43 protein-coding genes and 1 pseudogene are annotated in these 49,803 nt (G+C 44.0%); 21 read left to right on the plus strand and 23 right to left on the minus strand.

Going from position 1 to position 49,803, the window contains the following annotated elements; translation table 11 throughout:
- Positions 1-520: 520 nt before the first annotated feature.
- From ACHUFQ_RS11140 to ACHUFQ_RS11150, 3 genes are all read left to right on the plus strand, one after another.
- Positions 521-2,326 (plus strand): polysaccharide lyase family 7 protein, encoded by a 1,806-nt coding sequence (locus tag ACHUFQ_RS11140; protein WP_394175569.1) that lies wholly within the window; start codon positions 521-523, stop codon positions 2,324-2,326.
- Positions 2,327-2,769: 443 nt separating this feature from the next.
- Positions 2,770-5,241, plus strand: coding sequence for a TonB-dependent receptor plug domain-containing protein (locus ACHUFQ_RS11145; RefSeq protein ID WP_394175570.1), 2,472 nt, complete (start codon positions 2,770-2,772; stop codon positions 5,239-5,241).
- Positions 5,242-5,322: 81 nt separating this feature from the next.
- Positions 5,323-5,586 (plus strand): hypothetical protein, encoded by a 264-nt coding sequence (locus tag ACHUFQ_RS11150; RefSeq protein ID WP_394175571.1) that lies wholly within the window; start codon positions 5,323-5,325, stop codon positions 5,584-5,586.
- Positions 5,587-5,928: 342 nt separating this feature from the next.
- Here the strand turns inward: ACHUFQ_RS11150 and ACHUFQ_RS11155 are convergent, their stop codons facing one another.
- Positions 5,929-6,327 carry an ExbD/TolR family protein gene (locus ACHUFQ_RS11155; protein WP_394175572.1) on the minus strand — a complete coding sequence of 133 codons (399 nt, stop codon included), beginning with the start codon at positions 6,325-6,327 and terminating at the stop codon, positions 5,929-5,931.
- Between the two features lie 132 nt (positions 6,328-6,459).
- A complete protein-coding gene (locus ACHUFQ_RS11160; protein WP_394175574.1) occupies positions 6,460-7,176 on the minus strand; it encodes a response regulator transcription factor in 717 nt (238 codons plus the stop codon).
- A gap of 135 nt (positions 7,177-7,311) precedes the next feature.
- On the opposite strand from ACHUFQ_RS11160, the gene ACHUFQ_RS11165 reads away from it, so the two are divergent.
- Positions 7,312-7,857 (plus strand): DsrE family protein, encoded by a 546-nt coding sequence (locus tag ACHUFQ_RS11165; protein ID WP_394175576.1) that lies wholly within the window; start codon positions 7,312-7,314, stop codon positions 7,855-7,857.
- Between the two features lie 7 nt (positions 7,858-7,864).
- Here the strand turns inward: ACHUFQ_RS11165 and ACHUFQ_RS11170 are convergent, their stop codons facing one another.
- Entirely contained in the window at positions 7,865-8,530 is a 666-nt protein-coding gene (locus ACHUFQ_RS11170; protein ID WP_394175578.1) for a response regulator transcription factor, read from the minus strand.
- Between the two features lie 119 nt (positions 8,531-8,649).
- Positions 8,650-10,953 (minus strand): TonB-dependent receptor, encoded by a 2,304-nt coding sequence (locus tag ACHUFQ_RS11175; RefSeq protein WP_394175580.1) that lies wholly within the window; start codon positions 10,951-10,953, stop codon positions 8,650-8,652.
- A gap of 306 nt (positions 10,954-11,259) precedes the next feature.
- On the opposite strand from ACHUFQ_RS11175, the gene ACHUFQ_RS11180 reads away from it, so the two are divergent.
- From ACHUFQ_RS11180 to ACHUFQ_RS11200, 5 genes are read left to right on the plus strand one after another with little or no spacing between them, the layout of a single operon-like run.
- On the plus strand, positions 11,260-12,555 hold the full coding sequence (locus ACHUFQ_RS11180; protein WP_394175582.1) for a GntP family permease: 1,296 nt from the start codon (positions 11,260-11,262) through the stop codon (positions 12,553-12,555).
- 52 nt (positions 12,556-12,607) lie between these two features.
- Entirely contained in the window at positions 12,608-13,771 is a 1,164-nt protein-coding gene (locus ACHUFQ_RS11185) for an E22 family MetX-like putative esterase (RefSeq protein WP_394175584.1), read from the plus strand.
- Between the two features lie 3 nt (positions 13,772-13,774).
- Complete coding sequence (locus tag ACHUFQ_RS11190) at positions 13,775-14,542, plus strand: 3-hydroxybutyrate dehydrogenase (RefSeq protein ID WP_394175586.1); 768 nt, start codon at positions 13,775-13,777, stop codon at positions 14,540-14,542.
- 26 nt (positions 14,543-14,568) lie between these two features.
- Complete coding sequence (locus tag ACHUFQ_RS11195; RefSeq protein ID WP_394175588.1) at positions 14,569-15,270, plus strand: CoA transferase subunit A; 702 nt, start codon at positions 14,569-14,571, stop codon at positions 15,268-15,270.
- 8 nt (positions 15,271-15,278) lie between these two features.
- On the plus strand, positions 15,279-15,941 hold the full coding sequence (locus ACHUFQ_RS11200; protein WP_394175590.1) for a CoA transferase subunit B: 663 nt from the start codon (positions 15,279-15,281) through the stop codon (positions 15,939-15,941).
- Positions 15,942-16,050: 109 nt separating this feature from the next.
- Here ACHUFQ_RS11200 and ACHUFQ_RS11205 read toward each other — a convergent pair whose 3' ends face one another.
- Together ACHUFQ_RS11205 and ACHUFQ_RS11210 are read right to left on the minus strand one after the other, a co-directional pair.
- Positions 16,051-16,530, minus strand: coding sequence for an NUDIX hydrolase (locus ACHUFQ_RS11205; protein ID WP_394175592.1), 480 nt, complete (start codon positions 16,528-16,530; stop codon positions 16,051-16,053).
- Positions 16,531-16,535: 5 nt separating this feature from the next.
- Positions 16,536-17,423 (minus strand): polyphosphate kinase 2 family protein, encoded by an 888-nt coding sequence (locus ACHUFQ_RS11210; RefSeq protein WP_394175594.1) that lies wholly within the window; start codon positions 17,421-17,423, stop codon positions 16,536-16,538.
- A gap of 316 nt (positions 17,424-17,739) precedes the next feature.
- On the opposite strand from ACHUFQ_RS11210, the gene pdxH reads away from it, so the two are divergent.
- On the plus strand, positions 17,740-18,393 hold the full coding sequence (pdxH, locus tag ACHUFQ_RS11215; RefSeq protein ID WP_394175596.1) for a pyridoxamine 5'-phosphate oxidase: 654 nt from the start codon (positions 17,740-17,742) through the stop codon (positions 18,391-18,393).
- A gap of 162 nt (positions 18,394-18,555) precedes the next feature.
- Here pdxH and ACHUFQ_RS11220 read toward each other — a convergent pair whose 3' ends face one another.
- Positions 18,556-20,187 (minus strand): electron transfer flavoprotein-ubiquinone oxidoreductase, encoded by a 1,632-nt coding sequence (locus ACHUFQ_RS11220; protein WP_394175645.1) that lies wholly within the window; start codon positions 20,185-20,187, stop codon positions 18,556-18,558.
- A gap of 416 nt (positions 20,188-20,603) precedes the next feature.
- On the opposite strand from ACHUFQ_RS11220, the gene ACHUFQ_RS11225 reads away from it, so the two are divergent.
- The 3 genes from ACHUFQ_RS11225 (at position 20,604) to ACHUFQ_RS11235 (ending at position 22,730) form a co-directional block, all read left to right on the plus strand.
- Positions 20,604-21,353 (plus strand): electron transfer flavoprotein subunit beta/FixA family protein, encoded by a 750-nt coding sequence (locus tag ACHUFQ_RS11225; protein ID WP_394175598.1) that lies wholly within the window; start codon positions 20,604-20,606, stop codon positions 21,351-21,353.
- Positions 21,353-22,279, plus strand: coding sequence for an electron transfer flavoprotein subunit alpha/FixB family protein (locus ACHUFQ_RS11230; protein ID WP_394175600.1), 927 nt, complete (start codon positions 21,353-21,355; stop codon positions 22,277-22,279). The genes ACHUFQ_RS11225 and ACHUFQ_RS11230 overlap by 1 nt, the downstream gene beginning before the upstream one ends.
- A 124-nt stretch (positions 22,280-22,403) precedes the next feature.
- Positions 22,404-22,730: a translation initiation factor gene (locus tag ACHUFQ_RS11235; protein WP_394175602.1), complete on the plus strand. Its 327-nt coding sequence runs from the start codon at positions 22,404-22,406 to the stop codon at positions 22,728-22,730.
- Positions 22,731-22,765: 35 nt separating this feature from the next.
- Here the strand turns inward: ACHUFQ_RS11235 and ACHUFQ_RS11240 are convergent, their stop codons facing one another.
- Positions 22,766-23,377, minus strand: a complete 612-nt coding sequence (locus ACHUFQ_RS11240) for a fumarylacetoacetate hydrolase family protein (protein ID WP_394175604.1) — start codon at positions 23,375-23,377, stop codon at positions 22,766-22,768.
- A gap of 112 nt (positions 23,378-23,489) precedes the next feature.
- Here ACHUFQ_RS11240 and ACHUFQ_RS11245 point away from each other — a divergent pair, with 112 nt between their 5' ends.
- Together ACHUFQ_RS11245 and ACHUFQ_RS11250 are read left to right on the plus strand one after the other, a co-directional pair.
- Positions 23,490-24,290 (plus strand): class I SAM-dependent methyltransferase, encoded by an 801-nt coding sequence (locus ACHUFQ_RS11245; protein WP_394175606.1) that lies wholly within the window; start codon positions 23,490-23,492, stop codon positions 24,288-24,290.
- The gene (locus ACHUFQ_RS11250) at positions 24,287-25,411 is read left to right on the plus strand and encodes a hypothetical protein (protein ID WP_394175608.1); all 1,125 of its coding nucleotides are present in this window, start codon (positions 24,287-24,289) and stop codon (positions 25,409-25,411) included. Before ACHUFQ_RS11245 ends, ACHUFQ_RS11250 begins: the two co-directional genes overlap by 4 nt.
- An 11-nt stretch (positions 25,412-25,422) precedes the next feature.
- On the opposite strand, the gene ACHUFQ_RS11255 is transcribed toward ACHUFQ_RS11250, so the two are convergent.
- Positions 25,423-27,012, minus strand: coding sequence for a sigma 54-interacting transcriptional regulator (locus ACHUFQ_RS11255; protein ID WP_394175610.1), 1,590 nt, complete (start codon positions 27,010-27,012; stop codon positions 25,423-25,425).
- Positions 27,013-27,481: 469 nt separating this feature from the next.
- Here ACHUFQ_RS11255 and megL point away from each other — a divergent pair, with 469 nt between their 5' ends.
- Positions 27,482-28,720 carry a methionine gamma-lyase gene (gene megL, locus ACHUFQ_RS11260; RefSeq protein ID WP_394175612.1) on the plus strand — a complete coding sequence of 413 codons (1,239 nt, stop codon included), beginning with the start codon at positions 27,482-27,484 and terminating at the stop codon, positions 28,718-28,720.
- 491 nt (positions 28,721-29,211) lie between these two features.
- Here megL and ACHUFQ_RS11265 read toward each other — a convergent pair whose 3' ends face one another.
- From ACHUFQ_RS11265 to ACHUFQ_RS11285, 5 genes are all read right to left on the minus strand, one after another.
- A complete protein-coding gene (locus ACHUFQ_RS11265) occupies positions 29,212-30,060 on the minus strand; it encodes an RluA family pseudouridine synthase (RefSeq protein ID WP_394175614.1) in 849 nt (282 codons plus the stop codon).
- A gap of 212 nt (positions 30,061-30,272) precedes the next feature.
- A complete protein-coding gene (gene msrQ / locus ACHUFQ_RS11270; protein WP_394175616.1) occupies positions 30,273-30,893 on the minus strand; it encodes a protein-methionine-sulfoxide reductase heme-binding subunit MsrQ in 621 nt (206 codons plus the stop codon).
- Positions 30,894-31,919 carry a protein-methionine-sulfoxide reductase catalytic subunit MsrP gene (msrP, locus tag ACHUFQ_RS11275; protein WP_394175618.1) on the minus strand — a complete coding sequence of 342 codons (1,026 nt, stop codon included), beginning with the start codon at positions 31,917-31,919 and terminating at the stop codon, positions 30,894-30,896.
- A 455-nt stretch (positions 31,920-32,374) separates the two neighbouring features.
- Positions 32,375-32,740 (minus strand): glutaredoxin family protein, encoded by a 366-nt coding sequence (locus ACHUFQ_RS11280; protein WP_394175620.1) that lies wholly within the window; start codon positions 32,738-32,740, stop codon positions 32,375-32,377.
- Between the two features lie 78 nt (positions 32,741-32,818).
- Positions 32,819-33,373, minus strand: coding sequence for a DUF2058 domain-containing protein (locus tag ACHUFQ_RS11285; RefSeq protein WP_394175622.1), 555 nt, complete (start codon positions 33,371-33,373; stop codon positions 32,819-32,821).
- A gap of 308 nt (positions 33,374-33,681) precedes the next feature.
- Between ACHUFQ_RS11285 and pheA the strand changes: the two genes are divergently transcribed.
- The gene (pheA, locus tag ACHUFQ_RS11290) at positions 33,682-34,854 is read left to right on the plus strand and encodes a prephenate dehydratase (RefSeq protein WP_394175623.1); all 1,173 of its coding nucleotides are present in this window, start codon (positions 33,682-33,684) and stop codon (positions 34,852-34,854) included.
- Between the two features lie 194 nt (positions 34,855-35,048).
- On the opposite strand, the gene ACHUFQ_RS11295 is transcribed toward pheA, so the two are convergent.
- From ACHUFQ_RS11295 to ACHUFQ_RS11305, 3 genes are all read right to left on the minus strand, one after another.
- Positions 35,049-37,844 (minus strand): M16 family metallopeptidase, encoded by a 2,796-nt coding sequence (locus ACHUFQ_RS11295; RefSeq protein WP_394175625.1) that lies wholly within the window; start codon positions 37,842-37,844, stop codon positions 35,049-35,051.
- A gap of 632 nt (positions 37,845-38,476) precedes the next feature.
- A complete protein-coding gene (locus tag ACHUFQ_RS11300) occupies positions 38,477-41,575 on the minus strand; it encodes an efflux RND transporter permease subunit (RefSeq protein WP_394175627.1) in 3,099 nt (1,032 codons plus the stop codon).
- Positions 41,575-42,654, minus strand: coding sequence for an efflux RND transporter periplasmic adaptor subunit (locus tag ACHUFQ_RS11305; RefSeq protein ID WP_394175629.1), 1,080 nt, complete (start codon positions 42,652-42,654; stop codon positions 41,575-41,577). The genes ACHUFQ_RS11300 and ACHUFQ_RS11305 overlap by 1 nt, the downstream gene beginning before the upstream one ends.
- Before the next feature lie 150 nt (positions 42,655-42,804).
- Here ACHUFQ_RS11305 and ACHUFQ_RS11310 point away from each other — a divergent pair, with 150 nt between their 5' ends.
- Together ACHUFQ_RS11310 and ACHUFQ_RS11315 are read left to right on the plus strand one after the other, a co-directional pair.
- Positions 42,805-43,536 (plus strand): AsmA family protein, encoded by a 732-nt coding sequence (locus ACHUFQ_RS11310; RefSeq protein WP_394175631.1) that lies wholly within the window; start codon positions 42,805-42,807, stop codon positions 43,534-43,536.
- Positions 43,537-43,710: 174 nt separating this feature from the next.
- Positions 43,711-44,142 carry a hypothetical protein gene (locus ACHUFQ_RS11315; RefSeq protein WP_394175632.1) on the plus strand — a complete coding sequence of 144 codons (432 nt, stop codon included), beginning with the start codon at positions 43,711-43,713 and terminating at the stop codon, positions 44,140-44,142.
- 115 nt (positions 44,143-44,257) lie between these two features.
- Here ACHUFQ_RS11315 and ACHUFQ_RS11320 read toward each other — a convergent pair whose 3' ends face one another.
- The 4 genes from ACHUFQ_RS11320 to ACHUFQ_RS11335 all read right to left on the minus strand — a co-directional run bounded on the left by ACHUFQ_RS11320 (position 44,258) and on the right by ACHUFQ_RS11335 (position 47,641).
- Positions 44,258-44,752 carry a thioredoxin family protein gene (locus ACHUFQ_RS11320; RefSeq protein WP_394175634.1) on the minus strand — a complete coding sequence of 165 codons (495 nt, stop codon included), beginning with the start codon at positions 44,750-44,752 and terminating at the stop codon, positions 44,258-44,260.
- A 1-nt stretch (position 44,753) separates the two neighbouring features.
- On the minus strand, positions 44,754-45,890 hold the full coding sequence (gene tyrA, locus ACHUFQ_RS11325; RefSeq protein WP_394175635.1) for a bifunctional chorismate mutase/prephenate dehydrogenase: 1,137 nt from the start codon (positions 45,888-45,890) through the stop codon (positions 44,754-44,756).
- Between the two features lie 4 nt (positions 45,891-45,894).
- Positions 45,895-46,965, minus strand: coding sequence for a 3-deoxy-7-phosphoheptulonate synthase (locus ACHUFQ_RS11330; protein ID WP_394175637.1), 1,071 nt, complete (start codon positions 46,963-46,965; stop codon positions 45,895-45,897).
- A gap of 496 nt (positions 46,966-47,461) precedes the next feature.
- Complete coding sequence (locus tag ACHUFQ_RS11335; RefSeq protein ID WP_394175639.1) at positions 47,462-47,641, minus strand: hypothetical protein; 180 nt, start codon at positions 47,639-47,641, stop codon at positions 47,462-47,464.
- A 459-nt stretch (positions 47,642-48,100) separates the two neighbouring features.
- On the opposite strand from ACHUFQ_RS11335, the gene ACHUFQ_RS11340 reads away from it, so the two are divergent.
- Entirely contained in the window at positions 48,101-48,271 is a 171-nt protein-coding gene (locus tag ACHUFQ_RS11340) for a hypothetical protein (RefSeq protein WP_394175641.1), read from the plus strand.
- 28 nt (positions 48,272-48,299) lie between these two features.
- Complete coding sequence (locus tag ACHUFQ_RS11345) at positions 48,300-48,470, plus strand: hypothetical protein (protein ID WP_394175642.1); 171 nt, start codon at positions 48,300-48,302, stop codon at positions 48,468-48,470.
- A 397-nt stretch (positions 48,471-48,867) separates the two neighbouring features.
- Here ACHUFQ_RS11345 and ACHUFQ_RS11350 read toward each other — a convergent pair whose 3' ends face one another.
- Both ACHUFQ_RS11350 and ACHUFQ_RS11355 read right to left on the minus strand, forming a co-directional pair.
- Entirely contained in the window at positions 48,868-49,479 is a 612-nt protein-coding gene (locus ACHUFQ_RS11350) for a hypothetical protein (protein WP_394175644.1), read from the minus strand.
- A gap of 199 nt (positions 49,480-49,678) precedes the next feature.
- Positions 49,679-49,803: pseudogene (locus ACHUFQ_RS11355) on the minus strand (IS3 family transposase); the annotation flags it as partial.

A 49,803-nucleotide genomic window follows, 5' to 3' on the forward strand; every position in this document is an offset into this window, starting at 1 on the left:
CTATATTTCATTAATATAGAATGACTATATCAATAAAATCTATGTGGTAACTGAACCTCTGCCCTAACTCTGAGTTGAGCACAAACTTAATGTGATTGGTATAAAGCAATCAATTCCCCTTTCTTGATGTTGTGATTTAAAGCTTCGAATCGAAAATTGGTAATTACGCAAAATAACACGTTTTCTATTAAAATTTTTTTCAGGATGTCAAAATCACTGATATTTAAAACGAGCCCCATAACACCGGGCTGTCATCAGTATTTTTATTGGTAACCACTACAACACATATTGGCCTGACCACGCACAATAATAGTTAGCATTCACTTTTCATATCCCCCCTTTCTTATCTGATTATTTTTTAATCGATATGAGTAAAAACCATTAAAAATCATTAAAAAACCCGGTTTACTGGTGATTAATTACCACATTTGATCTTTGGTATTACATAAGGCAGTATCAAATTATTACTAAATTTAACAATTTGGTAATACAAAACTAATAATTATAAAAAGGCTAAATGATGAAAAACTATAACAAGAGCTATTTATCTAGCTTACTACTGGGGAGCCTGGCGCTTGGCGCGACAGGCTTATCGGCACACGTAAATGCCGTAGAAATAGAAAATTCAGGGTTTGAAAACAACTGGGATGGTTGGGCAGATACGGATCCTTCTGCCATCTCCTCTGATTCCTATTCCGGGAATCGTTCGGCAAAAATTACCGGTAGCTCCGGTGCTTTCGAGCAGGTTGTCACGGTAACAGAAAATACTAACTACCAACTCCAGGCCTTTATCAAAGGCAGTGGTGCAATCGGCGCGATTGTAGGTGGCACAACGTATGCGAACAGTGGCAGTAGCAATGACTTTGAAGCGGTTACGGTGTCCTTTAACTCCGGATCTGCCACGCAAGTGACCCTATTTGGGCAGTATAGCTCAGGTGAAGGTCGTTTCGATGATTTTAGTCTGACACAAAGCAGTGAGCCAACCGATCCTGGTGATGGTGGTGAAACAACGCCTCCGACCGGCGGCGAGTGCAGCAGCACAGGTGACCTGGTCATTGTGGGTGCCTATGATGACGGTTCGAACGATGGTCATGGACCCAATAATACCATCGATGGTGATTTAGGTAGCGAGTCGCGCTGGTCTTCCAATGGCTCCGGAAAGCAAATTATTTTCGATTTGGGCGCCGAGGCAACGGTTAATGCTGCGCAAATTGTCTGGTTTAAAGGCAACAGTCGCGTTTCCTATTTTGATATCGACACTTCATTAGATAACAATAATTGGGATTCAGTTATTGTTAGTGGTCAGTCTTCGGGCTCGAGCAGCAGTTATGAAACGGTTGATGGGTTTAATGCTCAGGCAAGATATCTACGTATTACCGGTTACGGCAACTCGTCGAATACCTGGAATAGCATCATTGAAGCAAAAATTCTAGGCTGTGATCAAGGTGATATCGATGGCGGCACCAATCCACCAGTAGATCCGCCGACGCCGCCACCAACGACAGGCATTGATTTGAGCGACTGGTATTTAGGGGTTCCTGTTGATAACAACGGTGATGGCAAATCCGATTCAATTAGTGAAAGCGAACTGGTTGCCGGATATGAGCACCCAGAGTGGTTTTACTATGCTGCCGATGGTGGACTGGTGTTTAAAGCTCCCATTGATGCGCCAAAAACCTCAACTAATACCAGCTATACGCGATCGGAATTAAGAGAAATGTTACGTCGCGGTGATGAAAGTATTGCAACGCAGGGCATCAACAAAAACAATTGGGTATTTACTACCTATTCTTCCGAAGATAGATCCAATGCTGGTGGCATTGATGGTGAACTCGTATCAACACTTAAAGTGGATCACGTCACCACCACAGGTGACAGCGGTCAGGTTGGACGTGTCATTGTCGGCCAAATACATGCGAGAAACGATGAGCCAGCAAAGCTTTACTACCGTAAACTTCCTGGCAATATCCTTGGCTCTATCTACTTAGCCCATGAACCAAATGGTGGCAATGATCAGAAGTATGACATGATCGGTAGCAACTCCAGCTCAGCGTCGAATCCAAGCGACGGGATTGCGTTGGGCGAAGTGTTCAGTTACTCCATTAAAGTCGTGGGTCACGACCTGACGGTAACCATTATGCGTGACGGCAAACCTGATGTGGTTCAAAAAGTCGATATGAGCAATAGTGGATATCACAATGGTAGTGACGAATATAATTACTTCAAAGCCGGGGTTTATAATCAAAATAATACCGGCGATGCTGATGATTATGTTCAGGCCACTTTCTACAGTATCGTAAATACCCATGATGGTTATAATCACTAATTAATCATCTTCGTTTAAAGACTTGAGCCAATACCTGGCTCAAGTCTTTCTAAATTGCCAATGACATTGCAAATACTTTGTGATCATTTGTTTCATTCGTGCAACAGCAAGTTATTAAAAGTTTACGTCTCCTCCTCCCTACAATTAATCACTTACCTGTTTAAATTCAACATATTAGAAATAAAAGTCAAACTTAAGTCAGGTAAATGAATAACATATTCAGACAACCTTCTAGATCTGAAATCGCTAACATTTGAGTATTTACTCGCACCTTGAACTGATTGTGAATCAAATAGATACATAACTTGATTAACTAAGTTGCAACATCCCTATCGCAACTGTTACAGACTATTCTAACTCATTACATTTTCCACCTAATATGGCCACAAGTCGTTACGAATCTGTTCACTGAACGGTTTGGACGCTTTTATTAGGAGTTAAATATGTTTAATAAAAATTCAATCGTTAAAGCTTTTCTCTTTGGTACCTCGACGGTATCTGCGCTCTCTGTCACGGCCGCGAATGCCGAAGCACAACAAGATGCACAACAAGCGCTAGATGTAGAACGCATTGAAATCACAGGTTCACGTATTAATCGTACCGATATGGAAACTGCAAGCCCTGTTGCGGTGATCGGTGCAGAACAAATCGCTAAGAGCGGTTTTACCTCAGTTCAGGAAATTCTTAACGTACAGCCAACCGCTGCCGGCATGAGCTTAGGTGCAACGTCAAATAATGGTTCTGGTGGTAGTGCTACTGTTAACCTTCGCGGAATGGGTGCTCAACGTACGCTGGTGCTGTTAAATGGCCGTCGTATGGTTGCATCCGGTACTGGCGCAGACTCTTCGGTAGACTTAAATACTATTCCGGTTTCGATGATCAAGTCGATCGAAATACTCAAAGATGGTGCATCGGCGGTATACGGTTCCGATGCGATTGCAGGTGTGGTAAACATCATCACCAAAAAAGAATTTGATGAAACCGAAATCAAAGTAGAAGCCAGCCAAACTGATAAAGGCGATGGTACCAGCTCTGGATTCAGTGCCTTAACGGGTTTAGAACTTGCTGGAGGCAACCTGGTCCTTGGCGCGCAATACTCAAATCGAGGAAAAATCATTCAATCCGATCGTGACTTCGTGTCTCCAGGTCAATCATCGTTTATCCCTGAAGGCACCTTAGGTGGTCTGGTTCCTGACGGTAATGGTGGATTCGTTCCGCGCGATTACGGTTATGATTATACTCAGACAAGTTATGCGCAAACACCTAACGATCTATATAGTGTGTTCTCGAGCTTTAATCGTGAACTCGATGCGGATACCGAATTTAATGCCGATGTAATGTACACACGTCGCGATTCAACGCAACAAATGGCGCCTCAGCCTGCGGCTATTGATCTAGATACGTCACAATTGGATAGCAAATGGCGTGATCAGTTTAAAGATGAAAATGGTCAGGTACCTGGCGAGTTATTATACAAACGCCGTATGAGCGATGCCGGCCCGCGTATATTTAACCAGCAAACTGATACCATACGTGCGTCTGTTGGTGTCAAAGGATATCTGGAAAATGATGCCAGCTGGGATTTTTCGGCAACCTATGGCCGCAATGACTCGAAAGATCAGGTAGAGAATTCGATTCATGCAGGCAATATGGAAAAAAGTATTTATGCCAATCAGGATCTGTGGTTTAGCCCTGAGCCGATTGCCAATGCGCAGCTAATCCAAGATGGCATTTCTTATGTCGAAGAAAATGAAGGTGGCAACGAGCAGTTTACGTTGGCCGCTGGTTATAGTGGTGTTACCGAGTCTGACATCGGCTACGCCGTTGGTGTCGAAAGCCGCTACGAAAGTGGATTCTATACACCAGACATTATCACTCAACTGGGTGAAAGTACCGCTGCACAACAAGATCCGACATCGGGTAATTACTCGGTAAACTCGGCTTATCTGGAAGTATCGGTACCATTAAGCGATGCCTTTACCGTTGAAGGTGCAACCCGCTTCGATGACTACTCAACCTTTGGCGGCGCTGCTACCTGGAAGTTAGGGGCAACCTATCGATTTACCGATGCATTTATGCTGCGTTCAGTATTAGCCACAGGCTTTAGAGCGCCGTCGGTGAGTGAACTATATGCCGGAAATTCTGGTTCTTATGATTACTTGTCGGATCCGTGGGGCAATGCGCCAGATCCACAAATCCTGGTGAACTACACCGGTGATGAGAATCTACAGCCTGAAGAAAGTGATTCATTCACGCTCGGTGCGGTATGGGAAATCACCCAGGGTCTGTCAACGACATTGGATTATTGGAAATTTGAAATTTCCGATGCTATTTCACGTGTAGATGTTCAAAACGAATTGAACCAGTGTTTTGAAGGAGTGCAGGCTTCGTGTGACACGATAAACATCACACAAGATGGCGATCTGTCTAACTTGACCTCAGCATTAACGAATATCGGTCAGCAGAACACTTCCGGTGTCGACTGGAACGTATCCTATGCATTCGATCGTTATCGTTTCACCTGGGATAGCACCTACTTGCTTGAGTTTGAACAAGATGGTGTCGATTACACAGGTTCTATCGATGGTAACATCGGTGGCTATTCGGAGCTGAAATCTACCTTTATGGTCAATGCCGACATTACCGATAAGCTGAGTGCGCAATATTACGCACAATATGTTAAAGGTATGGAAGGAAATGCCTGGGGCGAAGAATTCCAAACGGATGATGTGATCTATCACAATGTATCAGCCAGCTACTACCTGGGAGATGAATGGACGTTCAATGCTGGTGTTAAAAACCTGCTGGATACAGAACCGGAAAATGTACCAAATGGTAACGATATGGATACAGTGCCAAGCGTTTATGATGTAATTGGCCGTACATTCTTTGTCAGTACTACCGTTAATTTCTAAGACATTAACGTGTAAAAAAAGCGATGGTTAAGCCATCGCTTTTTTATAGTATCCAAATCAAGATCCAGGGAATCTTTGTCAATGAACTTGAAAAAACTATTACAACAAGAAAAACAACATGTACTAATATCACCAAAATCGTATTTTCTGTTGATACTTTTATCGTTCACCGCAGTATTTTCCTGCATATTCGAATTAACACTAACCTTTCACCAAGCCGCCACATTTCCGTACCTGGAAATCGCATTCATTTGTGGGTTGGCTGCAACCATCCTTGTCTTTGCCCTATTGATTCAGGCAAAAACCGACCTACTTGATGCGGAAATCGTCGAGCAGGAACAATAATACCAACCACATTAAATGATTGCTGACTCAGTGAGAATTTAAAGGCTTTTAGACAAGGCTTTGATTGCAGAGAATGGTTATACCATTGTCGAAATCAGTAACGCAGGATAAATGCCTTTAAAACTCACCCGTAGGGAGTTAGTGAGAGGCCCATTTACTGCCCTATATTTCATTAATATAGAATGACTATATCAACGAAATCTATGTTGTAACTGAACCTCTGCCCTAACTCTGAGTTGTGCACAAACTTAATGGGATTGGTATAAGCAAATGTACAAATGTGCAGATACAAAAAAAGCGACGTATAGCGTCGCTTTTTTGTTTAACGCAAACATCAAAACATTAAGGTTTTGATACCACCGCGATATTCAAACCAAGAGATTTGACCTGATCGGCAACGATAACAATCGTTTCGTGGGTCGCATCATCATGAGCATCTAACACGATAGTATCGGTTGGGTTTTCAGCCAGTAACGATTCGATGTAGGCCTCCACACGCTCTGGATCAACATTACGGTTGTTAATAATGATATTGCCGTATTCATTAACACGAACCAAAATCGATTTTTTCTTTGGATCGGCATTAGCTTGTGTGGCTTTGGGTCGGTTCATATCCAACCCGGATTCTTTAACAAAAGACGTTGTTACGATAAAGAAAATCAGCATGATAAAAACGATATCAAGCATCGGTGTCATATCGACTTCCGCTTCATCGTTTTCATGGCTACGTTTAATTCCCATGGCAGAACTCCAAAAAAGGCAGTTAAATTTTTAATTGCTTACATCATTACGAAAAAAGCGGTAAATTGCAACGGCAAAGACTAATAACTGGCTTAACTTAGGCGTATTTTTATGAAAACTTCGCTCTGAACGTTAATCTTCAGTTAAAAGATAGCCTTTACCCCAGATAGTTTTTATGTGGGCTTTCTCTGCGCCCTGGCTCATCAGTTTATCCCGAAGCCGGGAAACCCTGACGTCAACCGACCGCTCCGAGCCATCATATTCACGCCCCAGCAATAGCTTATAAATATTGTCGCGGGTGATCACTTTGCCAACGTTATACATCAGAAGCGTCAAGAGCTCAAACTCAAAATTAGATAATGCGACTTGCTCACCATTGATTGCGCATTTTTGCTCCGCTGGTGTTAACGAAATTTCTCCCACCTCTAAGGTTTGACGTTTACCGGAATTAAGTTGATCTTTGTAACGACGCATCAGGGCATCGACATGGGCAAGAACGACTTGCGGACTGGCAGGTTTAACCAGATAATCATCGGCCCCTACGTTGAATGCGGCCAGATGTTCCGCCTCGCTGGCATGGGAGGTCAAAAACAGAATAGGTCCTTTGTATGTACTTCTTAACTCATGGCAAACTTTATAGCCATCTTTCCCAGGTAAACCGATATCGAGGATGATCAGATCCGGTTGGGTTTTAATTTGTGTTCGATATGCCTGATCGCCACGAAACACCTGCTCCACCACGTAAGAAGACTTTTCCAGGTACGTTTTCATCAAAGAGGAAAAAACCTGGTCATCCTCTACCAGCATAATGGTTGAAAACTGACTAATGTTTCCTGTGTGCTGACTCATTACCTCACCCTAACTTACCGATCATTAAAATCTTAATCAAAGACTTATGACTAACAGCTGCTGCAAGCAGGATACTTTCCAGTACCCCATATTTATGCAACAGTATAACTATCTCAACATTACTGAAATTTGCCTATGTTCAAGAATCTAATATTAGCAGTTAGTTTGCCTTTCACCCTATTTACCGGCTTTGCAAATGCAAAACCAGCGGAATTTTCTAAAGGGCCAGTCATTCAACACTATGGTCAGAAAGCACAAATACCCGGCGCTTTGAAATCACCCGAGCAACAACAATTCAAGATCATTTTCGATATCAGCGAAGCCTCGGAAAAAGGCAAAATAAATTCCAGCTACAATACCGTAGCGCGCTTTATTAATATGCACGTTGCTGCCGGCGTACCCCTGGAAAATCTCGATATAGCGATGATCATTCATGGTAAGGCGACAAATGAAATGTTAGTCAGTAAACAATACCAACAACGTTTTGACGGTGAGGATTTGAATGCAGATTTGCTCGCAAAACTGCTTGCTGCGGAAGTGGATATCTATGTGTGCGGACAATCTGCCAGTTATTATGGCGTTGCCGCAGCCGATTTAAAACCTGGCATTACCATGGCACTTTCAGCCATGACGGCAAATCAGTTATTGCAGCAACAGGGTTATATACTCAACCCATTTTAGGCGATTACTACACGAGTATATCCACCTGTTGCTCGATAGACTTTAACTGTTGATAGATCAGTCCTGCCTGAGTGCGATTATTCACCTGGAGTTTTTGCAAAATAGCAGAGACGTGATTTTTCACTGTGGTTTCCTGAATATTCATTTCATAGGCGATTTGTTTATTCAGCAGACCGTCGCAAATCATTTGCAACACATTAAACTGAGCCGGTGTTAAGGTTTCCAGCCGTTTTGCTAACTGTTTTTCGGCACCATTGACGTCCTCGATAGCAATCCCTTCCGGGATCCAGGTTTCGCCATTTAATACGGTACCAATGGCTCTGGATATTTGCTCAAGCGATGACGATTTGGGAATATAACCGCTGGCACCCAAATCTATTGCCCGACTTATCACTTTGCCATCTTCAATGGCTGATACCATAATTACCTGAATATCAGGAAAGCCGTTTTTTATCCGGGATAAACCGGAAAAGCCATCATTACCCGGCATATTGATATCCAGAAACAGCAATTCCAAATCACGATTGTCTTTGATTAACGCCAGCAATTCTGCAAATGATTCGGCTTCAAGGATTTTACTTCCGCCCAGGGTTTTCGACGCAGCCTGAATCAGCGCAGTACGAAATAATGGATGGTCATCAGCGATGGCTATTTTCACAACATCATAACTCATTGGGAAACAGGCCTTATTAATAACATACTTTGTTGAAATTCACAGTAATACTGCAAATCGAGTGCTGGTATCAGAAACTTTGGAGCGCATTTCTGATACCAGACTTACCATAAGGGTTATTAGAAGTTATAACCCACGGTCAAAGAGATCGTTTGTGGGTCGCCATAATATCCAATCAGGGTATTATCACCACCAAGACCCGCGGTATACAAATCGATGTTGGTCGGGTCACTAGGATCCGGCGTTACGAATTGATAACCACCAATCAGGTACTCTTCGTCGGTAAGGTTTTTCACATGTAAACCGGCATACCAATCACCGCTGTTGGAGTACCAGTTCACGCTAAGGTTCACCAGGCCATAACCTTCCTGGGTAAGTAAACTGTCTTCTTCAAACAACACATAATCATCACGATAGTAGTAGTTGCCGTTGAATATGAAGTCACCGATCCCCGTTTCCAGGGTGTAATTGGCTGCAAAGTTAAAGGTATATTCCGGCGTGTTAGATACCGAGAATCGATCGGATTTATCAAACGGATTGCCGTTCTCGTCGAAATCGATAACTTCACTAAAGTCAGAATCAATGTAGCCAAGCGCAACATCAAACCTTAAGTTCGCCGTCGTTTGCCAGGATATTTCGGCTTCTACACCCTGAGCTTCTGAGCTACCGATATTACCTAACCGTTGGTTCAAATCCGTAGAGCTTTCACCTGGAAGCACGGAGATGTATTGGCGATCTTCGTGATCTAATGAGAATAAGGTCACATTGGTTCTCAAGGCATTGTTCAACCACTCGGCTTTCATACCCACTTCATAAGAATCTACGTTTTCCGGATCGGCGGCAGGTTCTGCTGTCGTCGCACGCGGGTTAAAGGTACCGGATTTAAAACCCTGGGCAAAACTTGCGAAAAACATCATGTCGTTTGTTGCCTGGAATTCAACACCAAGGCGCGGAGTAAATTTCGACCAGTCATCGGAATCATCCAGAACCGTCGGCACTAAATCTCCTTCAGGGCGCACATAACCGTCAATCCATCCGGACTCAGGATAAACGGTGGCAAATATTAAACCATTATTTACGATGGCTTCTTTCTCATCTTTGGTATAGCGACCGCCGGCGGTGATTGACCAGCTGTCAGTCAGATCATAGCTTAACTGTGCGTAAGCCGCTTGTGATGTGCCATTAGAACAACCGCTAACCTCGCGAGTAAGACCCGGTGCGCCTAACGCGTTACCTAATACCTCTAGAATCGCTTCAAACTGACCGCAGGACTGAGCGTCATAATAATAAACACCCGCAACAAATTTATGATTATCGCCGACGTTATTAAATTGTAATTCATGGGTAGTTTGTTCATCATCATAAATAGCCGGTACATCAAATATACGCAACGGCGTATTATCAAAATCGATGTTGGTCGGAGAATAACTCTCACGATCGGCAAAGGTATACTTGATGCTGCTATTATCGGAGAAATCCCAATTAGCGGTAAAGCTATAACCTTCGAGTTCAACCTTATTCCAGGTAGGTAATGAGGTATAGGAATCATAAACACTGTCAGGTACTGGCGCTTCTGTCAGGATACTTGGCAATAAACGGTAGCCACCTTTGGAATTGGATTCATCTTCGGTTTTGTCGTAATTAAAACGGAAGAACAAATCATCGATAGGACGGAATTCCACCGTTACCCGACCAGCCATCACATCTTTATTGTAGTTTTCGTTATCCTGGTCCCCCAATTGCGGGTCAATCTCCAGAAACTCACCAAAACCATCCCGTTGCAACGACGCAAAACCAAAACCAACATATAACATGTCATCGATGACCGGTAATTGACCGGTTACTTTGAAGTCCATTTGGTTATCAGTACCAACCGTACCCTGCACACCAAATTCTGCATCACCGCTCATTTCTTTGGTCACGTACTTAATCGCACCACCAATGGTGTTCTTGCCGTATAAGGTACCTTGAGGACCACGTAACACTTCGATACGTTCGACATCTAATAAATCGAGCACCGCACCTTGAGGACGAGCAATGTAAACGTCATCAACATAAATACCGACGCCAGGCTCATAACCCCAAAGTGGATCTTGCTGACCAACACCACGAATAAATGCGGTGATGGTAGAGTTAGTACCACGGCTGCGTTGTAATGTTGTGTTTGGTGAGAACTGTTGAACTTCGGTCAGTACTTCAATACCGTTTACTAATAACTCTTCTTCGCCGATAGAAGTAACCGCGACAGGCACTTCCTGCAAGTTTTCAACGGTTTTTCGGGCGGTAACTTCAATGCGCTCTAACCCTGCGCTATCCAGAGCTTCCTGCTCTTCTTGAGCTGACACACTAGCGGTACCAAAAATGGCGGCACTAACGGCCACAGCACAGAGTGTTTTGCGTGAATTACTATAGGTTGACTTCATATCTCCCCCAATTAATTTTGGAATTATTCTTGTTATGTTTAATTTTTAAAGAGTTGCATCAGCGTATATCGCTAATGCGCATCTTTTGCTTTGCAGTAATTTTCTTCAATCAAAACACAATGTAGCGGATAGCTGAAAAAAAGTAACTCATACTTAAGTACTATACCCAAGCCTCCGATTCTAACGCACAATTTAGCACGAGGTTTGAAGATATTGCGATCAACAAATCGTATTTTCACACCTTGGCAGCTCAGTTTATTTCAATCAAAACAACAATAATAATTATCACCAATTCAGGAAATACCTATGTTAAGTATGCTGGGTCTGGTCGGCGGATTAGTTTTACTAATTGTTCTGACTATGCGAGGAATGAACCTCTTTATTAGTGCACCCTTGTGTGCGCTTATTGTTGCTGTGTCTAACCATATGGCCATTCTTACCGGCGATGAGTACTTTGTCGCCGCCTATATGTCAGGCTTTACCAGTTTTATCGCCTCCTGGTTTTTTATGTTCCTGCTCGGTTCCTTATTCGGCAAGTTTATGGAAGACACGGGCGCCGCTGATAGCGTAGCCCGTTGGATCGTCGATCGTTTGGGGATGAAAAAAGCAGTGTTTGCGGTCGTTGCTGCCTGTGCCATCTTAACCTATGGCGGTGTCAACCTGTTTGTCGTTGCATTCTCTGTCTATCCAATGGCATTGAGTCTGTTTAAAGATGCGAATTTACCACGACGTTTTATCCCAGCAGCGCTGGCATTTGGTTCGGTTACCTTTACCATGACCTCTGCTGGCTCGCCCGAAATTCAAAACTGGATCCCGATTAAATACCTGGGTACCTCGCCCTATGCTGGCTGGGAAGTCAGTCTGGTGGTTGCTATTTTTATGGCGCTGTTTGGATATTGGTGGTTAAAACGAATGATTGCCAAAGCGGTTGCTAATGGCGAACAGTTTCACGGTCGAGATGATGACCCTCATATTCCTGAGCGCGACTATCCACATCCCATTACCGGTTTAATACCACTATTGGTTGTGTTAGCCCTGTCCTTTAGTTTTCACGATATGTTTGGCCATAACGCGTTAATTCTGGCCTTAGGTGGCGGTGTGATCAGCATCATGATCATTAACTCAAAGCACTTTCATAATATCAATAATGCCATTACCGAAGGAACAACCGGTGCCTTGATCGCAATCGGTAATACCGCTGCCGTTGTAGGATTTGGTGCCGTGGCAAAATCCACCGATGCCTTTCAGCTTGCGGTAGAAGTTATGACCCAAATACCGGGGAACGAGTTAATTGGCGCAGCGGTTGCAGTGAGTGTCATTGCCGGTCTAACCGGTTCGGCATCGGGTGGCCAGGCAATTGCCCTGCCCTTACTGGCACCACATTACATCGATCAAGGCGTAAATCCAGAAGAATTACACCGTGTCGTTGCCATCAGTTCTGGGGCGCTTGATACCCTGCCACATAACGGATACGTGGTAACCACCATTCGCGCAATCTGTAAAGAAACCCATGCCAGTGCTTATTGGTCAATGTTTGCGATGACTGGCGTGGTGCCGCTTATTGGTTTGGCAATTGCCATTGGTTTATTTATTCTGTTCTAAACTATGAATAACCTAAGTTATTAATATAAAACGAAGAATAAAGGTAACAACAATGAAATTCATCAAACTCCTACTGTTGTCCGTGACGCTAATAAGCAATGCAGCCTTTGCCGAGACCATGCTGGTAAAAAAGCAAAAGTTCACCACAAAAAATTTTAGAACCTTTAATGGTTCGGTGATTGATACGGTCAATATCGGTTGGGAAGCCTACGGCACCTTAAATGATACCAAGTCCAACGCGATCCTCATTACCCATTATTTCACTGGTAACAGTCATGCGGCTGGTAAATATAATGAATCAGACCCGCTACCCGGATATTGGGACGCGATCATTGGTCCTGGAAAGGCTATCGACACCGATAAATATTACGTGATCAGCTCCGATACACTGGTTAACGCCGGCGTTTACGACTCCAACGTCATTACTACCGGTCCGGCAACAATAAACCCACGAACTGGAAAGCCCTATGGTTTGAGTTTTCCGGTCGTTACCATTCGTGACTTTGTTAATGTACAAAAAGCGTTAATTGATAGTCTTGGCATTCGTAAATTACACGCTGTTGTTGGTCCGTCAATGGGCTCAATGCAAGCCATCGACTGGGCCGTCGCTTATCCCGAGATGGTTGAGCGCATGGTATCGGTAATTGGTACGGCCCAGGTCGATGCCTGGGTAGTAGCAGCAATGGAAAAGTGGGCAGCACCGATAAAAACCGATCCTAATTGGAATTTTGGCAATTACTATGATGGTGATAAGCCCCTTGTTGGGCTCATACAATCGCTGGCAATGATCACGCAAGAAGCGATGCACCCGGCAATATTCAACGCCTCTAACCCGAATCACGATCCTTTGTCGCAAGGTCCATTGAACGACATTTATGCCAGCTACCCAGTGGTAGATTGGCTTTATAATGCCGCCAAAGCCCGCACTGAGCTGATTGATGCGAATCACATTTTATATCTGGTACGCGCCAATCAGACCTTTATCGCGGGCTACAACAACGATGTTGCAGGAGCACTGTCTAAAATCACCGCAAAAACCTTATTCCTAGCCGCTACAAACGACTTGCTTTTATATCCGGCAATGGCCGAGGAAGCCCACGAATTGGTCGGCGAAGGGTCACAATATGACGAAATCGATGGCCAATGGGGACATCTCGACGGCATTTTTTCCATCGAAACTAAAGCAAATGAATTGCGAACATTTCTGGAGCAGTAAATTATGACAACACAAACTCTGCTGATCACTGGCGCCGCCAGCGGTATTGGTTATGGCGTAGCCAAAGCCATGGCGAATAAAGGTCACAACATCATCATTACCGATATTAATCAGCAACGGGTTGATGAGGCGTTAGCAAGGCTCTCTCAAGAGGGTATAAACGCAACGGGGTATCCGTTAGATGTAACCAGTGCAGAAGATCTGCAACGTTTAATGGCGAAGCTGGAAACAATTAAAATCGATGTGTTAATCAATAACGCTGGCATTCAACATGTATCACGTTTAGAAGACTTTCCGTTAGATAAATGGCAGTTAATTGTCGATATTTTATTGCTTGGTCCGGTGCGAACCTGCCAACAGATGCTGCCCAAAATGCGCGCTCAGGGATTTGGTCGAATCATTAATATCGGCTCCATTCACGGCCTCGTCGCCTCACCATATAAATCCGCTTATGTGTCAGCAAAACATGGCTTGTTAGGATTTTCCAAAGTCATCGCATTAGAAACGGCAGATACCGACATCACCATCAATACCATTTGTCCAGCGTATGTAAAAACGGCTCTGGTAGAAAAACAGATTGCCGATCAGGCCAAACAGCATGGAATGAGTGAAGCCGAAGTTGTCGATAAGATTATGCTTGAACCCATGCCGAAAAAATCATTTATCGATATTGAAGAAATAGCCCACACCGTTGAATTTCTGGCCTCAAAGCAAGCCAGCAATATGACCGGGCAGGCGCTGGTAATCGACGGTGGCTGGACCGTTAAGTAGTTCTAAAGGAATAATCAGGAGCACCTATGTCAGGATTTAATAAAGTGGTTAGTAGCTATCAGGAAGCATTAGCCGGGCTGCAAGACAATATGACCGTTATCGCTGGAGGCTTTGGTTTGTGTGGCATTCCAGAGAACCTAATTAAAGAGATTCAACGCCAAAAGATTAAAGGACTAACCCTAGTTTCAAACAACTGCGGCGTTGATGACTTTGGTTTAGGCTTGTTACTCGGGGAGCGACAGATAAAAAAAATTGTGGCCTCCTATGTGGGTGAAAATGCCGAATTTGAACGGCAAATGATGAACGGTGAACTCGACGTTGAATTAACACCACAAGGAACGTTGGCGGAAAAAATGCGTGCTGGCGGCGCAGGTATCCCGGCTTTTTATACCGCAACCGGTTATGGCACGCCAGTAGGTGAAGGCAAGGAAGTTCGCGAGTTTGCTGGGCGTAAATACATTCTTGAAGAAAGTATCCGCGGCGATTTTGCCATAATTAAAGCCTATAAAGCCGACACCTACGGAAATTTAGTCTTCCGCAAGACTGCCCGAAACTTTAATCCTATGGCGGCAACCGCAGGCAAAATCACCGTTGTTGAAGTGGAAGAAATTGTGCCTGTAGGAAGTTTAGACCCGGATGAAATCCACACCCCGGGCATTTATGTTGATCGCCTGATTCAGGGCAGCTTCGAAAAACGAATCGAACAACGCACACTCAGCCAGAGCTAGGAGGTCCTATGGCATTATCAAGAGAACAATTGGCCATGCGAGTCGCGCAGGAACTACAGGATGGCTATTACGTTAATTTAGGTATCGGTATCCCTACCCTAGTAGCTAACTACATCCCCAAAGGGATAGAAGTGATGTTGCAATCAGAAAATGGCTTGCTCGGCATGGGCGCGTTTCCAACCGAAGAAGAACTGGATGCCGATTTAATTAACGCAGGCAAGCAAACTGTTACCATGATTAAAGGCGCTTCTCTGTTTGATAGCGCCGAGTCTTTTGCGATGATCCGTGGTGGTCATGTAGATTTAACGGTATTAGGCGCATTCGAAGTGGATGTGCAGGGCAATATTGCTTCGTATATGATCCCAGGCAAACTGATCAAGGGCATGGGCGGCGCTATGGATCTGGTGGCTGGAGCCGATAATATCATCGTCACCATGACCCATGCATCAAAGCACGGCCAATCAAAACTCTTAAAACAATGTACATTACCTTTGACAGGCAAAGGATGTATCCGGAAAGTATTAACCGATCTGGCCTTTATCGAAATTAAGGATGGAAAGTTTCATCTGTTAGAGCGGGCACCTGGAGTGAGCGTCGAAGATATTCAGCGCCTGACAGAGGGCGACCTCGTGGTCAATGGCGACGTGCCAGAAATGAGGTTTACCGACTAGGCAGGTCGATATCAATGTTGTACCCCATATAGAAAGCCATGGAGATACCCGAGCGTGGCGTGTTTCGCATTTCACGTTTAAAAGACGAAACCCGCACGCTCATGCGGGTTTATTTTCTCGGCGTATATGCTAGATTTTGATGCCAAAAATCAACAACATAGTTAACCCGAGCCGTTAACAATTCCCGGTATTCGGGCAAATCACTTAAATGTACCCAGCGGCATTCAATAATCCCTTCTTCTACCTGTGGATCGGTTTCATCATCGTCGCCACTGTATTTCATCAAAAACCAGTGCGTTTTCTTTAAATACTTGGTGTTACCATGCCGAGTCGTATGCCAGGTAGACACCAATTTGCCGGTAATTTCCAGCTTATCAATATTCAGTCCGGTTTCTTCATTGACTTCTCGTAATGCGGTAATTTCCACCGCCTGATCTTCTTCAATACGTCCCTTAGGCATATCCCATTTACCGCGTTTAAACATTAACAGAATATGATGAGAGTCGTTATAAACCAGGCCCCCGGCAGAGGCTATTGTTGGTAAACCTATGGTGTCTTTCAAGGTGGCCTTTTGGGAATTTGACGTCATAATCGCTACTCAGTGTTACTGGCTTGCAAGTTTTTCGCTTTTGCAGTTTGGAAGGTATCGGCTTTACCCTGTAACTCTTCCAACACGGCAATTTGTCTTAAACTCAAACCTTTAAATTTTACGCCGGAGACCTCCATTTCCTGATTCTTAACAATTTGTTCCCCGGTCATCGGGGTAAAATTGTCTTCACCCAGCAGTCTGACTAAATGTAGCATACAAGTTAATCGAGCCTCGCGTTTTTTATTCCCCTGGACAATCACCCAAGGGGATTTCACGGACGATGTGCTGGCCAGCATTTGCAACTTGTATTCCGTATAAAGCTTCCATTTCTTCCGGGCTTTTAAATCATTATCGGAAAATTTCCAGTAAGTCAGCGGGTTGCGAATGCGGTCTTCAAAGCGGAGCAATTGTGTTTCAGCGTCCACTGACAAATAAAACTTTACCAGCAGAAGGCCTTGGTCTATCTGTTTATGCTCCCAGTTAAGAACCTTTTTCATAAAGTATTTATACTGCCCTTCGGTACAATAACCCATCACCGGCTCGATTAACGCGCGGTTGTACCAGGAACGATCAAAAAAGGCGATATTGCCCGGTGCAGGCAGATGCTTTTCATAGCGACGAAACCAATATTTAGATTCAGAAACGGTCGGGATCCCGAGGGCAACAATGTTAAAAAAACTGGGAATAAGAAACTCGGTAAAGCGCTTAATGGTCGAGCCTTTTCCGGCAGCATCGCGACCATCAAAGGTTATCGCCAGCCGCTGATTCTCGCGAACAAGGCGCTGCTGGATCTTCAGCAATTCAACCTGAAGACGCTTTTTCTCTATTTGATAATCTGCCTCATTGATACCTTCATAGGGGGTGTCAATGTAATGAATGCTGTTTAGTTTCATGATTGATAACGGGGGCACTAAAAAGATCTCAGTTTATTATTATTTTGTGACATTTTAATTACAGTACAGATTTCAATAATTGCCAAATCGATTATCAAAAATGTAATGATGTTAACAAGTTATAATATTCACCTGACATATTCACTGCGGTGACAAATACCGTGACACCTTTAACACCTGCTTGAAAGCATTTCTTTCAAGCTGACACCTTTATCACCTTTGCCACCTCCATTAACCTTGTTTACTTCCTTCTCCTGACCAATTGCTGTTAAAATAATTGTCACATGTTCACTTTAACCTCATGAAACCTAACCTGATGACTCTGTTAGAAAAACTACGCTGCTTATTTACCTTTGGCCAAGGGGTCGCTTTGCCTATGGCCGAAATTCCCGACGACAAATCGCCTTTTTCATTGTTTGCTACCTGGTTTGAGGATGCCAATAAATCAGGATTGTTGTTACCTGAAGCCATGTCGGTAAGCAGTTGTAATACACAGGGGCAGCCATCGTCTCGGATGGTGCTGTTAAAATCCTTTGATGAACAAGGATTCGTGTTTTACACCAATTATGGCAGTCGAAAAAGTGACGAGCTAAGTGCCAATAATCAGGTTGCGCTGCTATTTCATTGGGCCGTGCTGCAACGTCAAGTGCGCATTGAAGGGCGAGTTGAAAAAGTTAGTAAGGCAGAGTCAGAAGCGTATTTTCACAGCCGCGGGCGCGGTAGCCAAATTGGAGCCTGGGCATCGAAGCAAAGTCAGAAAATCGCTAGCAAAGACGAATTACACCAAATCGAAAAACAATTTACCGATGAGTTTTCCGGTAAAGATATCCCGTTACCGGAGTTTTGGGGGGGATATCGTGTCGTCCCCCACTATATAGAATTTTGGCAAGGCAGAGCGAACCGACTGCATGATCGATTGTGCTTTGAAAAAGTCGACGGTAACTGGCAAACCTATTTACTCCAACCGTAGCCCAGCAGTAATGCTTAATTTTGTTTCAATTATATTAAAGGTTGCCGCGTTAAAAAGGCAAAATTCAGAGATATTCGTTGTCAGCTGTATGACAGTTCTTCCTTTCAAGCTGTCTCCTTCGACACCATAAAAAAGGCGCTAGCAGCGCCTTTTTTGTTTACCTTACATATTAGGATAGTTCGGTCCGCCAGTGCCTTCTGGAGTAACCCAGGTAATGTTTTGACTCGGATCTTTGATATCACAGGTTTTACAGTGAACGCAGTTTTGCGAATTAATCACAAACTTCGCCCCTTCATCCGTTTCCTCCACCTCGTAAACACCGGCTGGACAGTAACGCTGAGCAGGCTCACCATATTTAGGCCAGTTAACTGTAATCGGAATTTGCGCGTCTTTAAGGTGCAAATGACACGGCTGTTCCTCTTCATGGTTGGTATTAGATAAAAACACCGAGCTTAATTTATCGAAACTCAACTCACCATCTGGCTTTGGATAATCAATCATCGGTGCTTCGCTGGCCAGCTTTAACTGCGCATGGTCAAGTGTTTCATCTTTAAAGTTAAATGGTAATTTTCCCGCAAAAAAGTTTTGATCCAAAGTGTTGTAGGCGCCGCCCATCAAGGTGCCAAGTTTATGCATGGCTGGACCGAAATTGCGGGTGTTATATAACTCATCGTATAACCATGATGACTCAAATTTCTGCGCGAATGCGGTTAAATCATTGCCACCTTCATCACCACCGGACAAGGCTTCAAAAATCGTTTCAGCAGCCAAAATACCCGACTTCATCGCCGTATGATTACCTTTGATCTTTGCATAGTTGATGGTTCCGGCATCACAGCCGACCATTACGCCACCGGGCATAGTCATTTTTATCAGCGAGTTATAGCCACCTTTGGCCAGGGCTCGTGCACCGTAAGATACACGCTTACCGCCAGCAAGGTATTGTTTGTAAACCGGGTGATGTTTCAATCGTTGAAATTCATCAAACGGGCTTAAATGCGGGTTTGAATAATTCAAATCGATAATCAACCCAACAAATACCTGATTATTTTCGGCATGATACAAATACCCACCACCTGTGGTATCACCCGAGAGTGGCCAGCCTGCACTGTGAACCACCAGACCTTCCTGATGTTGCTCGGGATCAATGTCCCAAATTTCTTTAAAGCCAATGCCATAATGTTGCGGCGATTTGCCTTCATCAAGCGCATACTTAGCGATCAGCTCTTTACCCAGATGACCACGACAGCCTTCAGCAAAGATCGTATATTTCGCTCTTAACTCCATGCCTGGCATATAGGAATCTTTCGGATTACCGTCACTATCAAGCCCCATATCCTGAGTAATAACACCGGCAACCTTTCCGTCTTCATAAATGACCTGTTGCGCCGGAAATCCAGGAAATATTTCAACACCTAAAGCTTCGGCCTGTTCAGCAAGCCAACGACACATGTTACCCATAGAGACAATGTAATTGCCATCATTATGCATGGTTTTCGGGGTGGCAATAGACGGCAACTTGGTGGCTTTTTCCGCACCAGTCAGGTAATAAATATCATCACCGCTAACCTTAGTGTGTACCGGAGCTCCTAACGTTTCATAATCAGGGAAAAGTTCAGCTAACGAACGGGGTTCAAATACAGCCCCTGATAAAATATGGGCGCCAACTTCCGAGCCTTTTTCAACCACACAAACCATCAATTCCTGATCTTTTTCCTGTGCTTGTTGCATTAACCGGATAGCCGATGACAAACCGGATGGACCAGCTCCGACAATCACGACATCAAATTCCATCGATTCACGTTCCACGTAATTCCCCTCTTGCTCTAATATTTGCAGTAATAACTGGTTTGATTTACCGATGTTAGTTTTTCTTTTCTTACTCGATAAACACTGATTTTATATGCTTTGTAGCTTATACCATAGATACCAATGACGAAAGAAGGATGCGGTTTTTGCAACCCGTTTTTCGTCAGTGACATGACGTACTCGGAAACCTATCTGAACACTTTAAGCAATTGCTAAACAGCGGTTTCTATGCCTGTATTCATTGATCTTTTGATGATGGCTGAGTAATCTTTCATGCACGCAACAAACTATTTCAAACGTTAATTTAAAACACTTGATTGAATTTAGCCAGCAAGTGCAGTAAGTTAATTGCAATAATTTCGCACAAAAACGATTCGTGCCACAGGCACCATGGGGTTTATATGAAAATTTTAGTGCCAATCAAACGAGTGATTGACTACAACGTTAAGGTTAGGGTGAAAGCCGATAACAGCAACGTAGATTTAACCAATACCAAAATGGCGATCAATCCATTTTGTGAAATTGCCGTAGAAGAAGCGGTCCGATTAAAAGAAAAAGGCGTTGCCAGTGAAATTGTTGCCGTATCTATCGGCGATAAAAGCTGTCAGGAACAATTACGTACCGCATTAGCACTTGGTGCTGACCGAGCGATTCAGATTGATGCTGAAGGTGAATTAGACGCTTTAAATATTGCCAAGTTACTGCAGAAAATCGTTGAAGAAGAGCAACCAAAGTTAGTATTGATGGGTAAGCAGGCCATTGATAGTGATAACAACCAAACCGGTCAAATGCTTGCAGCCTTAACCGGTCTTGCGCAAGGTACATTTGCTTCCGAAGTGGTTGTTGACGGCGATGACGTTTCGGTAACCCGCGAAGTCGACGGTGGCTTACAAACACTTAGCTTGAATCTGCCGGCAATCATTACCACAGATTTACGCTTAAACGAACCCCGTTATGCCTCATTACCCAACATCATGAAAGCCAAACGCAAGCCACTGGATGTTAAATCCGCGGCAGATTTTGGCATCGATTTATCACCTCGAACAAAACTGTTGAAAGTGACGCCACCGGCACAGCGCGAAGCTGGTATTGTGGTTGAAACAGTGGATGAGCTGATTGAAAAATTAAAAAATGAAGCGAAGGTGATCTAATGGCTATTTTAGTAATTGCAGAACATGACAATAACAGCCTAAACGCTGAAACATTGAAAACATTGAGCGCCGCTCAAAAAATTGGTGGCGACATTGATATTCTGGTGGCCGGTGAAAACTGCTCAACCGTTGCGGAGCAGGCAGCGAAAGCCAATGGCGTTGTTAAGGTGTTAGTCGCTGACAATACAGCCTATGCGAAGCAACTCGCTGAAAACATCAGCTTATTAGTGCATGAGCTCAGTGGTGATTATGATTACCTGTTAGCCAGTGCAACGACAACCGGCAAAAACTTTATGCCTCGTGTGGCGGCGCTATTAGATGTGGCACAAATTTCCGATATTATCGCGGTAGAATCTGCCGATACATTTGTGCGTCCTATTTATGCGGGTAATGCGATTGCCACGGTACAAAGCCTGGATAGTAAAAAGGTGATTACCGTTCGTTCCACTGCATTTGATGCGGTTGCGACCGATGGAGATGCGACAATTGAAAATCTGTCACAAGAGACTGACGCTGGTGTATCTAGCCATGTAAAAGATGAATTTACCGAGTCAGAACGTCCGGATCTTGGCGCTGCTTCGGTTGTTATTTCCGGTGGTCGAGGCATGCAAAACGGTGAAAACTTCCAATTATTGGAAGGCATTGCCGATAAGCTAGGTGCCGCCATTGGTGCATCTCGCGCTGCGGTTGATGCGGGCTTTGTACCAAACGATATGCAGGTTGGCCAAACCGGTAAAATTGTCGCGCCAGACCTTTATATCGCGGTAGGTATTTCTGGCGCGATTCAACACCTTGCCGGAATGAAAGATTCAAAAGTCATTGTCGCCATCAATAAAGATGCCGAAGCACCGATTTTCCAGGTTGCCGATTATGGCTTGGTTGCGGATCTATTCGACGTGTTGCCTGAACTGGAAGGCAAGCTTTAACTCGTTAGAGATTATATCAATAACTGAAAAACACCTGCACATTGCAGGTGTTTTTGTAACTGGGCAGCAAAAACGAAAGCGGTTATAATCGCCAACTACCCCGTATTGTTAATAGTGAATCTAAATGCGCGATCAATTATCTAAGCTCGTTTTTTCCACCGATGGTGGCCGAATTAAAGACGAACCACAAGCCCCTAGCGTTACACCATCTGATGGTTTTGCGAGAGTGCGCAGGGAAACCAAAGGGCGTAAAGGCAAAGGTGTGGTCACCATAACCGGTCTTGGTCTTGACCCAAAAGCGCTCAAGGCGTTAGCCAAAACCTTAAAACAAAAATGTGGCACTGGTGGCACCGTAATTGATGAAACCATTGAAATACAAGGTGATAAACGCGATGTCATAAAGGCCGAACTGGAAAAGGCCGGATTCAAGGTTAAGTTTATTGGCGGTTAAGTGAACTTAGGAGCAAATAACTCCCTTTGACTTCATCACGACACGGCTATCCAGGAACAGGAAACTAACATTTCATTGTTCTGGCTAACCGACGCGGTATAGGTTTTCCCCGATTCCACCTGACCGACACCTTTGGGTGTACCCGTCATCACAATATCGCCATCAACCAATGTCATAAACGGCTTGAGCTGTTCAATGATCACTTGCGGTGAATACATCATCATATTGACACTACCCTGTTGTTGTATTGCGCCATCAATCGTCAGACTTATGGCTAAATCATCAGCATCATCAATCTCGATAAAGTCACTAAATAGCGCCGAATTATCAAAAGCTTTGGCCCGCTCCCAGGGTAAGCCTTTCTCCTTTAACTGACTCTGCAGGCCTCGCTTGGTCAAATCCAGACCTGACGCTACCGCTATGAATCGCCCTTGCTGGTACAAAAAAGCCAATTCTGCTTCAAAATGTAATGGCTCATCAAGTTCTGCATACAAGGTACGCCCTATCGCCGAGTTAGGCTTAAGAAAAACCACCATATCATCCGGGATGACATTACCTAATTCTTTAATGTGTTCCACATAGTTGCGGCCAATACATACAATTTTCGACGGATTAATTAGCTGTTGATTGAAACTAACTGACTGCATTGAAGGTTACCTGAAAACGTTAAACTAGCGTGCTTGTACAAACAAGCAACTCGAAATATGTCAACTATACTAATCTTTACCGACAAGAATTCAATAATAAAAACAGTTAGCTATGAACCTATCCTATCAAGGAATATTTGAGCAGCGCGGACAGCAATATCAACAGGCGATGAACCGCTTTCCCCATGCCAGGGATGATGAATTTAACCACTTATTAAAACAATTGCCAACACGAGCCAATCAAAAAGTGGCTGACCTGCCTGCCGGTGGCGGATATTTAAATGACTACCTTGGTCAGGACAATATTCAGTATACGGCGGTTGAAAGCAGTCAAATCTTTTTCAATTTTTGTCCTGAAACTGAGAACCGAGGTCGGATCCTATGCCCTTTGAATCAAATATCCCTTGAGGATCAGAGCCAGGACAGTTTCTATTCATTGGCTGGGTTGCATCATACTTTTGATCGATTGCCTATATACAAGGAAATTTTCCGGATCCTTAAACCCGGTGGTAAAGGCGTCATTGCCGATGTGTTTCAAGAGTGCTCAACGAGTAAATTTTTGAATGAGTTTGTGCATCGATTTAACTCCCTTGGCCATCAAGGAATGTTTCTAAACTCCCGCGATTTTACGGCAATAGAGGCCGCAGGGTTGGATATTGTTGCGCATTCAAAAGAGCAGTATCACTGGCGCTTTCAATCGCTGGAAGATATGGCGATATACTGTCAACTGCTATTTGGGCTCGACCTTGCCAATTTAGATGAAATTATTCACGGTATCGGCACTTATCTGGGATACCAGATCAAAAACGGGGAAGTTCTAATGAACTGGTCGCTCCTTTTTATTACCGTTAAACGCCCTGAACCTATGCCTCTATCGCAATACCCGTCCAATGCCGAGCAGGCAAGACTATGATAATTTCTGAAATCAGCCATGAGGTAGACGGCCGCGAGCACACCATCAGTGCTTATCTGGACAATTTCAAGCTGTGGTTTACCCTACCCCTGGATATCGGCAGAACCGATGTTATCGATGCATTCGTTGCCGCCGCATTGTTACCCGCCATGCATACCGGTCAACCTATCGTGGTGCAATCAAAGAAACCCTTATCACCAACCCTATTGCTTGGTTTAACCCAGTTGCAACGTATCTATTGCCAATGGTGGCCACACCTGAACATGGTCGATATTATCGCCCAACAAGGTACAAGTGATATCCAAATAAAATCTAACGCCTGCTTTTTCTCTGGCGGGGTTGATAGTCTTTATAGCTTCGTGAAAAATCGTCGACAGCTAGACGCTTTGATATTTGTCGAGGGCATCGATATACAATTGGACAACAAATCGCTTTTGGACGAGGTAAAACAAAAAAATCAGGCTTTTGCTAACACGTTTAACATTCCGTTGATTAATATTCGCTCCAATATTCGCTACCTACCCCATACCTTTGGTCTCAGTTGGAAAAAATACTTTTGTGGTGCCGGACTCGCGGCAACCGGCTTACTTACCGGATTTCAAACGGTATTAATACCTTCTAGTCAGCCAATCATCGACATTTACCCAGATGGCACAACGCCGATCACCGACCCTCTCTACGCCAGTGAAGCAACTCGATTTTTCTATGACACACCACAGCTCCGTTACGAAAAACTGGCGTTTTTAAGCAAACACCGCCTGGCGATGAATACATTACGAGTTTGCTGGATGGATAAAAGTTACAACTGTGGTCAGTGTGAAAAATGTCTGCGTACCCGGTTAATATTGCGATTACTCAACACGCCATGTCCGACTTTAGCACCACTTGATGAATTAAAACCCATTTTAAAATGGCGTTTGCGGGCACTCGAGGATTTCAAAATAGTCGAGAATTTGCGGCGCGCGGCGTTACATCAAAAGGATAAACAGGTTGTGCGTTTACTAAAATACCTGGTTTGGCGTGAACGCCTTAAAAATGGTTTAGCGACGTTCGAACAACGATTATTCAAAGGCTATCTTAAAAACCGTGTCTATCGCCTATTCGGTATCACTAGCCAGTAACACCGGCACGTTTAGCGGGCAGATAGACCATATAACCTCAACTTTAATGCCACGGTATTATGAGAAACATTGAGCCGTTTCGCTAACTTTCGGGTACTTGGATACAAGGGCAATAAGCGCTCAAACAGTGACTTTTCAAAATCCTGATGGGCTTCATTTAAACTTTGATAGGACACCTCACCAGGAGTTACCCCTGAATTTTCGACAAGTATAGAGACATTAGAAGCCGGAGTATGCACATTGTTTGTTACCTCATGAGTGCTACTACTACCGCCACCTGGTTCCAGTTCAATATGACTTACCTGCCCTTCTTCGGCCAACGCCACCGCGCGGAATAAGGTATTTTGCAGTTGCCGAACATTACCAGGCCAGGCGTAGTGATATAACTGTTCTAATACATCTGCGGCAATTTTGGGAACCGGTTGACGAAACTGCGTAGCAGCATTGCTGGCAAAGTGATTAATTAATAAAGGAATATCTCCATTTCGTTGGCGCAGAGCAGGCAACTGTAAATTCAAGACATTGAGACGATAAAACAAGTCTTCACGAAAACGTTTATGTTCGACCAAATGAGACAAGCTTTCATGGGTGGCACTGATGATCCGCACATCGACCTGTTTTTCTTTAACACCACCAACCCGGCGAAAACGAAAATCCTCCAGAAATCGTAATAACTTGGCTTGCAGATAAACCGACATTTCGGCTATTTCATCCAGGAATACGGTCCCGCCATCAGCCAATTCAAATAATCCTGGCTTACCGCCACTGCGAGCGCCAGTAAATGCGCCTGCAGCATAGCCGAACAGTTCGCTTTCAAGCAGGTGTTGGGCTAACGATGCACAATTTATCGCTAAAAAGGGCTTGCGGGCGCGTCCACTATTGTCATGGATTGCCCGGGCTAACAGCTCTTTACCGGTACCGGTTTCTCCTTGAATCAATACCGCTAGATCCAGGTTTGAAAATTTCCGGGCCTGTTCCAGTGTCTGCAAGAGTTTTACCGATTTTCCAATAATGTTATCGAATCCACCTCTGTCACTCGTTTGTGTTGCAGCAAGGTGACGCCCAACATCGGTCAGAGATCGCAATACCAACACTGCGCCTTGCACCTTTTGCTCAATTTTTACCGGGGTAATATCACAAAAATACTGTCGGCCGGAAAATGTAATTTCCTGAGTTACCGACTGCTCGGTAAGAAATACGCGAAGTTTTTGTTCAATACACTTGGACAAAGTTAAGCCAATCAATGGCTCATCATGTTGATTTCCAGCGTATTGGCTCCAGGCAATCTGTGCTGATTGGTTCGCCACTAATACCCGTCCATTGCGGTCGATATCCAGGATGGGCTCCGGAATTTTCGCCAGCATAGCCTCAAGTTGTTTGGCACTTCGCTCTCCGGGTAACAACTCAATGGCTTTGACTTGCTTAACGCCGGGAATGGTTTGTAGTTGTGCCAATAATTGCGGGCTTTCTGAATCCAGATGCAAATAATTGTAAAACTGGGTTACTTCCATCGCGGTCAGATTAACCCCTAATTCAGCCACTTTAGCCAATATTTCCTGGGTTATACCTACCCTGTCTTCAGATTCTATCGCCAGACGCATCTTCACTTCCCGAATATTTAAGTCTCATACCAATTCCATTAAGCTTTTGCACCGCTCGGAATTAGGGCCGTAAATGGACCTCTGATAAAGATCCACTCTATGGAATTGGTATCATTTGATTGAAAATTCATTAAACCTGTGACCATCAAGAGAAACAAGGCACCGGTAAAAACCGACAACAACATAAATCGTAACGTATTTATTACGACTGTAATAAATGTAATACATAAATTCATATCTGACAACAACACATCAAGTGTCGTAATAATTTTATTACAAAAAAATCAATACAAACCAGACGAAAACGTTAACCATCTGTTTTTAATAAACTATTCCTATGTGGCTCATGACTTGCAGCGTTGTTTAATTAAGGACAAAACACCCCTATGAGACGGCGTCATGCCAATCAATTTATAAAACCAAAATGACACCAAAATAACACCAAAGTAACAAACAAGGGTTCAGGATTATGACAAAGACATATAAGCACATAGAAACGGCTACCATTCATGCAGGAAAGATTAAAGATGAACAGTTTGGCTCGCTTACAACGCCCATCTACCAGACTTCGACATTCGTATTTGATAATGCTGAACAAGGTGGTGATCGTTTTGCAGGTGAAGCTTCAGGGTATATTTATTCTCGTTTAGGTAACCCCACCGTGAGGCAACTAGAGTTGAAAGTGGCGCAGCTTGAGGGCATGGAAGATGCGGCAGCGACAGCAACTGGCATGGGGGCTGTATCCGCAGCGTTACTAACCAATCTATCCGCCGGTGATCATTTAATCGCCTCTAAAGCGTTATATGGTTGCAGCTACTCGCTGATCCGTCACCAGCTAACGCGCTTCGGTATCGAAGTAAGTTTCGTGGACATGACCGTTAATGGTGCCATCGAAAATGCGATAAAAGCCAATACTAAAGTTATTTTTGCCGAAACCCCCATAAATCCTAATCTGGATGTCATTGATTTAGACATGTTGGGTAACGTCGCGAATAAACATAACCTGATATCCATTGTCGATAACACTTTTCTAAGCCCGATATTACAACAACCGGGTAAATTCGGGATTGATATCGTTATTCATAGCGCCACCAAGTATTTAAATGGCCATGGCGATGTCGTCGCTGGTATCGTTTGTTCCAGTCAGGAGATGATTGAGCAGATAAAGCTGACCGTCCTTAAAGATATCGGTGCGACCATGAGTCCGCACGATGCCTGGTTGATTTTGCGTGGTTTGAAAACTCTGGCGATTCGGGTGAAACAGCATTGCAAGTCTGCTCAGATAGTTGCCGAATATCTGCAATCTCACCCTAAAGTAAAACAAGTTTACTATCCGGGCCTTGAAGATCACCCCGGTTATCCTTATATGGGAACACAAATGCTCGGTGCTGGTGGCGTTATTGGCTTTGAAATAAACGGTGGAATTGATGACGGCAAAACCATGATTAATGCAACCCGCTTATTTTCCATCGCTGTGAGCCTTGGGGATGCCGAGTCCTTGATTCAACATCCCGCTTCCATGACCCACTCACCTTATTCCCCAGAAGAGCGACAAGAAGCAGGTATCAGCGATGGCCTAATTCGAATAGCCGTAGGCCTTGAACATGTTGACGATATTATTGCCGATCTAGATCAGGCCTTGTCCCGTGTGCCACAGCTTGCGAAACAAATCGGCGTAACAAACCAGAAAATCGCTGACTGCGCTTAGACGCCCAAAGCTAACATCAGGAACATCAGCAACACCAGAGATAGACACATGGTATCAATGCGCTAGGAGCAATGCTGTCTGTTCCTGATTTAGCGGTCATGTTAGCCGCTATACAACTGGTATTTGGGGGGGTCTTAGTCTGAATTCGGTTTTAAGGCGGAGTATAAGAACATATTATTAACAACGCTTTAACAAGACACTCAGCACTTTATCAAGACACTCAGCACAATCAATCTTCGCCTTGACGGCAAAAGCTAACTAAATAGCAGAAATTTGCTCAGGAGGCATAGCCTTCTCTCCTCCCTGTAAAAAACCCACCACGTGAGTTATCGGTTAACTTCCCGAACGTTGATTCCAGACTTATTATTACTGTCTTAATAAGCTTCAAATTATGGTTGTCTTGATATGTCTGGCCTTGATAATCATGGGTGTCTTGCTAGACATTATCTTGCCAGGCAAAGGATGTAAGGGGGAAAGGTTTTCGGCACGAGCTACAGGCTAAGATCCCACTGTTTAGGTAAATAAAACTCTTGCATGGCTTTGTTTTGTGGGTCGGGAAATGCCAGATAAACGGAACAAAGCTGTAAATCTTCGGCTTCCAGCCAACCATCTTCGGGCGATGAATACAGGCGGTCTCCGGCGATGGGCAGACCTAACTGCAGCAAATGTCGGCGTATTTGATGCTTGCGTCCAGTACGAATAACGACTTCAACTTTGCTGCGATTAAGGGCCGGATTAAACCCTAAACAGCGAATCACGCTAATGGCATTTTTTCCATCCAGTTCATTTTCGATACAATGCTCCGTTAGCGCCGATGCATCACCACAGACAATGGCATGATAACACTTGCCGGTTTGTCGATTTTCAAACGCCGATGTTAGTGCGCGAACGGCATGTTTTGTATGAGCGACAACCATTAATCCAGACGTCGCGCGGTCCAGCCGATGCACCAAAAAACACGGCCGTTGCGGCATTAATTGCTGCTCAACGTACCGCGTTAACGTGGTGTGGTCACTCCATTTCGAGCCTTGCGATAGCATGCCATAAGGTTTATACCAGACACTGTAATCGCCGCAGTCCTTAATTAACGACGCAGCGGCGGCTTGCTGCGAGAGTATGTCTTCATTGAAGTACATATGCAGTTCCTGGCCACTTTTCAGGTTTCGACTCGCACGCCGCAAGCGACTGGTTTTTTTACCCGATGTTAGCCAGACGCAGCCTTTTTGCATTGCTTGTTTAACCTTGGTCGCTGACAACGAAGACAAGCTGGTCAAAATTTCAATAGCATCGCCGGAATCATCGGTCACTACATGGTGTATTTCAAAAGCGTGAGTGGGCATGCAAATCTGCGTCTTTGGCTGCTTGAGAGAATCTGTTATTCAGTTTAATGAATAGGAGGATAGAGAGTCCAATGATTGTGACGTTTTTTACCTAAAAGTGCGCTGTTTTCTTCCATACACTGGATTTTTGTTACAACGTTTCCCTGGAGCCCGCCGCTAAGTCTTAGGCCCTAAGATCCTGGCACTAGGCTCCTAACACTATGCTCCTAGCACTAAGCTCTCCGATGACGAGTGAGCAGTGAACGCAATTTCTTTCGTCGCAACCACAACAAGATGATGACCGCCAACACATAGATCCCAGGTTCAAGTATGTCGGACTTCACTGACCAGTAAAAGTGAATCACAATCAATATTGCCGCCACATACACCAAATTATGCAGCCGTTGCCAACTGCGCCCCATTGATCTTTGCAACCGCTTAAAGGAGGTAATAGCCAACGCTAACAACAGGGTAAATGCCGCCATGCCAAGAGTAATGTAAGGACGTTCAATGATTTCATCAAAAAACAAGGCAACGTCGAGTTGCAGTTCAAACAAGAGAAAATTGAGCAAATGTAAACTGGCAAAGAAAAACGCATATAAGCCTAACAATCGTCGGAAACGTAATAACCAGCTAAGTTGGAATGCCCGGGCAATGGGACTCAGGGTAAGTGTCAGCAACAACAAATTAAGTGCCGACATGCCGGTAAAATGAATCATACGTTTTACCGGATCACTGCCAAGCTGATCATTGATGGCGAGAAAATAGAAATAGCCTGCCCAGCCAAGGGCGACCATGTGAATCACACTTTTAAAGACAGTAATCGTTGTCTGGGAAGGTCGGTATGCGCGCATTTAATACTGTTTTGTTAAATCCATGCCACGATACAGGTTGGCGACCTGCTCAGCATAGCCGTTAAACATCTGGGTTTTAATGCGATTACGGGTGAACAAACCGCCACTAGTAATCCGACGTTCACTGGCCTGACTCCACCTTGGGTGGTCAACCTCAGGGTTCACATTGGCAAAAAAACCATATTCATTTGGGGCAAGCATATTCCAGGTGGTTGGTGGCCGTTTTTCCGTTAGGGTAATTTCGACAATAGATTTAATGCTTTTAAAGCCGTATTTCCAGGGTACCACCAGACGAATCGGAGCGCCATTTTGTGGCGGTAGCGTTTTTCCGTATAGCCCAACAGACAACAAAGACAGGGGATTCATCGCTTCGTCGATGCGAAGCCCTTCAACATAAGGATATTCGATACCACCGCCAAGAAAACGGCTACTCTGACCGGGCATCTGGTCTGGATCATATAAGGTCTTAAAGGCAACATATTTAGCTTTACTGGTAGGTTGCGCTCGTTTGATAAGTTTGCCTAACTCAAAACCAAGCCAGGGCACCACCATCGACCAGGCTTCGACACATCGCAACCGATATATGCGTTCTTCTAAATCAAACAAGGTAAACAACTGTTGATAATCCAGTGTAAAAGGCTTCTCCACTTCTCCGGATACTGTCAGTGACCAGGGATCGACTTTAAAATCCTGAGCATTTTCAGCCGGTTCATGCTTTTGTGCACCAAATTCATAAAAATTATTATGACTGATAACCTTAGACTCTGGGGTCAGGGTGTCACTAACAGAATCCGCATTGGATTTAACCACGTTTATTGCTGTGGTCTTAAACGATGCCGCTTTGGCGCGACTAATCCCACCAATACCATTCGCCCAAAGTAACCCGCTAGCACCAATAAACCCCATTCCTTTAAGCAATTTCCTACGCCGCCGATAAACAGACTCATCGGTTACATCCGCTTCCGTTAACATGCGGGAGCGGCCATTTTCAGATATTTGGGTTTTATCATTATCTTTTATCAACATATATTTATCCGTAACATTGCGTTATAGCAATCACATTAAGTTTGTGCACAATTCAGAGTTAGGGCCGAGGTTCAGTTACAACATAGATTTTATTGATATAGTCATTCTATATTAATGAAATATAGGGCCGTAAATGGACCTTAAGATAAACTCCCTGCGGGTGAGTTTTAAAGGCATTTATGCTGCGTTACTGATTTTGACCGATTTTGAGATAATGGAATAACCATTCTCTGCAATCAAAGCCTTGCCTAAAAGCCTTTAAATTCTCACTGAGTGAGCAATAATTTAATGTAATTGGTATTAAATACCATGCGCTACACACTAAGACAGATAATTGATCAATAAACTTTCTTTAACGTTATCGCTAATCGAGAAGAATGTCCTGACACGCAAATAATAAAGGGCAGTAAAAACTGCCCTTTAAATCATTAATTACAACCGAATGATATCTATCATTATGCGGCTTTTGCCACCTGCTGCAAATACTGAACGATAGCTTTGGATTCATACATCCATTGCGAGGAACCGTCTTCACTATCAATGCGCAAACAAGGTACGGTGCGTTTGCCGCCGTTCTCAACCAATTCGTTTAGAATATTTTGTTGTTTGATATCGCGAATTTCAATGTTGAGGTTCTCGCGGCGAATGGTACGTCGAACCTTAACGCAAAACGGGCAGGCGTTTAATTGATATAAACTAAAATCACGGGTTTTTGCATCTAATTGTTGTTGCAATGCCAGTTCACGCTTTGCTTTTTTAGGGGCAAAAATAACGTTAAATAGTAAAATCAATCTGCCTAAAATAAAGCGGATAATAGTCATAGCGACTCCTGTATAATCTTAGAATTGTCCCGGCTTATAACCGGGTATTGGTATGTATTGTTTGCCTGGGTATGCGGTTTACCACATCAAATCATCAGGGATCTGATATTGGGCATACGGATCATCTTCGTCTACCGTCTGTTCTTCCTGCTTGGTTTCATAATTCACTAATACACAGGCCGGATCCAACGTAGCAATTTTGTCTGCGGTTTGCGAAGTCACTACCGACAGCGTGTCATCAAGTGAACACAATGCCAAAATGCCCTTAGTCAAAGCTGCATGGGTTTTTTCATCGATAAACAAGCTTTTTACTTTAGTATCCTGAGTAAAGTTAAATTTAACCTCACCATCAATGCCTTTTAAGCTATGGTGCTCAAGGATTTGTGCGATACGATGCTTATGCTCTTTTTCTGCCAAAGCTTGTTGACGTTGTGCATTTAACTGCTGATCTTTTTCGGCTTTTTCCTGACGAGCAAGCTCTAAATCTTGTTTTACTTTTTCCTGCATGCTGACATCAACTTCTGCGCCGCTGCGCTTTTGTTTATTGCGCTTGCGCTTATCACTGTTTGCCTGACGGGCTTTTTGTTTGGTCGTTAAACCAGCCTTTAACAATTGGTCTTGTAATGACGCCATATCGATTATCAATTCCTGTGTTCAAATCTCGCGCTATTCTACCAGATTCCTGTCGAAATCAAATAACCTCATTTAGCGGTTGACAGTTTTTAAACACTCCCCTACTGTAGGCATTAAAGTATTAACTCGAATTTTACAAGTAACTAAAATACTGAGCGTTAAATGACAAATTTTATGGTTGTATTTCACTTTATTACCTTTATTCGGTGTTAGCCGGAGGGTTTCTCGTGAAATAACAACGATGAAAACCTCCTAAGTGGAGGTTTTTTTATGCACGTAAATATTGGTGACAGGCAATGGAAGAAAAATTGGATCTTATAAAAATTCGCGAGCAAATCTCAACCCTGGATAAGCAGTTGTTGGGTCTTGCCGCCAGGCGACGTGAGCTGACCATGAATGTGGCCAAAAGTAAGGCTCATATTGTCCGCCCGGTGCGCGATCAGCAACGAGAACAGGAATTGTTGGTAAAACTTATTCAACAAGGAAAGGAATTAGGTCTTGATGCTCACTATGTAACTCGCTTATTCCAGTTGATTATCGAAGACTCGGTATTGAATCAGCAGGCGTTTTTGCAACAACTGAAAAACCCGAATACTAAGGCGCCCACAGTGAGCGTGGCGTTTTTAGGGGATAAAGGCTCCTACAGCCACCTTGCCAGCTATCGTTATTTCTCCCGTCGTGCCGAAGAGATTATCGAATTTGGCTGCGCCAGCTTTAAAGAAATCCTCAATCAGGTGGAATCGGGAAATGTCGACTACGGTATGCTGCCAATTGAAAACACCAGCTCTGGCAGTATTAACGAAGTGTATGATCTATTGCAGCACACCAATTTATCTATCGTTGGCGAGCTGTCGCAACCTATCAAGCATTGTTTGTTATCAGCGGTAAACACCAGTCTTGATGCCATTGATACCATCTACGCCCATGCGCAACCCGTGCAACAATGCAGTAATTTTCTCAATAAGCAAAGTGATATCCGTATTGAGTACTGCGAAAGCAGTGCTGATGCCATGCAAATGGTTGAAAAGCTTAAACAGCCAAATGTAGCCGTTATCGGTTCCGAAGAAGGTGGGCAGCTTTATGGTTTACAGGCATTGCAACAGGGCATTGCCAATCAGGACGAAAATCACTCTCGCTTCATTCTGGTCGCCCGTAAACCCGTTGATGTCGCTGAGCAAATACCCGCTAAAACCACCTTGATATTAGCGACCGGACAGTCTCCCGGCGCATTGGTTGATTGTCTGGTTGTACTCAAACAATACGATATCAATATGACAAAACTAGAATCCCGCCCAATCCAGGGTCGTCCATGGGAAGAAATGTTTTACATTGATTTAGAAGCCAATTTAAAATCGGTGGCCATGCAGGAATGTTTAACCAAGCTGACGGAGCTGACTCGCTTTATTAAGGTGTTAGGCTGTTATCCTAGCGAACAGGTAAACCCAACCAGTGTGCCGTTTTCGGCATTACATGACCAGTAAGAGTAATTGTTATACCAATCACATTAAATTATTGCTCACTCAGTGAGAATTTAATGGCTTCTAGACAAGGCTTTGATTGCAGAGAATGGTTATTCCATTATCTCAAAATCGGCCAAAATCAATAACGCAGAATAAAAAGGTGAGCCTTGGGCTCACCTTTTTTAATTAGTTGCGTGTATCAATCGATTGCTGAATTATTCTGCAACGCCTGCAAAATCACCGGCTTTGAATACATTGGGTTTTAGTGAACCAATATGCTTTTTAAACGCGGCATTTACATCTTCGGTGGTAAGCTTTTTATAATCTTCCACCCGCGCTTCGTAATAACTTAAATCGCGCTTTTCCTCACTGGCATCAATCAAGATACCGGCGACATACGCATCACTTGCCCACTGGCGCTTGCGCGAGCTGATATAACCGTCAATCGCACGTTGTACTTCTTCATCACTAAATCCTTGTGTGTTGACCTTTTCCACCTCTTCCTGATACGCCTGAATCACATTATCCATGTTCTCTGGCGCAGAGATTGCCGTGGCATAGAAAACCCCCATCTCATCCTGTGTGGACGCCTGAATACCAGAGCCGACAGAGTAACTGTACCCTTCTTTGACACGAATACGCGCCCCAATGCGCGAAGTAAAGGGGTCACCACCGAAAATCGAGTTGGCAATATACAAAGCAGGATAATCATCATCGGTAGACTTGATCATTACTGGATTAATCATATACACAGATGCATTGGCTTTATCTGGTGTCTCTGAACTCACCATCAGTCCTTGCTCATTTTTCAGATTAATCGGAATGTACTGGTAGTCAATATCGCTTGTATAAGGGTTTAAAACCGCCTGCAAATGCTCGGTTACGGCCTTACTATCGACATTACCAACCACGGCTATATGGCCATGATTAATGGCGAAGAATGTCTTATATAGTTGTTCCAGTTGTACGCTGTCGATGGCTTTAATCGCAGCAATTTGCGCATCGATATCCATATAAGCTTTAGGATGACCCTCTGGATAATCAAACAATGCCTGACGATAACTGTTCAGAGCAACCGTGCCCGGTTCATTTCGCTGTTGATTAAGTCCTGCTACCATGCCTTTTTTCGTAATATTTAATTCCTTGGCTGGGAATGTTGGAGCTGCCAGTAACTCCCCCATAAAATCAATGACTGCAGGCATATTTGTGACATCGGTATTAATATCAATACTAAATTCGCCGATAGCGTTCGATCCAAATGCCAAACTCGATTTTAATTGATCGAGGCGATCGGCAATTTGCGATTTCGAGTATTTTTTGTTGCCGGCTTTTATTTGACTGCCAATCAATCCCATTGCCTTGGCATGACCGTTCAAATCTTCGGCATTTGCCGTAGGAAAGTACATCTTTATTAACACTTCTTCGCCGCGAAGCTTCTTCGGATAAATACTGACTTTGGTACCCTCGGGCCAGGTTTCTGAATAAAGACGGGCTTTAATATTTGCAACCGAATTGTCATAGACTTCGCCGGCACTTACCGCATCTTTACCGACATAATCGCCAAGGATTTCACTCGCGATTGGTACCTTGGCAATATTCGCACGTTGTGGGTTTTCGGTCGGTAAAAAGCGGCCAAGCGTACGGTTTGAACTGATCAGATATTTTTCTGCAACCGCTTGTACCTGCTCAACCGTTACCTGCTCAACCAAATCTCGGAAGTAAAACATATAACGATAATCACCTTTGGCGATATATTCTGCCAATGCCATGCCAACGCCAGTAGCATTGCGCATTTCCTGTTCAACCTGTTTAGCCAGTAGCGCCTTAGCAAACTCAACTTCCTCGTTAGTGATTGGCTTGTTCTCAATATTTTCAGCCAGTCGTATCAACGCATTTTCCAACGGCTTAAGCGTCTCAATGTTTTGGCCTTTTTCGCCCTGAACTAGAAATAGAATCTGAGTGCCTTCTTTGAGAAAAAACGACACTTGTGTGCCACCAGAAGTTAATCCATTGTCCACCAGATCTTTTTTAATTCGCCCACGGCTGCCATCCGCAAGAATGACTTGCAATACCTGCAAAGGTGCAGCATCAGGATCGAGCCCAGAAGGGCCGTGATAATAAAGACCAAGGAATGGCACGTCGCCGGTTCGGCGCAAGTTTACAACCCGCTCACCATCTTGAGTCGGTTCTCTGGTATACAGGGTCTCTACGGGTTTTTCAGGTTGTTCAATAGCACCAAAGGTTTGTTCTATTCTTTCTTTTGTTTTATCGGTATCAAAACGACCAGAAACAATTAAGGTGGCATTATCCACACGATAATGGGTTTTATAAAAATCCCGAAGTTTTGGGAATGGAAAGTTTTCGACATCTGAGCGGGCACCAATGGTTGAATTGGCGTAGTTGTGCCAGAGATTGGCGACAGAGGCCAGGCGTGCCATCAAAATTCGCGATGGCGAATTTTCATTGCGCTCCATCTCATTACGAACAACCGTCATTTCACTTTTTAACTGTTCTTCGGTAAATGTCGCATTTACCATACGATCCGCTTCCATCCCTAACGCCCAGTTTAAGGAATCTTCGCTGGCTTCAAATGATTCAAAGTAACTGGTGCGGTCATACCAGGTATTGGCGTTGGCCGCCATGCCACGCTGTTTAAATTCTTTATCAATATCCTGATAATTGGTAGAGCCTTTAAACAGCATATGCTCGAGCAAATGCGCCATCCCGGTCTCACCATATTTCTCATGTACCGAGCCAACTTTGTAAGTGATGTTCACCATGGTTTTCGGTTGAGAGTCGTCTTTAAAAAGAAGGACTTTCAAACCATTGCTAAGCATGTATTCTTCAATACCTTCAACGTTGCGCACATATTCTAGGGTGTGTTTAGGTAAATCAGCCGTTTGTTCAAGCGCTGGCTCTGGCGCCGAAGTGGATTCGCCGTCAACACTCGAACACCCCATAACCGCGGTTGTAAATGCCAGACAAAAGTAAAAATTCTTCTTTAAGATCATTAAGATCACCAATCCTGTGGAATTTGATTAAGTTAAATCATTATGGATAAAACTGCCGCTAATTTAAAGAAAATACCGGCATACAAAACAATTAATCTGTAAAGAATTATTCCCCGAGCTGGGAAAATTTTCCTTTCGTCTGCAACACAGAACAGACCCATGTTCAACGCCATGTGGCCTTCAACTCGCAATCTGTCCTCATTTATGGCCTGCCTCAGCTATCTTGCTAACCCCTTAAGGCCTGACTGTCTATATAATACCAATCACATTAAATTATTGCTCACTCAGTGAGAATTTAAAGGCTTTTAGGCAAGGCTGTGATTGCAGAGAATGGTCGCTCCGCTCTCAAAAACAGCCAAAATCAGTAACGCAGGATAAATGCCTTTAAAACTCACCCGTAGGGCGTTTATCTTAAGGTCCATTTACAGCCCTATATTTCATATATATAGAATGACTATATCAATAAAATCTATGTTGTAACTGAACCTCTGCCCTAACTCTGAGTTGTGCACAAACTTAATGTGATTGGTATAACAGTCGGTGTCTGGTTGACCATGATTATATTGTCAGTGATAAAAACGGGATACAAAAAAGCCGGCGAATGCCGGCTATTGAATGCTAAGTAAATTCGATTAACTTGCCGAAATTTGTGATTCCTGCTCTTCAATCTGTTTACTGATGTGCTCTGGAGAGCTGGTATTGCGACACAACCAGTAATAAGCGCCCGGCACAATAAATAGGGTAAAGATGGTTGCCATTGCTACACCGGCAAAGATCACCACACCAATAACCATGCGACTCTCTGAACCTGGGCCTGAAGCCAATACCAAGGGTATCGAGCTACAAATGGTGGTAAAAGATGTCATTACGATTGGACGCAAACGCTGCTTTGAAGCATGAATCAATGCCTGCTCAAATGCTTCGCCTTTGTCTCGTAACTGGTTCGCAAACTCAACAATCAAGATACCGTTTTTCGCAGCCAGTCCAATGAGCATGACAATACCAATCTGGCTGTATACATTTAAGCTCATACCGAACAGGTACAAACCGGCCAGTGCACCGACTAACGCTAATGGTACGGTGATCATAATCACCAACGGATGAATGAAACTTTCAAACTGCGCGGCCAGAACCAAATAGGTGATCAGTAACGCCAGAGCAAAGATCAGCAACATTGAATTTCCGGTTTCTTTAAACGTTTGCGACTGCCCCGAGTAATCTACCGCGGCTTCAACGGGTAATTCATTCTTAACGATATCGTTGAGATAATCCAAGGCTTCGCCCAGGGTATAGTCGTCGGCCACATTGCCGGTTAAGGTAATCGAACGCAGGCGGTTATAACGGTTAAGGCGTGATGACGTGGCGTTTTCGGTGATCGTTACCAGATTCGACAACGCAACGAGTTGTCCTGTTGACTCAGAACGCACATACAGATTGTCGATAGAACTCGGGCTTCGGTAATCATTTTCATCACCTTCGAGCATGACATCGTACTCTTCACCGCGCTCTAAATACGTGGTAACACGACGATTGCCCAGCATGGTTTCTAACGTCGCACCGATATCACCGACGGAAACACCTAGATCTGCTGCACGCGGACGATCAATACTTACCATCAATTGTGGATAGGTTTCCTTATAATCACTGTCCAGACCGATAATTTTGGGGTTTTCCTGAGCTTTCGCCAATACGATATCTCGCCAGCGCGCCAGTTCTTCATAATCATTGCCCTGCAGCACAAAACCGATAGACTGACCGCCACCGCCTCTGCCGCCCAGGCCTCCACGCATCATCACAAAGGCGCGCACGTCGGTATATTGTGCAAGATCGCGGTTGAACATATTCATAAAGTCAAAAGACGATACTTTACGTTCTTCCCAATCGGGAAGACCAATTATGGCAATACCACCGGTTCCACCAAAACCTGGCACCCTGACCAATACACGTTCCAGGATCCCATCGTCATAATATTCCATTAACTTCGATTCGATCTTCGTCATGTTGTCAGCATTGCGTTCAAAACTGGCACCTTCTGCGCCCGACATAATCATAAACGCACTGCCGCGATCTTCTTTCGGTGCATATTCTGACGGTAATTTATCAAACAACACCCATAAACTAGCAAAGGCTAAGCCCATTACCACAACAATCATCATCGGTTGTTTGACAACCGATACCAGACTATTGCCGTAACTTGCCTCAAGTTTGGCAAAACCGTTATCAAGTAGTTGCCCAAATGATGAGCTACGCTCGCGGTGTTTTAATAATTTCGAACACATCATCGGCGTTAACGACAATGCCGTAACGGATGAGAAAATTACAGCCGCAGCAATTGCCAGAGCAAACTCGGTAAATAATCGGCCAATATCACCGGATAAGAAAATCAGCGGCACAAATACCGCAACCAATACCAGCGTCGTGGCCACAACCGCAAAAGCAACCTCTCGGCCACCGTTATAGGCTGCCATCAGTGGTGTTTCACCTTCTTCAATTCGGCGATAAATATTTTCTAATACAACGATGGAGTCATCCACCACCAGACCGATTGCCAGGACAAGCGCCAGCAAGGTAAGTAAATTTATGGAAAAGCCCAGTGCCGAAAGAATTATCATCGAGCCAATCAAAGCAACGGGTACGGTAACGGCGGGAATAAACGTCGCACGTATATTGCCAAGGAAGATGAAAATCACCAATACCACCATGAGCATGGCAATCCCTAAGGTATTGTATACTTCATCGATGGACTGCTTGATGAATATCGACGAGTCATAGCTTGGGATAATGTTAGTACCCGCCGGCAAATTCTCTTTGATAACATCCATTTCAGCGCGAGCCGCCTCGACAACATCCAGAGTATTAGCGGTCGATTGTTTTATGATCCCCAATCCCACCATGTTTTCGCCATAGCCGCGAAACAAGGTCTCATCATCTTCGGCGGTGACGCTGACATCAGCAATATCACCCAGGCGCACCAGTGAATTATTATCACCGCGGGCAATCACCATTTGCGCAAAATCCTGCGGTGTATTGTAACTGCGGGCAACCCGAACATTGAAGTTTCGGTCGATAGACTTTACTTCTCCAGCCGGCAATTCAACATTTTCTTTGCGCAGTGTCGATTCGATATCGGCAACCGTTATGCCGCGGGCAGCCATAGCCTGGCGATTCAACACAATTTTCATCGCATAGGTGCGCCCGCCACCAACCATCACTTCGGCAACTCCGCTTACGACGGCAAAGCGATCGACAATATAGCGATTGGCGTAATCCGTCAGTTCCAGGGTATTAAATACTTCCGACTGTAACGTAAACCAGACAATGACATCTTCGTCATCATTGGCCTTTTGAATTTCGGGCGGCTCTGCCTGCTCTGGTAAACGCCCGATTTCAGAGGAAATTTTATCACGAACATCATTCGCAGCGCCGTCGATATCTCGGTTGATATCAAACTCAATGGAAATGCGAGAACGGCCATCGCGAGATTGAGAGGTAATATTTTTCACCCCCTCAATACCGCTGATCCTGTCTTCAAGGACTTGCGTGATTTTCGTTTCAACAATCGCAGCTGAAGCGCCATTGTATTTGGTTGAAACGGTAATAACCGGTTTGTCGGTATCTGGGTATTCGCGCAATGGCAACATCAAGAACGCCACAATACCAAACGTTACCAGCAGCAAATTGATAACGGTGGCAAACACCGGCCGCTTTACGGATAAGTCGGAAAGGATCATTATTTTTCTCCTTTTACCGTAGCCGGTTTATCATCGATAATTTTCACCAGCGCACCATCTCGAAGTTTAAGTGCACCTTCAACAACCACATCTTCTGCCAGATCAAGACCGCTAATGATTTCAACAATGCCTGGTTTACGACGGCCGATGACAACGGATTTACGTTTGGCAACACCATCTTCGGCGACAAACACGAAATGACTGTCTTCAAACGGGATTACCGCGCTTTCTGGCAATTGCATAATTTCTTCGACTTTGCGCTTGATAACAATCCCCATCAACATCCCAGGTCGTAACTTGCCTTCGAAATTAGGTAACTGTGCTCGAATTTGGATAGTACGGGTTAGCGAATCGACGCGAGATGAAATGCCAGAAACCGTACCTTTAAAAGATTCATCAGGGTAAGCAACATTGCGGGCGGTTATCGTTTGGCCAACCGATACCGTTGGTAAGAAACGCTCAGGAATGGCGAAATCGACTTTTATGGTTTCTAAGTCATCTAAAGATGTAATGACATCACCATTGCTAATTAGAGCTCCCACACTGACCTGTCTGAACCCCAATTGTCCTGAAAAAGGAGCTTTGATGGTCAGGTTATCTAAAACCGCTTGTGCGCTCTTTAGCTGAGCCCGAATTGATTGGGTTTTCGATAGCTGCTCATCCCGTTGTGAAATGCTGCCGACGTTTCTCTCTAACAGATTGTTGTAGCGTTTTAATTGTGATTCAGCTTCATCAAGATTTGATTGCAGCTCTTTCACCTTGGCCAACTCTTCTGCATTGGCAAGTTGTACCAGCACATCACCCTTTTCGACTTTATCACCATCGTCAAAATAAATAGACTCGACAATGTCAGAGTATTGCGCGGTGATCATCACCTGCTCATTGGCATTGGCGGTTCCCAACGCTTCAAACTCATCACTGAACTCGGCACGGATCACCGGTGATGTTTTTACCGTGACTTGACGAGCGCCACGTTGTTGATCTGCGCTTTCTTCAGGCCACTGTAAATAAACAATCAACGCCGTTAAAACAACAGCTAAAATGATTAAGGGAAGGCGGGAAGCAGATTGGTTTTCCATAATATTAATTCTTAATATAAAAATTGGCGTTAATATAGCTTAGATTGCGTTTTAACACGATAATCAAGTAAGCTAAATTCTATGATTTACAGTATTTTTACGATTAACAACATACGATCACATTTTCGATAAGGTTCAAAAGGATATTCCATGAAAAAATTAGGATTTATTGCTCTGGCTATTTTACTGATATGCGGCGGCGTATTGTGGTATTTGGCGTCTCAGGACTGGAATGGATTTTTAAAGTCACAACTTGAGCTGCGAGGCACGGCTTTGATGGGTGAGCCTGTCACCGTGCAGCAGGTAGATCTTAAATTGATGGAAGGTTACGGCGCGATTCGGGGCTTTAAAGTAGCCAGCCCCAATAACTTTGATGCCAAGCATGCCATCGATTTTGGTGAAGTTGCCTTGGATATTGACTTAGAAAGCCTAAGGGGTTCGCCAATCATCATTGAGCACATCACCATCAAAGATCCAAAAGCGTTTATTGAATTCACCGGCACCGGCGGTTCCAATATTCAGGAATTAATCAGCAACGTTAAGAAACAGCTTCCTAAAGGTCAGAAGCAACCGCAACCTAAAGCGGATGATAAACCAGAAACCTTAATTTCCATCAAAAAAATTACCCTGACGGGGATGGCTGTGCAAGCGGACACGCGCAAGCTTAATTCCAAAGTCTACGATGTTAACGTGCCACCAGTTGAATTAGGGGGAATAGGCGGTGATAAGGGCCTACCAGCGGATCAGATTGGTGCCGAGCTTGCCAACCGAGTGTTAAAAGTGGTGGAAAAACAGGCCGAAGATATGACCAAGCAAACCATTATGGATAAAGCCGAGCAAGAAGGTAAAAAGCTATTGGATAAATTCTTTAAGAAAGATTAATGGGTTGGCTCTTAACCATGCTTCACTATTAACGACGTTACGGTATTAAAGGTGAACCCTTAGGTTCACCTTTTTTTGTGCTCTTAGACTAATATTTATCTCTAACAAACACGATACGTGGTGTTGCGGCTTTAGTTTCAAGAACCACGTGCACATGTGGTGGATACGATTCGATTGGCAAAGAGAGTAAGCTTTAAACAACAGATTAAAAATAATCTCATCGCGATTATTTCGATTTTTATCGCGATATCCTCCCTAGCGTATAATACCTGGCGTAATGAGCAGACGGAATATAACCGCAACGTTCGTACATCCTCATTTGAAATTATCATGGCATTGGTAGAGCTGCAGTTGTTAATTGACTATGCCTATTACGAGGATGAAAGTAAGCATGACGCGATCAAAGGCTGGTCTTATGTATTGTATGTTCGCGATCTGACAACGGCCATGTCACAATCGAGCCAGCTTGCCTGCGAACCGCTGTTTTCCGTCTGGCAGCAACATTTTGACAATGTCGTTGATAATGAACAAAGTACAGTCGCAGTCACCGCGACCATCACAAATTGTCGAGAGCAAGTATTAACAGAGTTGCGAGAATTAGAATAACCACAAGGACGTGGTTAAATTGGTGTAATAACGACCACAGGGGAACAATCATGACTAACATACTAAGGATGCAGCCCGGATAGCAATGTGGTCGTTTTTAGTTCGTTTTGTGCGCCTAGCGCGCAGCTAACTTAGCAATATCCTCACCTAAAGACACCTGTGGGCGCTCTATCACACGACCAATTTCCTGACCATTTTTTAATACCACAAACGTTGGTGTAAATTGGACCTGGTATTTTTCCGCCTGCCCGTCTGGGTCGGATTTTTGATAATCGAGTGAAACTAACTGGTAATCCATTTCTGGCAGTTGTTCAGCCAACTTCAAAAAGCGTGGCACTTCGCGCTGTGAATCATGACACCAGGTACCCATAAATACTTTGATTTTGATGTCCTTTGCAAACGGTGCCAAAGCCGACACTTCCTGTTCTGACACCTGATAGTTTTCATAAACCAAGGTAAATTTTGGATAATCAGACAGTAAAACTTCAGATTCGATTGGCCCATAGGTTTGTTCTAGATTATCGCTGGTCGTCGCCTGACAAGCCGCCAATACGAACAGGCCTAGTACCAGTAGACCGCGTTTAAGATATACGTAAATATGAGCAGACAAATTAACTCTCCTTGGTCTTGTTTAATAATTGCTGACTTTCAATCAAAAAGCTTTGCGCATAGTCACCAAACCAGTCAGAAACTTGGGTAAAGGTATCTAAAAACAATGCCTTATCCTGACATTCCACAGCGCTAAGCAAGGTTAAAAAGCGTTCTGCGTATCGTTTCATAACCGCAACGTTATTGCCATTAGAAAAAATAATATCTGCATACAGTTGCTTATCCTGGGCAAACAATCGCCCAACCATTGCCAGTTCCAGGCGATAAATCGGTGAACTCATATCCAAAAGGCGTTGTAAATCGGCACCTTCCTGCATCAAGTGATAACCATAGCTGATGGTAGAAAAATGACGCATTACCTGGACCATGGCCATGGTCTCATCATGTTCGGCGGCGGAATAGTATTTCAATTCAGCGCCCCAAACCTGAAGTTGTTGCATAAGCCATTCACAAGCGAATAAATCCCGCCCTTCACAAACAATCACGGTTTGTTTGATCATGCCCGTCACACCGGGCCCAAACATAGGGTGCAACCCGACCACTGGCCCCTTATGTACACTAAGCATTTTTTCCATGGGTGTTGATTTAATCGAGGTAATATCGGCTAAAATGCACTGTTTGTCCAAACCGTTCAGTTTGCTGATCACCTGCTCTGTGACGTTAATTGGCACCGCAACAATAACCAGATTGGCACCGCTTAATAAGTTATCGGCGTTGTTCCAGTCCTGCTCTTCCAAGGACAACACCTGATAACCAGAGCGACTAAATAAATCGACAAAAATACTACCGAGCTGACCGTTACCACCGATAACCACGACTTTTTCAATCTTAGCATTAACCTTTTGATAGCCTTTTTCATCCTGAGATGAGTAGGAATCGCGCATAATGCGTTTGAAGAGATCCTGAATCAGTTCCGGTGACACTTCATAGCTGTGACACTTTTCTTTTAAACTGGCAAGCAAAGCCTGTTCACGCGCCGGATCAAAGATAGCAACCCCAGCTTCACTTTTCAGTGCTCCAACCTGGCTGGTGACTTTACGTCGTTTTGCCAGCAATGAAAGCAGTTGATGATCAATGTCGTCAATCTGCGCTCGTAACGCCGATATATCGGCGTCAAATGTGTCATTTACCTTTGGCATTTAATTAGCTTATTCGCTTACTGAGGGTATTGCCCAATTTTTCATTCATCGAGAATAATAGAGTTTCGGTCGTTTGCCAATCAATACAGGCATCGGTTACCGATACGCCGTAGGCAAGTTCAGATTTTGGGGTATTCGCACTTTGATTACCGCCATGCAAATGACTTTCCAGCATTACACCAATGATCGATTTATTGCCTTCACAGATTTGATTAACGACATTATCCGCAACCAATGGTTGTCGGTTATGGTCTTTACTTGAGTTCGCGTGTGAGCAATCAATCACTAACGCAGGCTCTAGTCCTTTGCTTTGCAATTGCTCTTCACATAACAAGACATTGACCGAATCATAATTCGGTTGCTTACCACCACGTAAAATTACATGACCGTCAGGGTTGCCCGACGTTTTAATTAAGGCAACCTGACCTTGACGGTTAATGCCCATAAAACGGTGTGATGATGCAGCAGATTGCAATGCATTTATCGCAACATCTAAACCACCATTGGTACCATTTTTAAATCCAATCGGCATGGATAAGCCACTGGCCATTTCCCGGTGAGTTTGCGATTCTGTGGTGCGAGCACCGATGGCTGACCAACTGAAAAGCTCAGCTAAATACTGCGGAGAAATAGGGTCCAGTGCTTCTGTCGCCAATGGTAAACCTAACTCGGTAAGATATAACAATAGCTCCCGTGCGGTTTTCAATCCGGTGGTGACATCAAATGTATTGTCCATGTGCGGATCGTTAATCAATCCTTTCCAACCTACCGTGGTACGGGGTTTTTCAAAATACACGCGCATAACGATGTACAAGGTATCTTTGTACTGGTCATGCAGGGCTTTTAAACGACGCCCATACTCTTTGGCCGCTTCCACATCATGCACTGAACATGGGCCGGATATGACCAAAAGCCTGGGATCGCGTTTATGAATGATGTCGGCAATAATATCCCGAGATTGTAATATCGACTGCCGGTGATGGTCAGCCAAAGGAAACTGCGTGCGCAATTCTTCCGGGGTAATAAGGACTTCTTCTGAATTGACATGAACGTCATTTAGTCTGGTGTTTTGCATGGTAACGACTTCCGATGAAATAAATAAAACTAAAAAATAAAAAACGAATAACAGAGGATTGGTAAAGGATTACCAATAAAGATAGGTATGGCGGTAATATCGGAAATGTTGATTAAAGTTTTGCATTGTTACTCGTTGTTTTTGGAAACATACTCGCCTGAGTGAGACCTTTTTAACAAGCATCGTTTCAAGTGGCAAGTATTTTTTGCACTTTTTGGCAATTAAATTGTACAGATACGTAAATCCAAGGATTTTGAACAAGGATTTCATCGGTGACGAAGGTATAAAACACATTTGCTGATGAGTTCGTTAAAGACATAAACGTCGTCATTGCGCCCTTGGCCGTAACCTTTCTTTGTAATGTTTAGATACCGGCCTACGCCGGCATGACGATGGCGGCTTTGCGACAATAACGGGAATTAAAATTTCCTCAAGGTCGCAGGCGGCAGGTTTCAGGCTCAAGGAAAAGCATTTTCAAAAGCGTCATGCCGTGATACTACACGGTATCTAGGGCTAGAGCCGAACGGCTCTGATGTGCCAATAAGAGCAGTACGTATCGCAAGCGATACTCCGGGAACGCGACGAAAAACGTCGCTTCGAGTACGCTGATGTCATCAGCTCCGAGTACGCTGATGTCATCAGCTCCGAGTACACACTGTTTCGAGTGAAAACCCACAAAAACCTGCGTCATGCCGTGACACTACACGGCATCTAGGGCGAGAGCCGAACGGCTCTGATGTGCCAATAACGGGAGTTAAAACTCCCTGAGTACGTATCGTAAACGATACTCCGAGTACGTGGCAGAAAATGCCACTCCGAGCACACAATCAAAGATTGTTCCGAGCACGCGACAAACAGCGTCGCTCCGGGTTAAAAGCAATAAAAACCTGAGTCATTCCCTGATACTACAGGGAATCTTAGCGAGAGCCGAATGGCTCTGATGTGCCAATAACGGGAGTTAAAACTCCCTGAGTACGTATCGTAAACGATACTCCGAGTACGTGGCAGAAAATGCCACTCCGAGCACACAATCAAAGATTGTTCCGAGCACGCGACAAACAGCGTCGCTCCGGGTTAAAAGCAATAAAAACCTGAGTCATTCCCTGATACTACAGGGAATCTTAGCGAGAGCCGAATGGCTCTGATGTGCCAATACGAGCAGTACGTATGGCAAGCGATACTCCGGGAACGCGACGAAAAACGTCGCTTCGAGTACGCTGAAGTCATCAGCTCCGAGTACACGTTGTTTCGAGTTGCCTATATGGATATAGGTATGTCGACGGCGTCTGTCGTTACACGGACGTAATTTATTAGAGCAATGCATGGATGCCGTCATGGATGACGGTATATCGATTGTGTCTGGAACTGACAATCGATTCAATTGCCGAGAACTGGCTGTCGATTCATGCAACCTAACCTCGCGTCATTCCCTGCCACGACAGGGAATCTATCGTCACCGATTGAACGGTGGCTATGTGCCAGAAGCTGCCGTACACTTTAATTAAAAAATAAGAGTAAGATTACGAATGAATATGCGGCAATGCAGTTAATAAGGAGCATTGCTTTTATGCGCGGAGTGTTAACATCTAACCAGCTTTTCGGGTAATAATAGAAAAGCAATACTTTCTTTGTATATCCTTCTTTTACTTTGAAAAACACTCCTTCAAAAATATTTTCTGCAATATGTTTTTCGTATTTTCTAACATCAAAAAAAATTACAAGTTGTAAAACTAAGGATGTTAACCCAATCGCTATTGCTAAATATTGATACATTGCTTATTCAAAGCCTTCTTTGATTGCGGCTGGTTATCGCTCATACTGCCCCTTGGTGTGCATCCAAATTACCGGATAAAACCGACCGACGCAAACATGCCATTGATAGACGACCAGGCTAAACAGCTATTAGTAAAAAACACCTATCGCAACTACAACATAAACTACGTATGGTAGAGACCGTAAAATTCCTTTCTTGAAAGTCTTTTGCCTAAAATAAATGGACAGAAAAAGTGTCATTAAAAATAATGCGCTGAATATTTTTTTTAGCCACTCGTTCGGATTTGTAAGAATTTTAACTTCGAATAAATGAAACTTTTCAATATCACTTGTTCCTGCAACCGTTATGCTGGATATTTGATTTTTAGGAAGGTTATATATACCGTAGTTCAAGTTAGAATGATATTTGCCATCTCCGCCTGTACTAGAAGCTTCAGGGTAAACACTCTTCTCTGATACTTTAGCTGTCGCACCTTCAATATGAACATCAATAGGGATTTTTAGATTAACTGTATCTATATTCCCGCCAGAGTGGACGACAATGCGAATACTGGATGTTAAGTTACTGTCGATAATGCATTTATCAGTGACTTCGCTTAACAAGTCAAGTTTGCATTCTGGCTGTTTGCGTAATTCATAATTGAACAGCGCCAATGATATAGCAACTAATATTATTGAAGCGGCAAAGAGCAGTTTTGATAGCGAGAGTATACCCAACGTGAACTGAAATTTGTCATCCATATCGGACTGGAAGTATTTAGCTAATTTTTTACAAACGGTTTTCCAGCCAACTTTATTTCCATAGCTAAAACCAACAACTACGAATATGACGGGAACAACTATACCAACCCAGTCAGCGAATAATCGTAAAAATGAATTAAAGTAAGATTGTGTCCAACCACTTAGGCTGCCGCCTGATGTTGAATAGATAATGTAGTGGTCAAGTTAAATTGGCCACAGTTTTATAGTTTTGCCAGAATCTTTCTTTTGACTCGTTTGGCGACAAACCACCATTATGCTGATGTGGCCTAACCTGGCTGTAATAGCCGATTATATATTTCGTCA

The sequence above is a fragment of the Thalassotalea litorea genome, from assembly GCF_043642205.1.
Lineage (GTDB): Bacteria > Pseudomonadota > Gammaproteobacteria > Enterobacterales > Alteromonadaceae > Thalassotalea_A > Thalassotalea_A litorea.

Bases quoted from the DNA above. Each gene is read 5' to 3' on its own strand.
- ACHUFQ_RS11175 (WP_394175580.1), bottom strand. From the start codon at position 10,953: ATGAAGTCAACCTATAGTAATTCACGCAAAACACTCTGTGCTGTGGCC.
- ACHUFQ_RS11190 (WP_394175586.1), top strand. From the start codon at position 13,775: ATGACAACACAAACTCTGCTGATCACTGGCGCCGCCAGCGGTATTGGT.
- ACHUFQ_RS11340 (WP_394175641.1), top strand. From the start codon at position 48,101: ATGGCTCTGATGTGCCAATACGAGCAGTACGTATGGCAAGCGATACTC.
- ACHUFQ_RS11330 (WP_394175637.1), bottom strand. From the start codon at position 46,965: ATGCAAAACACCAGACTAAATGACGTTCATGTCAATTCAGAAGAAGTC.
- ACHUFQ_RS11300 (WP_394175627.1), bottom strand. From the start codon at position 41,575: ATGATCCTTTCCGACTTATCCGTAAAGCGGCCGGTGTTTGCCACCGTT.
- ACHUFQ_RS11285 (WP_394175622.1), bottom strand. From the start codon at position 33,373: ATGGCGTCATTACAAGACCAATTGTTAAAGGCTGGTTTAACGACCAAA.
- ACHUFQ_RS11210 (WP_394175594.1), bottom strand. From the start codon at position 17,423: ATGAAACTAAACAGCATTCATTACATTGACACCCCCTATGAAGGTATC.
- ACHUFQ_RS11160 (WP_394175574.1), bottom strand. From the start codon at position 7,176: ATGAGTCAGCACACAGGAAACATTAGTCAGTTTTCAACCATTATGCTG.
- ACHUFQ_RS11255 (WP_394175610.1), bottom strand. From the start codon at position 27,012: ATGCGTCTGGCGATAGAATCTGAAGACAGGGTAGGTATAACCCAGGAA.
- pdxH (WP_394175596.1), top strand. From the start codon at position 17,740: ATGACTCTGTTAGAAAAACTACGCTGCTTATTTACCTTTGGCCAAGGG.
- ACHUFQ_RS11170 (WP_394175578.1), bottom strand. From the start codon at position 8,530: ATGAGTTATGATGTTGTGAAAATAGCCATCGCTGATGACCATCCATTA.
- ACHUFQ_RS11195 (WP_394175588.1), top strand. From the start codon at position 14,569: ATGTCAGGATTTAATAAAGTGGTTAGTAGCTATCAGGAAGCATTAGCC.
- ACHUFQ_RS11295 (WP_394175625.1), bottom strand. From the start codon at position 37,844: ATGATCTTAAAGAAGAATTTTTACTTTTGTCTGGCATTTACAACCGCG.
- megL (WP_394175612.1), top strand. From the start codon at position 27,482: ATGACAAAGACATATAAGCACATAGAAACGGCTACCATTCATGCAGGA.
- ACHUFQ_RS11155 (WP_394175572.1), bottom strand. From the start codon at position 6,327: ATGGGAATTAAACGTAGCCATGAAAACGATGAAGCGGAAGTCGATATG.
- ACHUFQ_RS11165 (WP_394175576.1), top strand. From the start codon at position 7,312: ATGTTCAAGAATCTAATATTAGCAGTTAGTTTGCCTTTCACCCTATTT.
- ACHUFQ_RS11250 (WP_394175608.1), top strand. From the start codon at position 24,287: ATGATAATTTCTGAAATCAGCCATGAGGTAGACGGCCGCGAGCACACC.
- ACHUFQ_RS11345 (WP_394175642.1), top strand. From the start codon at position 48,300: ATGGATGACGGTATATCGATTGTGTCTGGAACTGACAATCGATTCAAT.
- ACHUFQ_RS11280 (WP_394175620.1), bottom strand. From the start codon at position 32,740: ATGACTATTATCCGCTTTATTTTAGGCAGATTGATTTTACTATTTAAC.
- ACHUFQ_RS11145 (WP_394175570.1), top strand. From the start codon at position 2,770: ATGTTTAATAAAAATTCAATCGTTAAAGCTTTTCTCTTTGGTACCTCG.
- ACHUFQ_RS11180 (WP_394175582.1), top strand. From the start codon at position 11,260: ATGTTAAGTATGCTGGGTCTGGTCGGCGGATTAGTTTTACTAATTGTT.
- ACHUFQ_RS11245 (WP_394175606.1), top strand. From the start codon at position 23,490: ATGAACCTATCCTATCAAGGAATATTTGAGCAGCGCGGACAGCAATAT.
- ACHUFQ_RS11150 (WP_394175571.1), top strand. From the start codon at position 5,323: ATGAACTTGAAAAAACTATTACAACAAGAAAAACAACATGTACTAATA.
- ACHUFQ_RS11220 (WP_394175645.1), bottom strand. From the start codon at position 20,187: ATGGAATTTGATGTCGTGATTGTCGGAGCTGGTCCATCCGGTTTGTCA.
- ACHUFQ_RS11140 (WP_394175569.1), top strand. From the start codon at position 521: ATGAAAAACTATAACAAGAGCTATTTATCTAGCTTACTACTGGGGAGC.
- ACHUFQ_RS11205 (WP_394175592.1), bottom strand. From the start codon at position 16,530: ATGACGTCAAATTCCCAAAAGGCCACCTTGAAAGACACCATAGGTTTA.
- ACHUFQ_RS11230 (WP_394175600.1), top strand. From the start codon at position 21,353: ATGGCTATTTTAGTAATTGCAGAACATGACAATAACAGCCTAAACGCT.
- msrP (WP_394175618.1), bottom strand. From the start codon at position 31,919: ATGTTGATAAAAGATAATGATAAAACCCAAATATCTGAAAATGGCCGC.
- ACHUFQ_RS11235 (WP_394175602.1), top strand. From the start codon at position 22,404: ATGCGCGATCAATTATCTAAGCTCGTTTTTTCCACCGATGGTGGCCGA.
- ACHUFQ_RS11310 (WP_394175631.1), top strand. From the start codon at position 42,805: ATGAAAAAATTAGGATTTATTGCTCTGGCTATTTTACTGATATGCGGC.
- msrQ (WP_394175616.1), bottom strand. From the start codon at position 30,893: ATGCGCGCATACCGACCTTCCCAGACAACGATTACTGTCTTTAAAAGT.
- ACHUFQ_RS11240 (WP_394175604.1), bottom strand. From the start codon at position 23,377: ATGCAGTCAGTTAGTTTCAATCAACAGCTAATTAATCCGTCGAAAATT.
- ACHUFQ_RS11185 (WP_394175584.1), top strand. From the start codon at position 12,608: ATGAAATTCATCAAACTCCTACTGTTGTCCGTGACGCTAATAAGCAAT.
- ACHUFQ_RS11265 (WP_394175614.1), bottom strand. From the start codon at position 30,060: ATGCCCACTCACGCTTTTGAAATACACCATGTAGTGACCGATGATTCC.
- ACHUFQ_RS11225 (WP_394175598.1), top strand. From the start codon at position 20,604: ATGAAAATTTTAGTGCCAATCAAACGAGTGATTGACTACAACGTTAAG.
- tyrA (WP_394175635.1), bottom strand. From the start codon at position 45,890: ATGCCAAAGGTAAATGACACATTTGACGCCGATATATCGGCGTTACGA.
- ACHUFQ_RS11350 (WP_394175644.1), bottom strand. From the start codon at position 49,479: ATGGATGACAAATTTCAGTTCACGTTGGGTATACTCTCGCTATCAAAA.
- ACHUFQ_RS11305 (WP_394175629.1), bottom strand. From the start codon at position 42,654: ATGGAAAACCAATCTGCTTCCCGCCTTCCCTTAATCATTTTAGCTGTT.
- ACHUFQ_RS11200 (WP_394175590.1), top strand. From the start codon at position 15,279: ATGGCATTATCAAGAGAACAATTGGCCATGCGAGTCGCGCAGGAACTA.